Raw genomic sequence first — 57250 nt, forward strand, 5'->3', positions numbered from 1 at the left:
TGACCACGAAGAGACCTATGCCGAGACCAATAGCCAGGCGATCTCCTATACGGCCGGCGTGCCGGTGGTGGCCGCCGCGATCCTGATCGCCAAGGGCGTTTGGGATTGCCACCACATGGCCAATATCGAAGAGCTGCCACCGCTGCCCTTCATCGAACTGATCGGTGAGATGGGCCTGGCCACCCGCCTGCGCGACGCCAAGGGCGACCGCGCGTTCGATCCGGCCGAGTTCCGCACCGAACGGCAAAAGACCAAGTCCCGCGCCTGAGGCGGGGCAGGGTTCAGTGCATGATGAAGCGGCCGGGGGAAACCCCGGCCGTTTTTTGTTTCTGGATCTACCTTTGAAACAAGGGCTTAGTGCCCGACGTGTCGTCTTTGTCCGACGCGAAGACGTTTTTTTGCGACGTAATGTATGAAATAGTTGACATGATGTCGTTGTAGGCATACATAGAGGCCAACTTACATGACACTAAGGTGGGAAAGATGATGTCGTACAAAGAGATGATGGCCGGTGTGCAATTGGCTGGGGTGGCGCTGGTCTTGGGCTGGCTGGGTTGGGATGCGGCCAATGGCGGGCTGGTGGATGCCAGCGCGGCCAGCGTGGCGGTCAAGATGCTGTGGGCCGTTGGCGGGCTGGTGGTCTTCAATATTGTCGGGGCGATCCTGGCGACGATTGTCATTTCGATCATCCAGCGCAGCGAATTCAAGGATGAGCCAAGTGACGAGCGCGATGCGTCGATTTCGGCGCGCAGCCAGCGCAATAGCGGATTTGCCACCTCGATTGCGGCAGCGCTGCTGCTGATCCCGCTGGCCATGGGCGCTGACGTGACGCTGGCGGTTTATGGGCTGTTCTTTGCACCGCTGCTGGGCGGCACCGTCAATGCCATTTCCGAGCTCATCTATTACCGGATCGGCTGACACCATGGGTAAGGGACAGCCAAGCATCACTAACACAATCCGTACGCTGCGCTTTCATGCCGGGGAAATGACCCAGGCAGCGCTGGCGGAAAAGGTCGGGGTGACGCGCCAGACCATCGTGGCCATCGAGCAGGGTCGCTATTCGCCCTCGCTGGAGGTGGCCTTCCGGATCGCGGCGGCCTTCGCGGTGCCGCTCGATCAGGTGTTTCAGTGGGCGCCGCCAGATGGACCTGCGGCCTAGGGCCGAACCGACACAGATATTGAGAAGAGACAGAACCATGAAAGCTGCAATGCAGAGCCGCTATGGCGGCCCCGAGGTTATTGAAGTGCGCGACATCGCCAAGCCGGTGCCGCAGGAGGATGAAATTCTGGTGCGGGTGGTCGCCACCACGGTGACGCTGGCTGACAGCGCCTTCCGCAAGGCCGATCCGGTGATCATCCGGCTGTTTGGCGGATTGTTCCGGCCCAAAATGACCATTCTGGGCGATGCGATTGCCGGCGTGGTCGATGCGGTGGGCAGCAAGGTAACGCGGTTCAAGATCGGCGATGCAGTCTATGGCTCGGTGGGGCCCAATCTTGGCGGCATGGCAGAATACGTCCGGGTCAAGCAGGACGGTGCCATAGTGCTTGCGCCTGACGGCGTCGAACTCGCGCCGCTGGCGGGATTGGCCTACAGCTATCTGACGGCGATGCCGTTCATCCGCGATGAGGGACAGGTGGGACCCGGCAGCAAGGTGCTGATCAACGGCGCTGCGGGCAGCATTGGCGCAGTCGCGGTGCAACTGGCCAAGCATTTCGGAGCCGAAGTGACGGCCGTCGTCAGCGGGCGCAACGCCGAGATGGTGCGAGCGCTGGGGGCGGATCATGTGATTGACCGGACCCAGCGTGATTTTACCACGGCGCGCGCGGCCTATGACGTGATCTTTGACGCGGTGGGCAAGTCGGGTTTTGCCAAAAGCCGCGATGCGCTCAAGGCTGACGGGATCTATCTGACCACAGTGATGAGCTTTGGCATTCTGTGGGACATGCTGACCACCCGCAAGGGGCCCAAGCGCGCCAAGCTGGCCACTACGGGTCTGCGGCCTGAGGCTGACAAGCTCAAGGATATCGAAGTACTCAATGATCTTCTGGCAGCGGGCGCAGTGCGGCCGGTGATTGATCGCCGCTTCGCGCTGGCCGAGATTGTCGAGGCGCATCGCTATGTCGATAGCGAAACCAAGGCCGGTGATGTTCTGGTGACGATGTGAATTGGCGCCGGAGCGCGCATGGGAAACAGAATCTTAAACGTCGTGGGTCAAAGTAAGCTCTAGTGTACCAACCGGCATGTTGCGCCGGCACGCGGAGTAGTGGCCTTTATGGGCAAGCGTTCCATGCCCGATACCAGTTCCCAGGCTGGCCCGCATGTCCCCGTCCTGCTGGACGAGGTTCTTGCGGCGTTCGACCCCATCGCAGGCAAGCGGATTGTCGACGGCACCTTTGGCGCTGGCGGCTATTCGCGCGCCATGCTGGAGGCAGGTGCCACCGTTATCGCCATTGACCGCGATCCCAGTGTGCAACCGTTTGCCGATGCGCTGAGCGCCGAATTTGACGATCGGTTCTTCTTTGTGCCGGGAACCTTCTCCCAGCTCGACAGCCTTGCCGCCGACCATGGCCCGATTGACGGCGTGGTGCTCGATATCGGCGTGTCGTCCATGCAGCTCGATCAGGCCGAGCGCGGCTTTTCCTTCATGCGCGATGGGCCACTCGACATGCGCATGAGCGGCAGCGGTGAGAGCGCAGCCGATCTGGTCAACGCGCTGGAAACCGAGCAATTGGCCAATCTGCTCTATGCTTTTGGTGAAGAGCGCAAATCGCGCCGCATCGCCCAGTTCATCGTGGCGGCGCGCGAAACCAAGCCCATCGAAACGACGCTGGAGCTGGCCCGCATCATTGAAAAATCCATCGGTCGCAAGCCGGGCGATGCGCATCCGGCGACGCGCTCGTTTCAGGCACTGCGGATCGCCGTCAATGCCGAGTTCGACCAGCTGGTCGAAGCGCTGTTTGCTGCCGAGCGTCTGCTCGATGAGGGTGGGCGGCTGGTGGTGGTGAGCTTTCATTCGCTCGAAGACCGCATCGTCAAACGCTTCTTTGATCCCGAAAAGGGCGGTCCGTCGCAATCGCGACACATGCCACAGGTGCAGACCGAAGCACGGCGCTGGGTCGAGGTGGCCAAGGCTCGCAAGGCCGGCGAAGCCGAACTAAGCGGCAATCCGCGGGCGCGCTCGGCCGTGTTGCGGGCCGCGACGCGTTCGGATGCTGATAGTCGTCCCGTCAAGTTTGATGGTCTGGGTGTTCCCAAGGTGCGTGAAGCATGATCCGCAGCCTCAACATCATCCTGATCTTTACCAGCGTGTTCATGCTGGCAGGCGTCTATGCGCTCAAATTCTCCATCGAGAACACGGCCAGCGAACGCACGGCGCTGATCGCCCAGATCGATGCGCAGGAGGGCGATCTGTCGCTGCTCAAGGCCGATGAGGCGGTGCTCAACCAGCCCGGCCATATCGAGCCGATCATTCAGCGGCATGCTGCAGCACTGGGCGTGGAGCCGGTCAAGCAGGAGCAGTTCGGCGCTTTTGCCGATCTGCCCATGCGTCCGGTCAAGCCCAACAGCGCCGCCATGGATTCCCTGTTCACCGCGCTTGAGGCCGGTATCGACCCGATCGACGCGATCCTGGAACTGGAGGGCATCGAATAATGGCGATCACTGCAGATGGTCACGGCCCGACCATTGCCCTTGATGGCGCGCGCAAGGTGCGCGGCAATCTCACTCAGGCCCGTATTCGCTGGATGATCCTGGCGCTGGTGCTGGGCTTTGGTCTGGTGGGCGGGCGGCTGATCCAGCTGGGGCTGGTTGAAACCGACTCCACCATTGAAGGTCAGGCGCGCGACGTCATTACCGCCACGCGGCCACCGATCCTGGATCGCAATGGTCTGGAAATGGCGGTCGATATCCGCGTGCCGTCGCTGTTTGCCGAGCCGCGCCGGATCATCGATGTCGAAGAAGCCGTGCGCAAGCTGCGTACCGTGCTGCCTGATCTGAGCGAGGACTGGTTGCGCGACCGACTGACCGGCGATCAGGGTTTCGTCTGGGTGCAGCGCGAGCTATCGCCAGCCATTCAGGACCGGGTGATGCGGCTGGGTATTCCCGGGATTGATTTCATCACCGAGTCCAAGCGCTTTTATCCTGGCATGAGCGAAGCCTCCCACATTCTGGGTTCGACCAATATCGACAATCAGGGCATTGCCGGCATTGAGCGCCACATGGATGGCGAGGACGTCGCACTGTTGCAGGATCTGGGTCTGGCGCGCGGCAATGCACTGGCGCCGGTGGAACTGAGCGTGGACATGCGGGTGCAGCATGTCATGCACGAGCAATTGCTCAATGCCATGGAGCGCTATTCGGCGATCGCGGCGGCCGGGGTGATGGTGGATATCTATACCGGCGAGGTCATCGCGCTGGCATCGGTGCCTGATTTCAATCCCAATGAGCCAGCGACCGCACTGGTCAAGGACAGCTTCAACCGCATCACGGCGGGCATTTTCGAGCCAGGCTCGATCTTCAAGACGGTCACCATGGCGGGGGCGCTCGACAGCGGTTCGGTCAAGATTACCGATGATTTCGACGCGCGCTTCGGTATTCGCTTTGGCCGTTACACGATCGACGATTTCCACGGCAAGCACCGGGTTCTCAGCTTGCCGGAGGTGTATAAGTACTCCTCCAATATCGGCACGATCCGCATCATGCAGGCCATGGGCAAGGATAATTTCCGGGATTTCCTGACCCGCATGGGCTTTGATACGCGCGTGCCGTTCGAACTGCCCGAGATGCGGTTGCCCAGCGTGCCCAAGGAACTCTCCGAAGTGGGGGCCGCCACGGCCTCGTTCGGCCATGGCCTGTCGGTGTCGCCGCTGCACATGGTCACCGCCTACGCGGCCTTTGTAAACGGCGGTAATTACATCGCCCCAACACTTTACAAGCGTGATGCCGCCGAGGCGCAGGCGCTCTATCGGCCCGTGCTCAAGCCCGAGACCAGCGCCCAGATCCGTTACCTGATGCGGCTCAATGCGCTGGAGGGTTCGGGCAGCCAGATGAACAAGGAAGCCCAGGGCTATCGCGTGGGCGGCAAGACCGGCACGGCCGAAAAGGTCGTGGACGGCAAGTACTCGTCCAGCAAGGTTACCAATTTCTTTGGATCGGCTTTCCCTCTTGATAACCCGCGCTATGCAATGGTGATCATGGTGGATGAGCCCAAGGCCGAAAATGCGCAGACGGGCTCTACCGCTGGCTGGAACGCCGGCATGGTCACCGGCCGTATTGTACAACGCGTTGCCCCGATGCTGGGTATTGCACCTGATTTCGCCGAGGTTCTCGATGAGAATCTCGTTCCAAAAATACTCCGATAGATCGATCCAGAAGGGTTTGTCCCAGTGTCACTTAGCGTAACGCAACTGCTCGAAGGCTCCGGTGCCCGCCCCAAAAAGGGCCTGGGCGCAGTCTTTGGGCTCAATTCAGACAGTCGGCGCATCGAGCCGGGTGACATCTTCTTCGCCCTGCCGGGCCTGAATGTGCATGGCAACCAGTTTGTCGATGACGCGGTCAAGCGCGGCGCGCTCGCCGTGATCACCGATACCGCACCGGTCGGCGATCCGGGCGTTCCGGTGATCGTGGTCAAGGATGTACGGGCATCCTACGCCCGCGCGGCCTCCCGCGTATTCGAGCCGCAGCCCGAAATCACCGTTGCGGTCACCGGCACCAATGGCAAGACCTCGGTCGCTTCGTTTGTGCGCCAGATCTGGACCTATGCCGGCATCCCTTCGGCGAGCGTCGGAACGCTGGGCGTCGAGACCGCCAACCGTCTGATCCAGGGCAGCCTGACAACGCCGGATTCGCGCACGCTGCACCAGTCGATGCGCGCGCTCAAGGCGCAGGGCATTGATCATGTGGCATTGGAAGCCTCAAGCCACGGGCTGGATCAGCGGCGTCTGGACGGCATGCATTTTGAAGCCGTGGCCTTCACCAATCTCAGCCACGACCATCTCGACTATCACGCCGACATGGATGAATACCGCAACGCCAAGCTGCGCCTGTTCACCGACCTGCTGGTCGATAGTGGTCCGGCCGTGGTCAATGTTGATGATCCAGAATATGAGCCGTTCATGTTCGCCGCGCTCAGCGCCGGGGCGACGCTGCTGACCGTGGGTCGCGAAGGCGCCTATATCGAAGTGCTCTCGATCGAGCCCGAGGGCTATGGCCAGCGCGTTGAAGTGCGTCATGTCGGCGAAAAGCTGAGCTTTCACCTGCCATTGACCGGTGAGTTCCAAGTGTCGAACGCCATTGTGGCGGCGGCGCTGGCCATGTCGAGCGGCGTGGACAAATCCGATGCCTTCCCGGCACTGAGCGAACTGGTTGGCGCCAAGGGCCGGCTGGAACTGGTGGCCGAGCATAATGGCGCGGCGATCTTCATCGATTATTCCCACAAGCCGGTGGCGCTCGAAACGGCGCTGAACGTGCTGCGCCCCTATGCGACGGGCAAGCTGCGCGTGGTGTTCGGCGCTGGTGGCGATCGCGACAAGGCCAAGCGCCCGATGATGGGCGAAGTGGCGCATCGCCTGGCTGACGATCTGATCGTCACCGACGATAATCCGCGCACCGAGGACGCCAAGAAGATACGGGCCGAGATCATGGCTGCGGCCAAGGGTGCCAAGGAAATCGGCGATCGGCGTGAAGCGATCACCACTGCCATCAAGTCGCTCAAAAAAGGTGATGTGCTGCTCATTGCAGGCAAGGGCCACGAGGATTACCAGATCATCGGGACCACCAAACATCACTTCTCCGACCATGAGGTCGTGGCGGAGGCAATCAAGGGGCTGTAATGCCGACACTGTTCACGGTCGACGAGGTTTTGGCCGCCACGCAAGGGCAGGCCGAAGGGCTGACCGGAACCCCGTTTGGTGCGGTCTCCATCGATTCCCGCGAACTGGGCCCCGATGCCCTGTTCGTCGCCATCAAGGGCGACCGTTTTGACGGGCATGACTTTGTCGATCAGGCGCTGAACAACGGCGCGGCTGCCGCGCTGGTCAGCCGGGGCAGTGGCGACCGGCGCATCGTGGTGGATGACGCGCTTGAGGGCCTGTGCGATCTCGCGCGGGCCGCAAGGGCGCGCAGCCGGGCGATCATCGTGGGTGTGACCGGCAGTGTGGGCAAGACCACCACCAAGGAAGCGATCCGCACGGTGTTCGAGGACGCGGCGGAAACCCACGCCTCGATCAAGAGCTTCAACAATCACTGGGGTGTGCCGCTAATGCTGGCGCGCCTGCCCGAAAGCGCGCAGTTCGGCGTGTTCGAAATGGGCATGAGCGGACCCGATGAAATCCGGCCGCTGTCGCAATTGGTGCGGCCCCATATCGCGGTGATCACCACGGTGGCCGCGGCGCATCTGGAGGCTTTCGGCTCGCTGGATGGCATTGCCCGGGCCAAGGCCGAAATCTTTGCCGGCATTGAGCCGGGGGGCACGGCGGTGCTCAATGCCGATCATCCACAGTTGAATGTGCTGCTCGAGCAGGCGCGGGCCGATGGCATCGGCAATATCGTCACCTATGGTGAGGCGCGCGGTACGGACTGGCAGATTCTGGAGATCGAGACGGCCGCTGACAAGAGCTTTGCCACCATTGTGCATAACGATGAACGCCATGCCCTGGTGCTCAACGTGCCGGGCCGCCATATGGTGGCCAATGCCACTGCAGCACTCGCCGTGGCCTATCAGGCGGGTGTGGAAATCGATGTGGCGCTGCGGGCGCTGGCCGGGTTCGGCCTGCAGGCGGGCAGGGGGCAGCGGCGGCTGCTCGGCCCTGCCGAAAAGCCGGTGCTGCTGATTGACGAAAGCTACAATGCCAATACCGCCTCAATGCGTGCGGCGCTTGATGTGTTCGCGGCCCAGCAGGCCCCCGGCGGACGCAAGGTGGTGGTGCTGGGCGACATGCTTGAGCTGGGCGCGCAGTCCGCAGCGCTGCATGCGGGGCTGCGCGATGCGGTGCTCGCCTCTGGCGCCGAGCGTATCTATCTGGTGGGGCAGGAGGTGGCCGCGCTGGCCGACGCGCTGGGCCGGAGCCGTGTGACTGCACACACACACAGTGCGGCGGAGATGGCACCCATTCTGCGCAATGACCTTGCCTATGGCGACGCAGTTATGGTCAAAGGGTCCAACGGCGTGGGGCTGTCGGATATTGTCGACAAGATCGGTCAGCAGTTCGAAAGCCACTGACCCCAGCCATTCAGGACGCTGTCTTTCATGTTGTACTTCCTCGGCCAGTTGGGCGATTCACTCACGGCCTTCAACGTCTTTCGCTACATCACCTTCCGCACGGCCGGGGCGGTTATCACCGCACTGTTCTTCGTGTTCATGTTTGGTCCGGGGATGATTGCCCTGTTGCGGCTCAAGCAGGGCAAGGGCCAGCCGATCCGTGAAGACGGGCCCGCCGGGCACCTGCTGACCAAGAAGGGCACGCCCACAATGGGCGGGCTGATGATCCTGTCGGGCGCGGTATTCTCGACCCTGCTATGGGCCAATCTGGGCAATGGCTATGTCTGGGTGGTGCTGTTCGTGACGCTGGGCTTTGGCGCCATCGGCTTTTACGACGACTATCTCAAGGTCAAGCGGATGAGCCATCAGGGCTTTGGCAGCAAGCAGCGCCTGCTGCTTGAAGCGCTGATTGCCTGTATTGCCGCCTTTGCGATTTCGCAGCTGAATTCGGGTGTGTACGGCACCGCACTGCTGTTTCCCTTCGTCAAGGATCTGGCCTTCAATCTGGGCTATTTCTACATCCTGTTCGGCGGCTTCGTTGTCGTGGCTGCGGGCAATTCGGTGAACCTGACCGATGGTCTGGATGGTCTGGCCATTGTCCCGGTAATGGTCGCTGCTGCCTGTTTCGCGCTGATCGCCTATCTGGTGGGTAGCGTCAATTTCTCGGACTATCTGCTGCTCAACTATGTCCCCGGCACAGGCGAACTCTCGGTGGTCTGCGGGGCGCTGATTGGCGCGGGCCTGGGCTTTTTGTGGTTCAACGCCCCACCGGCGCAGATCTTCATGGGCGATACCGGCTCGCTCGCCCTGGGCGGTGCGCTGGGCTCGATTGCCGTGGCGACCAAGCATGAAATCGTGCTGGCCATCATTGGCGGTCTGTTCGTGCTCGAGACAGTCTCGGTGATCGTGCAGGTGGTCTCGTTCCGGCTGACCGGCAAGCGCGTGTTCCGCATGGCGCCGATCCATCACCATTTCGAGCATCTGGGCTGGACTGAAAGCCAGGTGGTAATCCGGTTCTGGATCATCAGCTTCGTGCTGGCCCTGATCGGCCTGAGCACCCTCAAGCTGCGCTAGAAGGCTCGCGTGGGGCGACAGAGTCGCAAAACGCAAGAACGATTGGGAAATCGGTAACCATCGGCCTGCTACAATTCGATATAGTTTGTATCGAGTAGTCCGGCTTTCCCATGATGTTTTCCCGTGCCGATAAGACGCCTTTGGCGGAATGGTGGTGGTCGATAGACCGGGAGCTGCTGGGCGGTCTGGTCCTGTTGCTCACCTGCGGCATGGTGCTCAGCTTTGCCGCGAGCCCGCCAGTAGCCGAACGCATTGGCCTGTCGGAGTGGCATTTCGTGCTGCGTCACGCCATGTTCTGCGCCATCGCGCTGCCAGTCATGCTGGCGACTTCGCTCCTCAATCATCGTCAGGCACGCTTCGTCGCGCTGGCCACGCTGGTGGTCAGTGTGCTGCTGCTGTGGGCGACGCTGCGGTTTGGCACCGAGGTCAAGGGCGCGCGGCGCTGGATGTCGTTTGCCGGACAGTCCATCCAGCCGTCCGAATTCGTCAAGCCGGCCTTTGCCGTTCTCAGCGCCTGGCTGTTTTCGGAATCCATGATCCACCGCAACGTGCCGGGAAAGGCGCTGGCCACCGGCATCATGCTGGTGATCGTGGTAGGCCTGCTGCTGCAGCCCGATATCGGGCAGACCGCGCTGGTGCTGGGGACCTGGGCCGTGCTGCTGTTTCTCAGCGGCATTTCCTGGTTCATCATTTTCGGACTGGCGGGCGTGGCCGGGGTGCTGCTGTTTGGCGCCTACATGTTCTTCCCGCATTTCTCCAAGCGCATCGATACCTTCCTGAACCCTGATGGGGGCGGCAATACCTATCAGATCGACCGTGCGCTGCAGTCGCTGCTTGAAGGCGGCTGGTTCGGGCGCGGGCCCGGTGAATCGATCGCCAAGAAGCTGATCCCCGACGCCCATGCCGACTATGTGTTCTCGGCAGCGGCCGGTGAATTCGGCATTCTGTTCTGTCTGGTGCTGGTGTCGCTGATCGCGTTTATCGTGTTGCGGGCCATGATGGGCGCCCAGCGCCAGAGCAGCCTGTTCTCCCGCCTTGCTGCGTCCACATTGGCCATCCAGTTTGCCATGCAGTCCGGCATCAATCTGGCTGTGAACCTGAACCTGATCCCGCCCAAGGGCATGACGCTGCCATTTGTTTCCTATGGTGGTACGTCGATGATCGCGGTGGCGTTCGGCATGGGTCTGATGCTGGCCTTTACACGCATCAAGCCCGAGGAACGCATGGCCACCGGAATTCCAAGCTTCAAAAGCGCCATTGCGCCACTGGCGCCTGCAGAATGAAGAAATTTGTCTTGATGGCCGGCGGCACGGGTGGACACCTGTTTCCCGCCATGGCGCTGGCGCAGGAGCTGGGACGGCGCGGCCATGTGGTCGAACTGATGACCGATCACCGGGTGGATTCCTATGGTGGGGATTTCCCGGCCAGCGCGGTTCACATCGTGCCATCGGCAACACCATCGCTGCGCAATCCGGTCAAGTTCGTCACTGGCGGGCTGGTCATCCTGCGCGGTATCGCCGTGGCCTGGAGCAAGCTGCGCAAGAGCAAGCCCGACTGCGTGGTCGGCTTTGGCGGTTATCCGACATTCCCGCCCTTTCTGGCAGCGAATTTTCTGGGCATTCCGGGCATCCTGCACGAGCAGAACGCCGTGATGGGCCGGGCCAACCGGGCCCTGGTACGTTTCGCCGATATCCTGGCTATGAGTTTTGCCAAGACCAAATTCGCCGATGGGCAGTCGCTCGAACAGGTGCTGACCGGCAATCCGGTGCGGGACCGGGTGCGGGCGGTGGCCGGCGAGCCCTATCCCGAACTGACCCCCAAGGGACCGATCCATATCGTGGTGTTCGGCGGCAGCCAGGGCGCCAAGGCGCTCTCCGATATCGTGCCCTCTGCCATCGCGGCCTTGCCCGATGGGCTGCGGCACCGGGTTCAGATCGTGCAGCAATGCCGGGCCGAGGATCTCGACCGGGTCGCTGAGGCCTATCGCAAGGCCAAGATCAATGTCGAACTGGCCGCCTTCATCAGCGACCTGCCCGAGCGCATCGCGCGCGCCCATCTGGTGATCGGACGTTCGGGTGCTTCCACGATCGCCGAGCTGACCGTGCTGGGCCGTCCGGCCATTCTGGTGCCGCTGCCCGGCGCCATCGATGCCGATCAGAAGAACAATGCCATGGTGATGGAAGCGGCTGGTGGCGCCTGGATCGCCGAGCAGGCCACGCTGTCGCCGCAATCGCTTGGCACTCGGCTCACAGACCTGTTATCCGAGCCGTCAAAACTCACACAAGCCGCCGCCGCTGCCCGTTCGCTGGGTCAGCCGCGCGCTGTCGAGAAGCTGGCGGACGTCGCCGAAATGCTCTCGGGCAAGACCGTACTGGAACACAATCTATGAAAATGCCTCGCAATATCGGCCCCGTCCATTTCATTGGTATCGGCGGCATTGGCATGAGTGGCATCGCCGAAATCCTGCACAACCAGGGCTATACCGTGCAGGGCTCGGACGCCTCGGCCAATCCCAATGTGCAGCGCCTGCGCGATATGGGCATCAAGGTCGAGATCGGCCAGAGCGGCGACAACCTGGGCGCCGCTGAGGTTGTTGTGGTTTCCTCAGCTATCAAGCGCGACAATCCTGAATTGGTGGCGGCACGTGCGCGCCAGTTGCCGATCGTGCGCCGGGCCGAGATGCTGGCCGAGATCATGCGTTTCAAGACTGCCATTGCCATTGGTGGCACCCATGGCAAGACCACCACCACAACGCTGGTGGCCGCGCTGCTTGATGCAGGCAATCTTGATCCGACGGTGATCAATGGCGGCATCATCAATGCCTATGGCACCAATGCCCGTCTGGGCGCTGGCGAATGGATGGTGGTGGAAGCCGACGAGAGCGACGGCACCTTCGTCAAGCTGCCCGCCGATGTCGCCGTGGTCACCAATATCGACCCCGAACATCTGGACCATTACGGCAGCTTCGAGGGTGTGCAGAAGGCGTTTCACCAGTTCGTCGAGAACGTGCCGTTCTACGGCTTTGCGGTGATGTGTCTGGATCATCCCGAAGTGCAGGCCCTGGTCGGCGAGATCAAGGATCGCCGGGTCATCACCTATGGCCAGAACCCGCAGGCCGATGTGCGGCTGGTGGATCTCGAAACCATTGATGGCGTGAGCCATTTTTCGATCGAAATCCGCGACCGCATCCGCATGACGCAATTGCGTATCGATGGGCTCGAACTGCCCATGCCGGGCGTGCACAATGCGCTCAATGCCACGGCCGCTATTGCCGTGGCCGATCAGCTGCACGTGCCGGCCGAGGCGATCCGCACCGGGCTCAAGGGCTTTACCGGCGTCAAGCGCCGCTTCACCCGGACCGGTGTGGTCGGAGGCGTCACCATCATCGACGATTACGGTCATCACCCTGTCGAGATAACCGCCGCGCTCAAGGCCGCGCGGGAGTCGACACGGCGCGATGTGATCGCCGTGGTGCAACCGCACCGCTATAGCCGCCTCAAGGATCTGTTCGATGATTTCTCGGCCTGCTTCAACGATGCCGATACGGTTATCGTCGCGCCGGTTTATGCCGCCGGTGAACAGCCTATCGAGGGCGTGACGCATGAAGAGCTGGTCAACCGCATCCTGTCGCGCGGGCATCGCGATGCGCGGGTGATCGATCGCCCCGAAGCCCTGGCGCCCCTGCTGGCCAGCCGGGTGGCCGATGGCGATTATGTCGTGTGTCTGGGCGCAGGCAATATCACGCAATGGGCGGCCACGCTGCCCGGCGAGCTGGCGGCCCTGATGAGCGAGGAGGTCAAGTGAGCTTTCCCGATCTCATCCCCGCGTTTCAGCCCTGGATTGCCGAAGTCCGCGGCCGGTTGATCCCCAACCAACTGCTCAGCGAAATCACCTGGTTCCGCGTTGGTGGGCCAGCGCAGCTGTTCTTTACGCCCGCTGACGAAGCCGACCTGGCGTTCTTTTTGAAGAACCTGCCCGCCGATATCCGCGTGACGGTGATCGGGCTGGGCTCGAACCTGCTGATCCGCGATGGCGGCCTTGATGGCGTGGTCATCCGGCTCTCGGGCAAGGCCTTTGGCCAGGTCGAGGTGCTGGAGGATCACAAGATCCGCGTCGGTACCTCGCTGCCGGACGTCAAGGTGGCCACAGCGGCGGCCGAAGCCGGCATTGACGGGTTGACCTTTTATCGCGGCATTCCCGGCGGCATCGGCGGGGCGCTCTACATGAATGCAGGCTGCTATGGCACCGAGACGCGCGACCGCATGGTCGAGCTGCGCGCCGTGACGCGGCAGGGCGAGATCATCACGCTGACCAATGCCGATATGGACTACCATTATCGCAAGTCGAATGGCCCTCGTGGGGCGGTGTTCGTCTCGGCGGTCTATCAGGGCTTTGGCGGCGACCGCGAAGAGATCCTGAGCCGGATGCGCGAGATTACCGAAAAGCGCGAGATCCAGCCAGCCGACCAAGGCCAAGACAGGCGGTTCGACCTTCAAGAACCCCGAAGGCCATTCAAGCTGGAAGCTGGTAGATGCCGCTGGTGGCCGTGGCCTGCGGGTGGGTGGCGCCCAGATGAGCGAACTGCATGCCAACTTCCTGCTCAATGTCGACAACGCAACGGCCCATGACATCGAGACGCTGGGTGAAACGGTGCGCAACAAGGTGCGCGCCAATTCCGGCATCGAGCTGAAATGGGAAATCCGCCGCATGGGTCATTTCGAACCCGGCAGGGAAGTCCGCGAGTTTCTCGACGGCGATTTCTTCACGGGGGCGGTCTAGCCATGAGCAAACATGTCGCCGTGCTGATGGGGGGCTGGTCCAACGAGCGCCCTGTTTCGCTTGCCTCGGGCCGGGAATGCGCCGCTGCACTGCGTCGGGCAGGCTATCAGGTCACCGAAGTCGATGTCGGGCGCGACATTGCCAGTGTACTGAGCGAACTCAAGCCGGATGTGGCGTTCAATGCGCTGCATGGCCCCTTTGGCGAAAGCGGCATGATGCAAGGTGTGCTGGAGCTGCTGGGCATTCCCTATACCCATTCGGGCGTGCTGGCGTCGGCGCTGGCCATGGACAAGCATCAGGCCAAGATCGCCATGAAGGCGGCCGGCGTGCCGGTGACCGATCACGTTATCGTGTCACGGGCCGAAGCCGGACGCGCCCATGTGATGCCGCCACCCTATGTGATCAAGCCGATCGCTGATGGTTCGAGCTTTGGCGTGTTCATCGTCAAGGGCGATACCAGCCATCCGCCACAGGAAATCCTGCGCGAAGACTGGAATTCGGGCGAAGAGCTGATGGTGGAGCGCTATATTCCGGGGCGCGAGCTGACGTGTTCGGTGATGGGCGATGTGGCGCTTGGCGTCACCGAAATCGTCATTCCGCAGGGCTTCTACAACTATGAAGCCAAATACGCCAAAGGCGGCTCAACCCATATTATTCCGGCTCAGCTGCAACCGAAAATTTACGACAAAGTGCAAAAACTGAGCCTTGCCGCGCATGCGGCGCTCGGCTGCCGCGGCGTGACCCGGTGTGATTTCCGCTACAATGACGCGGCCGGCGAGGATGGGGAACTGGTCTGTCTGGAGATCAATACCCAGCCTGGCATGACCGAGACATCGCTGGTGCCCGAGCAGGCTGTGCATGCCGGACACTCCTTTGAAGAATTAGTCGCCTGGATGGTGGAGGACGCGAGTTGCAACAGGTAAAAAGCGAGACCTTTCTCGCTGGTGCGCGGATCGTGGATCCCCGTGCATTGCCCGTGCCTGTCCGCTCCTCCCGCCGCAAATTCGTCAACAATCTCGGCCGTGTCTGGGTGCTGCATGGCGCCCTGATCAAGCGTGGGCTGACCGTCGCGGCCGCTCTTGCTGGCCTGCTGGCCCTCTATCAACTACGCGAACCCATCGCCCATGGTGGCCTGGTTCTGGTTGAAGTTGCGCAGGGCCGCTTCGCCGATGCCGGTCTGGCGATTGGCGAAATCTCGATTACCGGTCAGGCACTGACCAGCGAACAGGCGATCTTCGATGCGCTGGGCGTTGAGCCGCACACCTCCACGGTGGCGTTCGATGTCGAAGCCGCGCGGCAGCGGATTGCCGAACTGCCGGCCATTGCCACCGTGAGCGTGCGCAAGATCTATCCTGGCGATCTGTCCATCACGCTGACCGAAAAGGCCCCTGTGGCGCGCTGGCGCGTTGATGGCATCACCTTTGTGGTCGATGCCAGTGGCGAACAGATCGGCGAGGATCGGGGCGCCTATGGCGATCTGCCGCTGGTGGTGGGCGATGGCGCCAATGATGATGCCATGGTGATGATCCGGGCGCTCGATCAATATCCCACCCTCAAGGATGGTCTGGTGGCGCTGTCGCGTATCGCGGACCGCCGCTGGGACATGATCTATGACACCGGCCTGCGCGTGCAATTGCCCGAACTGGGCGTTGCCGGCGCGCTGCGCCACCTGGTCGGCTATCAGGCCGATTATCAATTGCTCGACCGCGACGTCTCGGTGATCGACCTGCGGGTCGCCGGGCTTGTGGCTGTGCGTCCCACCCAATCTGACGAAGAAGCCGACGACCAATGATGAGTGATGCCATGACATCCCGGTTGCGCCCCGTGCAGCCCGGCAAGACGACGCTGGTGGCGGTGCTCGACATCGGCTCGACCAAGGTGTGCTGCGTGATCGCGCGTCTGACCCCGCGTGCCGAGGGCAAGGCGCTCAAGGGGCGCTCGCATCAGGCGCAGGTGATCGGCTTCGGCTATGGTCCCTCCGCTGGCGTCAAGAGCGGCGTGGTCACCGATATCGAAAAGGCCGAGCAGACCATCCGCTCGGTGGTGGGCATGGCTGAACGCTCGGCCGGGCTGACACTGGAGTCGGTGATCGTCAATGTCACTGCGGGCCGTCTGGGTTCGGAAACATTCTCGGCGGCGGTGTCGCTGGATGGTCAGGAAGTCGAAAAGGCCGACATCCGCCGCGTGCTGCGGGCGGTCAATGAGCGCTCGGTACGCCCGGAGCGCTCAATCATTCACGCGCTACCGATTGGTTACGCGATCGACGGCCAGAAGGGCATTCGCGATCCCAAGGGGATGGTGGGTGACAAGCTGGGCGTCGATGTTGCCGTGGTCAGCTCGGAGACGCTGGCGATGCGCAATCTCGAACTGGTGCTGCATCGCTGCCATTTGCAGATCGAAGCGCTGATCGCCACGCCTTATGCTTCGGGTCTGTCCACGCTGGTGGATGACGAGGCCAAGCTGGGCGTGGCCTGCATTGATTTTGGCGGCGCCACCACCACGGTTTCGGTCTTTAATGAAGGCCATCTGGTCTATGCCGATGCCATCGCCATTGGTGGCCACCATCTGACGCTCGATATTGCCCGCCAGCTATCGGTCAGCGTGGCCGATGCCGAACGGCTCAAGACATTCTACGGCTCGGTGCTGCCCGGTCAGGCTGATGAGCGCGACATGATCCCGATCCAGCCGGTGGGCGCCAGCCATGATGAGGCGCCGGGGCAGGTGGCCCGTTCGGTGCTGACGCGCATCATGCGCCCGCGCATCGAGGAAATTCTGACGGCCATTCGCGACCGCATGCAGGCTACCGGCATGATGGATGTGTGTGGGCGTCGCTTTGTGCTGACGGGCGGGGCCAGTGAAATGACCGGCCTGCCCGAAGTGGCGCGCCGCACGCTGGCGCGCAATGTGCGCACCGGCCGCCCGATGGGCGTTGCCGGCCTGCCCGAAATGGCCAAGGGCGCTGCCTTTGCGACGGTTACCGGCATGCTGGTCTATCCGCAGGTCTGCGCCAAGGAGTATTCCGAGCCGCGCGGCAGCCACAAGCTGACCGGCACGGACGGCTATTTCGCCCGCGTCGGCAACTGGTTGCGCACCAGCTTCTAGCGCCTAGTTCCCGGCATAGGCCTGTTGCAGGTCGGCGATGATCAGCTTGGTCATCTTGAACATCGCCTCGGTGGCGCGCTGGGCCCCGGCGGGGTCTGCGCCGCCAATTGTGCCGGCAAGCTGGTCGGGCACCACCTGCCAGCTCAACCCGAACCGGTCCTTGCACCAGCCACACTGGCCTGGTGAGCCGCCCCCACTGGTCAGCGTATCCCAAAAATAGTCGACTTCGTCCTGATCGCGGCAGCCGATGACGAAGGAGACCGCCTCACTGAAGGTGAATTGCGGGCCGCCATTGAGCAGCATGAAGCGGTGACCTTCGAGTTCGATCTCGGCAATCGCGGTGGGGGTATGCGCATCGCGGCGTACCCGCCGCAGGATTTTGGCGCTCTTGAAGGTGCCGGTATAAAATTCGATGGCGTCATCGATGCGATTGTCGAACCACAGGCACGTCATGATGTCGGTCATGGTGGTCTCCTTTGATCCCGTCGGGGGCAGGGCGAGAATCTGGCAAATTTCTTTTTGCGGCAGTTGGATCGCCTCACTGAGTCACGCGAGCAGGATATGCCGGAGCCAGCGTGGTTAACAGTGGTTCAATCGGTAACCAATCGGAGTCGCATTTTGCGATCACGTTAACGCCGGTGGGACAATTGTTAGGAGGGAGTTAACGTTTGACGGGGTAAATGTTTACCAACACCGCCACTATGAGGCCATTCATGACCATCAACCTCACCATCCCGGATATCCAGGAGTTGAAGCCCCGTATCACCGTCTTTGGTTGTGGTGGTGCCGGCGGCAACGCCGTCAACAACATGATCGAGTCCGGTCTTGATGGCGTGGACTTCGTTGTTGCCAATACCGATGCGCAGGCCCTGGCCTTGTCCAAGGCGCAGCGCATCATCCAGCTGGGCGTCGGTGTTACCGAAGGCCTGGGCGCCGGTTCGCACCCCGAAGTGGGTCGCGCGGCAGCCGAAGAGAGCTGGGACGAGATCAATGATCACCTTTCGGGCTCGCATATGGTGTTCATCACCGCGGGCATGGGCGGCGGTACCGGTACCGGTGCGGCTCCCGTGGTGGCCCGCGCAGCGCGCGAGCAGGGCATCCTGACCGTTGGTGTTGTCACCAAGCCATTCAATTTCGAAGGCAATCGTCGTGCCCGTCTGGCCGAAGATGGCATTGACGAGCTGCACCGCCATGTCGATACGCTGATCGTCATTCCCAATCAGAACCTGTTCCGCGTGGCCAATGAAAAGACCACCTTTGCCGACGCGTTTGCGATGGCCGACCAGGTGCTGTTTTCGGGCGTGGCCTGCATTACCGATCTGATGGTCAAGGAAGGCCTGATCAACCTCGATTTCGCCGACGTGCGCGCCGTAATGCGCGGCATGGGCAAGGCGATGATGGGTACCGGCGAAGCATCGGGCGAAGATCGTGCCCGCCACGCCGCCGAAGCTGCCATTGCCAACCCACTTCTCGACGATGTGTCGATGCACGGCGCTCGCGGCCTGCTGATCTCGATCACCGGTGGTCCGGATCTGACACTGTATGAAGTCGATGAAGCTGCCAGCCGCATCCGCGAAGAAGTCGATGTGGACTGCAACATCATTCTGGGCGCGACCTATGACCCAAGCCTGACGGGCACGCTGCGCGTGTCGGTTGTGGCCACGGGAACGGATGCGACCATGGTGCAGGCTCTTGAGCCCGCCAAGCCACATGCTTCGCGCACCCCACTTGAAGTGCGCCGCCATGTGCCGGTCGAGCCAAGCCGCACCGGTACTGAGCGCGCTGCCATCGCTTCGCCCGTGGCTGTGCCCGAGCAGGTCGAGCATCAGGTTGAAGCCGCTGTGGCCGAAGCCTTCTCGTTTAACGACATCACCCCCAGCACCCCGGCCGAAGCCGAAGATGATGGCGTGATGGTCGAGCCCTATATCCCCGCTGCCGCTGTTGCGCCGCAGGAAGACGACGAGCCCGTGATGGCCGCCGACTCACCTGTACCAAGCGCATATGTGCCCTCGCATGCCGTTCACCCCGAAGGTCAGCGCCGCATGCCGCGTACCGAGGAGCTTCCGGTTGTTGCGCGACGGACACAGGAACCAGCGGAACGTGCTGATGCAGAGCCTCGCAATGCGCGTGCGCTGTTCAAGCGTCTGGCGTCAAATGTTGGTCTTAACCTGGGCCAGCCAGAGGCGCCCCAGAAGAGCGAACCAGCCTATTCCGCCGCCGATGACAATGCCGCTCGCAGCGCCATAGAGGCCGGTGGCGCAAGGGCTTCGCGGGTTGCTGCCCCAACCGAGGGTGCCCATGGCAATCTCGACAATCATGCCCGCCAGCCTGCCGCGGCACCCCAGAAAGAGAGCCTGGAAATTCCAGCTTTCCTGCGCAAGCACGGTTAGTTGGTTCCCCCGGGAATCTTGAAACATTGCTCGGTGCGGCTTCCGCACCGAGTTTTTTGGCTAGTACAGGCCGTGGGCAAACGCGGCTTGGGGTCGGAGTAATTCCAGTATGCAAAAACTGAACACGCGCCAGCGTACCCTCGCGGCTGCGATCGACTTCTCCGGCTACGGTGTCCACAGCGGTCAGCCAGTCAACCTGACAATCAGTCCAGCAGCGGCCGATAGCGGCTTCCTGATCTGCCGCACGCTTGAGAACGGCACCACGACCGTGCCGGTGCAGGTGCATTTTTCGCGGGTCAGCCGAACCACGCTGTGCACGACGCTCGATCTGGGTGACAGCGTCAGCGTTGCCACCATCGAACATGTGACCTCTGCCCTCAGCGGAATGGGCGTCGACAATGCGCTCATTACCATTGATGGCAGTGAATGCCCGATCCTGGATGGCAGTGCCCGTCCGTTCGCCGAGGCAATCCTGGCGGCAGGTCTGGAAATCCAGCCCGCGCACCGCAAGTTTCTCAAGATCATGCGCGCCGTTACCGTGCGCAACAATGACGCCTTTGCCGCGCTTGAGCCCTATAATGGCCGCTCGCTCGATCTCGAAATCGATTTTGACAGCAAGGTCATTGGTCGCCAGCGGATGATCTTCGACTGGACGCCGCGTCGCTATTACGACGATGTCTCGCGCGCCCGCACATTCGGCTTTGCCCGTGATGCCAAGATCCTCCGGCAAGCTGGCTATGCGCTGGGCTCGAGCCTGGATAATTCGATCACCGTGCACGAGGATCGTATCCTCAACCCGGGTGGGCTGCGTTACGAAGACGAGTTCGTTCGCCACAAGCTGCTTGATGCCATTGGCGATCTGTCGCTGGGCGGTCTGCCGATCTGGGGCCGTTTCCGTTCCTATAAGGGCGGGCACGCGCTCAACGCCCATGTGTTGACCGGTCTCTTTTCCAGTGAAGCCAATTATGAGATAGTCAGCGCCGATGATCTGCCGCTGGAGTTCCAGGCGTTCGATGAGCAGCCTGAGGGTCTGACGGTCAATCATTATCTGCGCTCGGTGCGCTAGGCTGTTCCAGCCGGCGTGGCCTGCGCCATAGTTTTGATCTATTTACTGAATAGGCCGCATGCAGTGCGGTTTTCGTATGAAAGACGGGGCAATTCGTGACAGTTGAAGCTTTTGGTGGTCTCACCAGCCGGGCCGCCCGGTTCCTGACGATTGCTCTGGTGACGGCGGTTCTGGCCGGTTGCTCCCTGTTCGGACCTTCCAAGGTCAAGGAAGAGCCAATCATTCCTGCCGCAACGCTGTATCAGAAGGCGTTGGACGATATGGACCGGCAGTATTTCCAGACGGCTATCAAGTCGCTGGAACAGCTTGATCGCCAGCATCCACGCGATCCGCTGACTGAAAAGTCCAAGCTGATGCAGGTTTTCGCGAACTATCGCGCCAACCAGCTCGATGAGGCCATTCTGGCAGCAGACCGCTATCTGGCGGTCTATCCCAATGGCAAGGACGCGCCCTACGTGATGTACCTCAAGGGCAATTCCTATTTTGCCCAGATCAAGGACATCACCCGCGACCAGCAGCTCTCTGCTGACGCCATCGAAACCTACCAGCTGTTGATTTCAAACTATCCCCGGTCCGAATACGCCAAGGATGCCAAGGAAAAGCTGCTGATTGCCTATGACCAGCTGGCGGGCAAGGAAATGTCGGTGGGCCGCTATTATCTGGGCAATGGCCAGTATACGGCTGCCATCAACCGCTTCCGCGTTGTGGTGGAAACCTGGCAGACCTCGACCCATATCGAGGAAGCGCTGTATCGCCTGACCGAAGCCTATCTGTCGCTGGGTCTGACCAATGAAGCCATGACTGCTGCCGCTGTGCTGGGCCACAACTACCCATCGAGCAGCTGGTACAAGGAAGCCTTTGCGCTGCTGGGCAAGCAGGGTCTGGCACCCGCCGTCAATAATGGCAGCTGGCTGGCCGGCCTGCGCAACTAGGCGCCGCAAGATTTTGTTGCTAGTTTGTTCCGGGGCGCTATGATGCGCCCCGGTTCGTTTGTGTAACAGGCGGGCTTCGGCAACGCTGGCGTGACCGCCTTCCTGTGCGAAAGCGGGATTGATGGTTTCGCAGGAACGGTGCCGGGATGATAACCTGCCTGGTGTAACGCGCTGGCCTGATGCCACCGACCACGCAATCTGGGATAACACCGCGCATGCTGAACGCGCTCTCGGTTCGCAACATCGTCCTTATCGACCAGCTTGATCTGGCTCTCGACGCCGGCATGACCGTGCTGACCGGCGAGACCGGTGCGGGCAAGTCCATCCTGCTCGACGCGCTGACGCTGGCGCTGGGCGGCCGCGGTGACGCATCGCTGGTGCGCAGCGGTCAGGAGAGCGGGCAGGTGGTTGCCGTGCTGCAACTGGCGGCGGACCATCCGGCGCGTACCGCCTTGCGCGACAATGCCATTCCCGATGACGAAGACATCATTCTGCGTCGCGTACAGTTTGCCGATGGGCGCACGCGGGCCTTCATCAATGATCAGCCGGTCTCGGCGGCGCTGTTGCAGCGTGTGGGAAGCCAGATCGTGGAAATCCATGGTCAGCATGATGACCGCGCGCTGGTCGATGTGGCGACCCACAGGGCGGCGCTCGATGCTTTCGGCGAACTGGAAGGCGCCGCTGGCAAGGTTCGTGACGCCTGGGAGGGCGTGAGCGCCGCGCAAGAGGCTGTGGCCGCCCAAAAGGCGTTGGTGGCCGAGGCGCTGGCCGCTGAGGAATATGCCCGCCATACCGTTGATGAGCTGGGCAAGCTCAAGCCGCAGGTGGGCGAAGAGGACGAGCTGGCAGCGCGGCGGACGCATTTGCAGCAGGTCGAGCGGTCGGCCTCAGATGTCGGCGAGATCGACGACATGCTCAATGGCCCGAACGCACCGGCACCGGCGCTGGCCAGCCTGATGCGGCGGCTGATGCGCAAGATTGACGGTGGTTCGAGCCTGTTCCAGCCTATCGTGGACAGCATCGACGCTTCGCTGACCAGTCTGGACCACACCAGCGATGCGCTCGAAGAGCTCAAACGCTCCATGGCCTATGATCCGGCCGAGCTGGAGGATGTCGAAGAGCGGCTGTTCGCGCTGCGCGCTGCGGCCCGCAAGCACCAGACCAGTTGCGACGGGCTGATCGAGGTGCTGGAGAAATACACCGCTGATCTGGAAACGCTGCAGAGCGGGGAGACCCGGCTGGTGGCGCTACAAGCGGCAGAAGCCAAGGCGCTCGAAAGCTATCGCAAGCTGGCGGGCACGCTGAGCGCTGGCCGCGCCAAGGCCGCCAAGGCGCTGGGCAAGGCGGTCGGCGCCGAACTGCCCGATCTCAAACTGGGTTCGGCCAGGTTCATCGTTGATCATCAGATCGAGGAGAGCCGGATTGCCGCCGCCGGGTTCGATCAGATCGCCTTTCATGTCCAGACCAATCCGGGCACGGCGGCGGGCCCCTTGCTCAAGGTGGCCTCGGGTGGTGAGCTCAGCCGGTTCCTGCTGGCGCTCAAGGTGGTGCTGGCCGACCGGGGTTCTGCGCCCGTGCTGATCTTTGACGAAATCGACACCGGGGTGGGTGGCGCGGTTGCCGACGCCATTGGCCGGCGTCTGGCGCGGCTGGCGGGCAAGGTGCAGGTGCTTTCAGTAACCCATGCACCCCAGGTCGCCGCGCGCGCCCAGCGCCATCTGCTGATCGAAAAGCAGATGGTCAAGGAAGGCGCCTTCATGCGCACCCATGTCAAACCGCTCGACACTGCCGCCCGGCAGGAAGAAGTGGCACGCATGCTGGCGGGGGCGGAAATCACCGATGAAGCGCGGGCTGCTGCCAGTAAGCTCTTGAGCGCGGTGGGGTAGGGTGAGGTGCCCCCACCTTACCTCCCCCTGATAGGGGGAGGGATGGGTCCGGTGGTCTTGAATGCTCGTGCCCAATCTCAATTCTGTCCCTCCCCCTATCAGGGGGAGGTTAGGTGGGGGTAATATCCAGCTATCCCTGCGTCCCTTGCGTTTTTCCGAGACTTCCATGACCGAACTGTCCGCAAAATCCGTCGAAACGCTGTCCGAGGACGAGGCCAAGGCTGAATTGCAGCGGCTGGCCGAGGCCATCGCGGCCGCCGATATCGCCTATCACCAGAACGACAAGCCCGAAATCAGCGACGGGGATTACGACGCGCTGCGCCGCCGCAATGACGCCATCGAGCAGCGTTTTCCAGCGCTGGTGGTGCAGAACGGGCCGTCGGTTGCTGTCGGTGCTGCGGTTGCCGAAGGCTTTGCCAAGGTGCGGCACGGCATTCCCATGCTCAGCCTGGGCAATGCTTTTGAAGACGATGATGTGGTCGACTTCGTCGGTCGCGCCAAGGGTTTCTTCCAGAAGGACCTGCTGCGCGATCCCGCGATGAAGCTCTATTTCACCGCCGAGCCCAAGATCGATGGCCTGTCGGCCTCGCTACGCTATGAAGACGGGGTGTTCGTGCGCGGGGCAACCCGGGGCGACGGCACCGAGGGTGAAGACATCACTGCCAATCTGCGCACCATTGGCGATATTCCCGAAAAGCTGAAGGGTTCGGGCTGGCCAGCGGTGATCGAGATCCGCGGCGAGGTCTATATGACTCATGCCGAGTTCCAGCGGCTCAAGGCGCATTCGGCAAAGTTTGGTGGGCAGGACTACGTCAATCCGCGTAACACGGCTGCCGGCTCATTGCGCCAGAAGAACCCAGAGATCACCGCCAGCCGCAATCTCAATTTCTTTGCCTATGCCTGGGGCGAGGCCAGCGCGCCGCCAGCCGAGACGCAGTATGAGGCGGTGCAGAAGTTCGCCGAATGGGGCTTTGCCACCAATCGGTTGATGATCCGCACCGATTCCACGGACGAATTGCTGGCGCACTATCGCTCCATCGAGACCCAGCGCGCCACGCTGGGCTACGACATTGATGGCGTGGTCTATAAGCTGGACCGGCTCGACCTGCAGCAGCGCTGGGGCTTTGTCGCGCGCGCGCCCCGCTGGGCCATTGCGCATAAGTTCCCGGCCGAACAGGCGACCACGATCCTGACCGGCATCGACATTCAGGTCGGGCGCACCGGGGCGCTGACGCCGGTGGCGCGACTGGCGCCGGTCACCGTGGGCGGTGTGGTGGTCGAGAATGCCACGCTGCACAATGAGGACTATATCAAGGGTCTGGGCAATGATGGCGAGCCGATCCGCAATGGGGTGGATCTGCGCGTCGGCGATACGGTGATCGTGCAGCGCGCCGGTGACGTTATCCCGCAGATCGTTGATGTGGTGCTCGACAAGCGCCCGCAAGACGCCGTGCCGTTCGTCTTTCCCGAGACCTGTCCGGTGTGCGGTTCGCCCGCCGTGCGCGAGGTCAATGAAAAGACCGGCAAGGTGGATTCCAAGCGCCGCTGTACCGGGGAACTGGTGTGTCCCGCCCAGGCCATTGAAAAGCTCAAGCATTTCGTGGCCCGCGATGCCCTTGATATTGATGGGCTGGGCGACCGGCAGGTGACCCAGTTCTACGAAGAGGGCCGCATTGCCCGTCCGGCCGATATCTTCACGCTCAAGGCGCGCGACGAGCGCTCGATGAAAAAGCTCAAGGATGTAGACGGTTTTGGCGCGACCTCGGTCAAGAAGCTGTTCGACGCCATCGATGCGCGGCGCGCGCCGGAGCTGGATCGTTTCATCTATGCGCTGGGCATTCGCCATGTCGGGGAAACCACCGCAGCGCTGCTGGCCAAGACTTTCACCAGCATGGATGAATTCCGCCGCGTCGCGATCGAGGCCACCCATGCCGAGGGCGACAAGCACGCCGTGTTCCCCGAAATCAACGGCATTGGCGATACGGTGCGCAGCTCGGTGATGGGGTTCTTCGCCAATGATCGCAACATTCAGGCGCTCGATGATCTGCTGGCCGAGGTCAAGCCGCAGGACTACATCGTCACCGTGTCGGCCGATAGCGTGGTGGCGGGCAAGACGGTGGTGTTCACCGGTTCGCTCGGAAAAATGACACGATCGGAAGCCAAGGCTATGGCCGAGCGGCTGGGCGCCAAGGTGGCCGGCTCGATTTCGGCGCAGACCGATATTCTGGTGGCTGGCCCCGGTGCAGGGTCCAAGCTGAAAAAGGCTGAAGAACTCGGTGTCGAGGTGATCAGCGAAGATGAGTGGTTCGAACGCGTCGAACAATAGCGCGGGTGCCACGGGGGAGAGCGTGATGCGAATTTCGGGCCTAATGGCGGCAGCGCTGATGCTGCCTGTTGCGGCTTCGGCCAGCGAGACGGGCGAGCTTGTCACCAGCCATCTCTATGCCGGCACGCTCGGCGAAGGGCAGGCGGCTCTGGTCGCTGGCAAGGACGCCGGGGAGGCCGAGGCCTGTTTTGGCTGGTCGGTGCTGCAACTGGCTGCCTCGTTCGAAGGGTTGGCGCAGGACTTATACCGCTATGGCGCGACCACGCCGGGCACACCGGCGGCCGCCATGCTGCTGGGCGTGGGCATGGTAGAGGATGCTGTTCCCGCCAATCCCGATCCCGAAGCGCTCAGCTATGCCGCGCTGCGCAGCGTTATCGGTGATTTCCGCGACGACATCGCGCTGGCCCAGATCAGTTTTGAATGCGGCGGCGATGCCAATGCCACTTATGTGGTGCCGGTTGACGTGCTGGCGGCACGCATTGATTTCAATGGTGACGGGCAAACCGGCGACGGCGAAACGCTGGGCGCATTTCTGGCGCCCTTGCTGGGTGAATTCGAGGAGATGCCTGCCGCGCACGCGCTGGACGAGAAATCCAAATCCAAGGGTGTCGCTGCGGCGCCGGACAGCACAGTGGGGTTTGATACCGCTGATGCCATCTGGCTGGCCGGCTACACCCAGGTGATCAAGTTGCAGCTCGATCTTGTGCTGGCGCATGACTTCGAGGATTTCTTCAATGCCTATCTGCATCGGGTGTTTCCGCTGTCCGGTCTGCCCATGCAGGATTATTCCCAGGGTGGCTTCCTGCTGATGGACCCTGATAGCGATGCAGGCATTGCCGATATCATTGCGGCCATCCACACGCTGAATTTTCCGGTGATCGACAAGCCGCTGCTGGCCAGCATTCCGGCCCAGCTCAAGCATGTCACGGCGCTGTCACGGCAGAACTGGGATTTGATCCTGGCCGAAACGGACGATGATCGCGAATTGCTGCCCGGACCGACCCAGAGCTCGTTGTTTGGCGCGGCCGAGGTGAATGCGGAGATGGTGGCAGCGTGGCGCGAAACGCTCGATGTGCTCGACCAGGTGTTTGACGGGCAATTGCTGGTGCCCCATTGGCGCTTTGCCCAGGGGTTCGATCTGAAGGCCTATTTCGAAACCGCCGAGCGCACCGATCTGGTGATGCTGCTGACCGGGCAGGGCGCCTTGCCCTATCTCAAGGACGGCCCCATCGCCGACGCCGACAGCTTTGCGGCGGCCAATACGGCTTTTGGTGATGCCTTCTTCAACTACGCTTTCTGGTTCAATTGAGCCTTCGCGTCGGCTGGCTGCCGGCGCGCTTGTAACGTACCGCATTGACCGTTCTGGCCGCCCGCATGGCGCGAGCGCGCAGCGGCTGTGCCGATCCTGTGGAGACGAATATGCGCCTTGCTGTCCTTGCTGCCAGCCTGTTTCTAGCCTTGAGCAGTGTTGCTGCCGCCCAGCCCTTCGAGACGTCCGAAGCGCTGCTTGAGGCATTCTACAAGCCTTATCTGACTGGTGACTTTTCGGTTGATGACGCCGTGTTCCGCTCGGCAGGTCTTCAGGCGCTGTATGATGCAGACGCCGAAAACACCCCGGAAGGTGAAATGGGTGCGCTGGGCTTTGATCCCTATATCGATGCCCAGGACTTCGAGCTGAGCGCGCTGCATATCGATACCCCTGCGATCTCGGGCGGCTACGCCACAGTGGTGGTGACCTTCAGCAATTTCGGTGCGCGGCGCAGCCTGAGCTACGAGCTGGTGCAGGAAGCCGATGGCTGGAAGATCGACGACGTGGTCTCGAGCAATGCCGATAATCCCTACCGCCTCAGCGACATCTTTGTCGGGGCCGCGCAATAGGGGCCAGATTGCCCAATGGTAATGCTGTGCCGCCTTTTGGTCATGGCGTGATCACAGTTGTGCCGTGTGCCGTCACTACCCATATGGCGGGACACAGGGAGAGCATGCATGCGTACAGGGCTATTGGTGATGATTGCGGCGGGACTGGCCATGGTGCTGCCAGCGACAGCCGCGGACCGGTTTGACGACCCCAAGGCGCTGGTGGCGGCGATCTACGCCGAGTATCAGCCGGGCACGCTGGCCAGCGAGCCGACAGCCTATTATTCGCGCCGGCTGCAATCGGTGTTCGATCAGGCGCTGGAAAACAGGATGTTCGCCAATGATGCGGCGATTTCCGGCGCCGAGTTCAAGCCGGCCGAGATGTTCAATCCCTTTCTGCCTGATGTCAGCGCGCTGCTGTTTGATCTGACCATTGGCGAGCCATTGATGATTGGCGACCGCGCCGTGGTCAGTGTCAGCTACCACAATTTCGATCATCCCCGACTGCTCAGCATCGCCACCGTGCGCGAGGATGGCGGCTGGAAAGTCGATGATGTGGCGGCCCTGGGCAGCGACGAGAACTGGCTGCTCAGCTGGGCGCTGACCTATGATCCGCTAGGGTTCTGAGCGGGCGGAGTTTTCTTTGCGGTCGCGACATCCCTCCCGGCCTCCCCCATCAGAGGAAAGGCCGGGAGGGTGACTGTCATTCTTTGATAGCGAGGTGACACCCAGCCGCTAAAGCGCTGCGGTCGCCGTCTGCAGCCAGTTGCGCACCGTCGCATCGACCTTGGGGCCGATCTCTTCGAACACCCGCTGGTGATAGGCGTTGAGCCAGTCGCGCTCGGTCGGGCTGAGCAGCGTTACCTCGATCAGGCGCCGGTCGATGGGGGCCAGGGTCAGGGTCTCGAAGTCGTAAAACCCGGCAAAGCTGCTGTCCTGCACGATGATCAGGTTCTCGATGCGGATGCCATATTCACCGGCCTTGTAATAGCCGGGCTCGTTGGAAAGCACATTGCCGGCCGCCAGTGGAGTGGGGTAGCGCGAGGCGATGCCGATGGGTCCCTCATGCACGCCCAGATAGGCGCCGACGCCGTGGCCGGTGCCGTGATTGTAGGTGACGCCATCCTGCCAGAGAAACTGGCGGGCCAGAATATCGAGCTGAGCGCCGCTGGTGCCCTTGGGGAAGCGGGCCTGGGTGATGGCGATCATGCCCTTGAGCACGCGGGTGAAGCGGTCGCGCTGTTCGGGCGTGGTGGGTCCCGTCGAGAGCGTGCGGGTGATGTCTGTGGTGCCCGAGAGGTATTGCGCCCCGCTATCGACCAGCATGATCTCCCCGGGCTTGAGCGTGCGGTCGGTCTTGGTGGTCACCCGGTAATGCACGATGGCGCCATTGGGACCGGCGCCCGAAATGGTGTCGAAGCTGGCATCGACGCAGGTTTCCTCTTCACGCCGGAATGCTTCGAGCGCGGTGACAATGCCGATCTCGGTCAGCCCGCCCTTGGGCGCGGTGGCGTCGAACCAGGCCAGGAACTTGGCCAGCGCCACGCCGTCCAGAGTATGGGCTTCGCGCATGCCGGCCAGTTCAGCATCGTTCTTGACCGCCTTGGGCAGCAGCACCGGATCGCGCTTTTCGAGCAGCTTGGCGCCAGCCTCGCGCAGCGTGGTGGCAATAGCGGCCGGGGCGGTGCTGGGGTCGATCAATACGGTCTTGCCCGCACTGCCCAAACCGGCCAGATCACGGGTCAGCGTGTCGGTCGTGGCAATGTGGGCCACGCCCTTCAGCGTCGTCCTGAGGTCATTGGTGATCTTGGCGGCATCGAGATAAAGCGTTGGCTGCCCGCTGCGTGGCACAATGGCAAAGCCGAGCACGAAGGGCGTGTTCGGCACATCGCGCCCGCGCATGTTGAGCAGCCAGCAGATCGACTCGGGCAGGGTCAGCACGCCGGCGTCAGCCTTGTCGGTTCCAAGGCTGGCCTGAATGGCAATGATCTTTTCACCAGCGCTTTGGCCGGCCCGGTTGTGTCCGAGAAATTCGATCGGGCTGACCGGCGCGCCGGGGCGGTCGCTCCAGATCGCGTCGACCAGATTGGCGTGAGGCACGATGGTGCAATGCTCGCCCAGCTGTTCGCTCAGACTGCGCACCTCGCCGGGCGTGTGCAGCCAGGGGTCATAGGCCAGCGTCCCGCCCTTGGGCACATAGCTGGACAAGTCCGGGGAATAGCCCGCGCCGAGCCATTCGTGGATGTCGACCTTGTCGGTATCGGTCTGGGCCGGGGCCTGCAGGGTATAGCGGCTATCAACGAACAGTCCCGCCTTGTCGGGGCCGACAATGGCCATGCCGGCCGAGCCGGTGAAGCCGGTGACATAGGCCAGCCGTGCGTCGCCCGCGGGGACCGACTCGCCGCGATGGGCGTCGGCACGCGGAATCAGGAAGGCGTCCACCCCGGCCTTGGTCATGGCGGCGCGCAGGGCATTCAGCCGGGGGGCGACATTGGCGGGGTCCACCTTTTCCTCAAAGCTCTGGAACACGGCGGGCGGAAAGCTGGAGGCGGTCATCAAGAAGGTCCTTGGGGCGGGAGTATCCAATAGCGGAGTGCGCTCCGGTCATGGCTGGCTTGAGCGATCAGGGCATAGCAAATCGCGCAGGAAAGCCTAACTTAGTGTCAGAACACAGGAGAGCAAATATGAGCAACGAGAAGAATTTCTTCGTCCGCACCGTCGAAGCCATGGTTGCCAGCCGCGAACGTTCCGCACAGCGTTACGTTGCGCGCTACCAGCGTGATCTGGGCCTGGGCAAAGACGAATTCACCAAGCGTTAATCAGGCCTGCACGCCTTGCAGGGGTGCTGTGCCAATTTGGGCCTAACTGAACGCTTCGGGTTGGCCTAGATAGACTGCGACGACGGCAAAAGACCGCGTCAAAGTGCATGGAGATGACGATGACTGAGAGCAAGAACGATTTTCGCAAGACACTGGGTTCGGTTATCGATGCCCGTGGTCGCGAAACGAGCCGCCAGGTCAGCTATCGCATGCAGCACCAGCTGATCGGCGCGTTCACCAAGCGCCCGTAAGGCCGCTGCAGTTTACTGCTGACGATCTGACGATCCCCGGAGCCTGCTTCGGGGATTTTGCTTTGTCTGGATAGTGTCGCACTTTGGCGCATGCGGCGCCGCTCGATGTGCGCAGTGTGTGCACCATTTCGTGCAAACTGCGCTCACCGATGCGGTGGCGCCGCTACTTCATTTCCAGCATCAGCGTGGTCCATTCCTTGCGCTGCAATTTCTGGGTCAGGGTCATGCCCTGGCGGGCATAGGCGTTGATCACGCCGCGCGCCTGATGCTGCAAGATGCCCGACAGGATAATGGTTGCGCCCTTCTGGGCTGCCCGGCCAACCGAGGGTGCCAGCGCCATGAGCGGACCGGCCAGAATATTGGCTACGATCAGATCATAGGGGCCGTTCTGGGCGATGGTCGGGTTGGTCATGCCGGTGGCTTCCACCGCGATGATCAGCTTGCCCACCCCGTTCTGCTCGGCATTGGCGATGGTGGTGGTCACCGAAATGGGGTCGATATCGCTGGCGATCACCGGGCTCTTGGTGCGCTTGGCCAGGGCGATGGCGAGCACGCCCGTGCCGGTACCAACATCGATCATGTGGCGCGGCTTCTTGCGCTTGAGCAGCATGTTGATGGCTTCAAGGCAGCCGGTTGTGGTTTCGTGGTGACCGGTACCAAAGGCCTGTGCCGCATCGATTTTCATCGCTGTCAGGCCGCCGGGGACCGGGCCGGTTTCATGGCTGCCATAAACATAGAACCCGCCGGCGCTGACCGGTGCCAGACCCTCAAGTGATTTGGCAACCCAGTTGAAATCCGGATCAATTGGCGAAACCGAAAAATCAACTTTGCCACCAAGGGTCTGGCGCGCCAGTTCAACAAATGATTCAAGGTCGGGCGGGCTATCGCAGGTGGCCTCGAAGAACCATTCGCCGGTCTCTTCATTCTCGTGGGCCGAGGCCGTCAGTGCCAGATCATCCCGTTCCATGACCGCATCGACCAGTGCATAGGCCTGATCCTTGGTGAGCGGGGCGGAGAGCTGATCGACGGACATGGCAATATTCCCTTGGTTTGTGCCTTGTTGCGCCATCGGCCCGCGGGCGTCAATCCGAGTTGTCCCCAATGTGCATGTCTCGTGCTAGTTTTGATCAGAACGCACACGGGAGTCGGCGATGTATGGATTGATGGGCAGGATGCTGGCCGCACCGGGGGAACGTGAGGCGCTGCTGGCAATCATGCTGGAGGGACATGCGCCCATGCCCGGCTGTCGCAGCTATGTCATCGCCCGCGATCCCAAGAGCGAGGATGGCATCTGGATTACCGAGGTGTGGGACAGCAAGCAGGCGCACACCGACTCGCTGCAATTGCCTCATGTGCAGGCGACCATTGCCAAGGCAAAGCCGATCATTGCCGGCTTCGCCGAATTTATCGAGACCGAGCCATTGGGTGGCAGGGGGCTCTAGAGCTGCACGGCAGTGCCCGAGACCGACACCATCAGCATCGAGCCACCCTGGCCGACCACTTCGTAGTCGATATCAACGGCCACCACGGCATCAGCGCCCAGGCGACGCGCTTCAGCTTCGAGTTCGGCAAAGGCCTGCCGCCGCGCATCGCGCAGGGTGGATTCATATGCGCCAGCGCGGCCACCGACGATGTCGCGGATCGGCCGGCCTTCGAGGGTAGGGGTGGTCGAGATGATCATGGCGGGCTCCTTAGGGCTCGTACAACGTCCAATGCATATAGGGTGAACCCAAGGCGGGCGGCTCACCCCTTGGTAACAAAACTCTCCAAGACCTTCTTGCGCCCGGCTTTTTCGAAGTCGATGGTCAACTTGTTGCCTTCGATGCCGGCGATGGCGCCGTAGCCGAATTTGAGGTGGAAGACACGCTCGCCAAAGGCGAAGGCGGATTTGTCGTTGCCGATATCGACCGAGCGGGCGACCAGATCGCCGTCAATGGTCATGGGCCCGGCGCTCTTGCGACTGGACTGCTGGGCGCGGGCGCGCTGCCAGCCGGGCGTTTCATAGACGCTCTCGAACGGGTCGGTCTTGTTGAAGCGGCTGGCGGCACCGCCTCCACCGCCATAGCCATAGCCACCATAGGAGGAACCGGTATCGGTGACCTCCACGGCGTCGGCGGGCAGTTCATCAAGAAAGCGGGACGGAATGGCGGACTGCCAGAGGCCATGGATGCGACGGTTCTGGGCGGCGGAAATGCGCACGCGCTTGCGACCGCGGGTAATGCCGACATAAGCCAGACGGCGTTCTTCTTCGAGCCCGGCACGGCCGGATTCATCCATGGTGCGCTGGCTGGGGAATGTGCCTTCTTCCCAGCCGGGCAGGAAAACCGTGTTGAATTCCAATCCCTTGGCGCCATGCAGAGTCATTATGGTGACGGCATCGGCCGCGTCAGCACTGTCGCGGTCCATGACCAGCGAGATGTGTTCGAGGAAGCCGCCCAAGGTTTCGAACTCCTCCATGGCGCGGCTGAGTTCCTTGAGGTTTTCCTTGCGACCTTCGGACTCCACCGATTTGTCGGCGCTGAGCATGTCGGTATAGCCGCTTTCCTCAAGGATCTGCTCGACCATCTCGAAGGGCTTCAGTGTCTGGGCGCGGAAGGCCCAATCGTCGAATTGGCCAATCAGGCTGCGTAGGGTGGTGCGCTGCTTGGGCTTGAGCTCTTCGGTTTCGAGTAGCAACCGCGTGGCGGACAGCAGCGGCAGGTCCTGCAGTCTGGCCGTCTCCATGAGCATTTTGAGGGTGGCATCGCCAATGCCGCGCTTGGGCACATTGATGATGCGCTCAAAGGCAAGATCGTCGGCGGGCTGGGCCACAAGGCGCAGATAGGCCAGGGCGTCGCGGATTTCCTTGCGCTCGTAAAAGCGCGGTCCGCCAATGACGCGATAATTGAGGCCGAGGGTGATGAAGCGCTCTTCGAACTCGCGCATCTGGAAGCTGGCGCGCACCAGGATTGCCACAGAGTTGAGCGGCTCACCGGCGCGCTGATATTGCTCGATCTCTTCACCGATCGCGCGGGCTTCCTCTTCGGAATCCCAGACCTGGGTGATGGCAACCGGTTCGCCCTTTTCGGCGACATCGGTCTGCAGCGTCTTGCCCAGGCGGCCTTCGTTGAAGGCGATGATGCTGGAGGCGGCCTTGAGGATGTTGGCGGTGGAGCGGTAATTGCGCTCGAGCTTGATCACCTTGGCGCCCGGAAAGTCCTTCTCGAAGCGCAATATGTTGTCGACCTCGGCACCGCGCCAGCCATAGATGGACTGATCATCGTCACCGACCACGCAGATATTGGCTTCGGGGGCGGGCTTGCCCTGGGCCAGCAGGCGCAGCCAGAGATATTGAGCGACATTGCTGTCCTGGTATTCGTCCACCAGCATGTATTTGAATTTGCGGTGATATTCGGCCAGCACGTCCGGGTTTTCCCGGAACAGGCGAATGCATTCGAGCAGCAGGTCGCCGAAATCGGCGGCGTTGAGGGATTTTAGTCGGGCCTGATAGTCGTAATAGAGCTTGCCGCCCATACCATTGGCATAGGAGCCGCTATCGGCCGAGGATACGTCCTTGGGCAGCAGCCCCTTGTTCTTCCAGCCATCCATCATCGAGGCGAAGAGCTTGGCAGGCCAACGCTTCTCGTCGATGCCCTCAACAGCCAGCAATTGCTTGATCAGCCGGATCTGGTCATCGGTATCAAGGATGGTGAAGGAACTGGTCAGGCCCACCAGACCGGCATGGCCCCGCAGGATACGAGCACCGATGGAGTGGAACGTGCCCATCCAGGGCATGGCGTCGAGACGCGGGACCAGCTTTTCGATGCGCTCCTTCATCTCCCGGGCGGCCTTGTTGGTAAAGGTCACCGACAGGATCTGGGAGGGCCAGGCGCGGTTGGTATTGATGATGTGAGCAATGCGGGTGGTCAGTACGCGGGTCTTGCCCGTCCCGGCACCTGCCAGCACCAGAAGCGGGCCGTCAATGCTCTCGACGGCGTCACGCTGTTCCTCGTTGAGGCCCTGCAGGTAGTCGACCGGCTGCTGGCTCTTGAACTGGCTGGTAATAGCACCGGCAGCGGGGCGGGCGAGGGGGTGGTCTGCACCGGACATTAATAGCCTTTCCAACACTGCGCGCCGTTGTGGGCGCAGCAGCGCGGCGTTGACGAATCTTGATTTGTTCTCCTGCGAATATAGGGATGGGGGACCACAATGTATAGAACGCGGCGGCGTCACTGATCCGTCATGCGAGCGTCATGGGACTGTAGCGTGTCCTGCTTAAGGCACCCGTTGAACTCAACGGGGGATTATCGATGTCTAGATCCAAAATGCTGGTCGGTCTGACGGCCATGCTGCTGGCCACGACGGCCAATGCCGGTGCTGCCGAAACCTTTAACCGCATTGCCAGCTTTGACGTGGCGCAGAACGCGCCGGATGCTGCGGTAACCTCCTCGGAAATCATTGCGGCCACCGATGACGGCATGATGCTGATCTATTCGGATAGCCCTGCTGGCGGCATTGGCTTTGTCGACATCACCGACGCCAAGGCGCCCAAGCCTGCCGGCTTCATGGCGCTGGATGGCGAGCCCACTTCGGTGACCATTGTTGGCAACAAGGCCTATGTCGGCGTCAATACGTCGGAAAGCTACACCATGCCTTCGGGCAAGCTGGTGGTGGTTGATATCGCCAGCCAGTCGGTCGAGGCCGAATATGATCTGGGCGGACAACCGGATTCCGTGGCGCACAACGCCGCCGGCACGCTGATCGCCGTGGCCATTGAGAATGAGCGTGACGAGGATCTCGGCGATGGCGGCCTGCCGCAGATGCCCGCCGGTTTTGTCGTGATGTTCGATATCGCCGCCAAAACCGTGACCAAGGTAGAGGTTACGGGGTTGGCCGAGATTGGCGGGGAAGACCCCGAGCCCGAATTTGTCGACTTCAACGACAATGACGAAATCGTTCTGACGATGCAGGAAAACAATGCCATCGTCATCATCGACGGCCAGACGGGCGCGGTCACAGTGCATTTCTCCGCTGGTACGGTGAGCCTGGATCGCATCGATACCAAGGCTGATGGCGCATACGCTTTCACTGGCTCGGCGACTGACCTGCCGCGCGAGCCCGACGCGGTGCAGTGGCTTGATAACGACCGGTTCGTGATCGCCAATGAAGGCGACTGGAATGGCGGCAGCCGCGGCTTCTCCATCCTCAATCGTGCCGGCGAGGTACTGTTCGATAGCGGCGCTGACCTTGAACACTATGCGGCGCGCGTCGGCCACTACCCTGACAAGCGCGCCGGTAAGAAGGGCGTTGAGCCAGAAGGGCTGGAGGTCGGCCGCTTTGGCGAGAACACCTATATCTTCGTTACGGAAGAACGCTCTTCGCTGATCGCTGTTTATAGGGATACGGGCGCCGCGCCTGAATTCGTGCAGGTGCTGCCATCGGGGATTTCACCCGAGGGTCTGGTGGCCATTCCGCAGCGCAATCTGCTGGCGACCGCCAATGAGGTTGATCTGCGCGAAGAGGGCGGCGTGGGCTCTCATGTGATGGTGTATGAACTGGCCGAAGGCGTAGCCCAGTATCCGCAGCTGATCGCCGATCTGGACGCTGAGGGACTGCCCATTGGCTGGTCGGCGATTTCTGGCGCCGTCGCCGACGCCGAAAAACCGGGCATGCTCTATGCCGTCAGCGACAGCTTTGTCAGTGCTGCGCCGGCGATCTACGCCATCGATGCGACCGCCATGCCGGCCCGCATTACCGGCAAGACCCTTGTGACGCGTGGTGGCGAAACCGCCCAGAAGCTGGATCTTGAAGGTATTGCCTTGGACGGCGAAGGCGGGTTCTGGCTGGCTTCGGAAGGGCGCACGGACCGTTTGATCCCACACGCGCTTTATCATGTCGACGCCGATGGCGAGATCGAAGAGGAGGTCGCCTTTCCCGCTGAACTGCTGGCCCAGGAGATCCGCTTTGGCGCCGAAGGCATCACCAGCACTGGTCGCGGCGATGACATGACCCTGTGGATCGCCATGCAGCGCGAATGGCAGGATGATGCCCCAGGCATGGTCAAGCTGGTCAGTTACAAGCCGGCTTCGGGCGAATGGGGTGCCGTTCACTATCCGCTGGAGACCCCGGCTGATGGCACCTGGAACGGGCTGTCGGAAATCGTGGCGCACGGCGAGTTCGTCTATATCGTCGAGCGCGACAACCAGATCGGCGCCAAGGCCCAGCTCAAGGCATTGTATCGCGTATCACTGGCCGAAATGGTCGCGGCGCCACTGGGCGGCGAATTGCCGGTGGTCAGCAAGGAGTTGGTGCGTGACTTCGTGCCGGATCTGATGGCAGGCAACGGCTACGTGCTGGACAAGGTCGAGAGCTTTGCCATCGACGCGGCCGGCAATGGCTTTGTGATCACCGATAATGACGGCGTGGACGACAGCTCCGGCGAGACCATGTTCTGGTCCATCGGCGCGCTCTAGCACGCATCGCAGATATGTTGCGGTCGGCCAGTCCTGCGGGGCTGGCCGATCGTCGTTTCGGCGCATGCAGGCCATAATTGTTGGCCAGGCATTCAAGAGTGGGGATTCTGGCGTGTATTCAACGCAGTGTCGGGGTTGCGCGGGCGCTTGTCTTGCCTACACTCTGGCGCATTAATTCGGATGACCCACGCGCTGTGCTGAACCGCATCTACATCGTTGTTGGCATGCTGGCGATCATCGTGCTCGGTGGCGCGTTCATCGCGCCATATCTGATCCAGTGGGGAGATTATCGCACCCGCATGGAAGAGCTGGCGACCGGGGTGCTGGGCACGCCCGTGACCATCCGCGGTGATATCGCCTTTGCCCTGTTACCGCAGCCCCGGCTGAGCTTTACCGATGTGCTGGTGGGGTCGCCCGAGGAGCCCGCAGCCACAGTCGACAGCGTCGAAGCCGAATTCTCGCTGATGGATTTTCTGCGCGACAATTACGATCTGACGCGATTGGTGCTGCGCGGCCCGGTCATTGATTTCAGCATTGATGAAAACGGGCTGTTCGGCAGCGGCGTCAACGTCAATACGGCCGGTGGCGGTGTTGCCCTTGGCCAAGCCAGCATTGTCGATGGCACGATCCGGCTGATGGACCGCCGGGCCGATCAGAACTTTGTCGCCGATGACGTTGACGGGGATCTGCGCCTGTCGAGCTTTACGGGGCCGTTCCAGTTCCAGGGTAGTGGGGTGTTTCGCAGCGAACGCTACACCTTCCGGCTCAATTCATCGCAGCTCGACGCAGCGGGACACTCGCGGCTTTCGGCCTTCGTGCAGCCTGATAGCGGGCGCTTTTCCTTTGCCAGCGAAGGGCTGCTGACGCCGGGCATCGCACCGCGGTTTGACGGGGCGATGACCTATCGCGAAACCCCGGTGCTGGCCGAGCGCGCCGACGATATTCGCGGCGATCTGGTGCTGGAAAGCAAGATGACGGCGTCCACGGACCGGGTCGTGCTGACCGGCTATACGCTGCAGCCCGATGAAAACCGTGCCGGAACGCGCCTGACTGGTGCGGCCAGTATTCAACTGGGCGCGCGGCAGAGTTTTGATGCGGTGGTCTCAGGCGGGGTGTTTTCGTTGCCGCCGCGCGATGCCAAGGAAGACCCCGATACCAAGCCCTATGAAGCTGTGCGGCTGCTGGCCGAACTGCCAGCGCCGCTCATTCCGTCGATGCCCGGACGCATTGGCCTTGACCTGGCGGAGGTCGGATTGCGCGGCTTCGCGCTGCGCAATGTGCGTCTGGATGCGAGCACGGATGGCGAGTTGTGGACGGTCGAGCAGTTTGTGGCGCAACTTCCCGGCGATACGGCCGTACGGGCCAGTGGCGCGTTGCGGCGTGAAACCAGCTATCCCGCGTTTCGCGGGCAGTTCAGCATAAGCAGTGCGCGGCTTGATGGGCTGGCCCATCTCTGGCGCAAGCCGGGCGAAGATAATGCGCTGTTCAATCAGGCGGGCGTGCTGACAGGCAATGTGATGCTGACGGGCGATGCCTTGCGGGTCAGCGAAGGCCAGTTGACGCTCAATGCAGTGTCGCACGCGGTCGAGCTGCGGGTTGGCTTTGGCGAAGAAAAGCGGCTCGATGTGGTGGGGCATTTTGCCGGATTGGGCGTTCAGGGCAGCACGGTTCTGGGGGCTTTGTTGCCGGATGGAATGGCCGAGCCGGGCTTTGGCATCAGCTTTCCCGAGGGCAGTTTTTCACTGACGGCGCAGAAGGCGCGGGTGCTTGGTTATGACGGCAGGGCAATGGTCGCCGAGGGCCAGTGGGACGCGCGCTCGATCAGTTTTGCGCGGCTATCGGCGGACGATTGGGGCGGGCTGGGGTTGGATGTGACCGCCACTGCGGCGGGTAGTCTTGCCCAGCCAACGGTTTCCGGCTCGGGGCGGCTGAGCATTGCGCGTGCCGATGCGCCAGGTTTGGCTGGACTTTATGATCTTTTCTCGGTGCCTGCGGACTGGCGTGCTGCTCTGGCGGCGTCCGCGCCCTTGGAGGTGCTGATTGATCTTGAGGCAGGGGATCGCGACGGCGCCCAGATTCTGACGCTGGGGGGAACGTTGGGGGCTGCCGATCTTGACCTGCGTGCGGAACTGGAGGGTGGCCTTGTCGGGCTGCGCACTGCACCACTGCGGCTGACGGCGACGTTGGAAACCGACGATTCTGTCGCTCTGAGCGCTCAATTGGGGCTGGGTGATGCGCCTCCATTTGAAAATGACGACATGCTGGTCAGCCTTGGGCTGGAAGGGTCGCCGAGCAATAGTCTCGACAGCCGCATCAATCTCAGTTCAGGCGATGAAGCCCTGGGTTTTGCGGGCTATCTTGTGGCGACCGATAGTGGCGAAGTGCAGGGCACCGGCACGCTTGACGTCACGCTGGCTGATGCGGGCGGTCTGGCGCGCATCATTGGCGCGCCGGGCCTGAGCTTGCCGCATGCACAGGCCAGCGCAGCGTTCCATTTTGAGGGTGGTCGATTGGTGCGGCTGGCCGAGATCGAAGGCCGCTCGGGCGATGTGGCTTTTTCCGGCGTGCTGTCGTTCGACCGGGCGCGAGACGCTGCCAATGTCACAGGCGCGGTGGCGATCGATACTGTTTCGGTTGAAGGGCTGGCAGCGACACTTTTTGGTCGGACCGGCATGATCGGTGCCAATGGTGGCTGGCCACAGGGTCCGATCGGTATTGGCGATCAGGCCCGGGCGACGCGCGGCACCATTGCGGTGACGGCCAATGGCCTGGCGGCAGGTGGTGTCGAGCGGTTGGGTGCCACGGGTTTTGATCTGGTGTGGGACGAAACCCGGGTGCGGCTGGCCCGGTTCGAAGCGGCAATTGGGGCGGGCACCGCCAAGCTGGATATTTCGGTATGCTGCGCCGGACCGCTGGCCGAAAAGACCGTGAGTGGGCGCCTTAGCCTGACCGACGCCGCGATCGAAGCGCTGGCGCCGCCCGCCGTGGCGCGGGCGCTGGCGGGGCGTGTTGCTGGTGGCGTGCAGTTCAACGGCACCGGCGCGAGCATTGCCGAGTTGATCGGCACCCTGGCGGGTGAAGGCAATTTCACGCTGGCCGATTTTGCTGTGACGCAATTGTCGCCCGCCGTCTTCGAGACCCTGGCCGGGCTCGATGACGTGCTCAACTTGGATGGCGATGCGCTGCGTGCCATTATGGGGCTGGCGCTGGGGCAGGGGCGCTTTGTGGCTCCCAACGCAGCAGGGGCTTTCAGCATTGCCGGCGGCGTGATGCGGCTGAACAATTTCATCGTTGATGGCGATGGCGCGCGTCTGGCGGGCGACCTCAATCTGGACATCGGCACATTGGGGCTGGGCGGCGACTTTTCCCTGACCCCGGTAGGCTTTGACGCCGCTGACAGCCTGATTGTGCCCGATACGGCGCGGATTTTCACCCGCCTGGGCGGCACGCTTCTGGCACCAGAGACCCGGCTGGATCTCGATGAGATGGTGGCGGCCATTCAGGTGCGCGCCAATGAGCTGGAAGTGGATCGGCTCGAGGCCCTGCGTGCAGCGGATGCTGCGCGCCAGCGCGAAGCAGCCGAAGCGCGCAATGCGTTGATCGAAGCCCAGCGCCAGCGGGCTGCTGAGGAAGCGGCGCGTGTGGCAGCCGAAGAAGCAGCACGTCAGGCCGAGGAGGAAGCGGCGCAGCAGGCGATAGAGGCCGAAGCGTTGCGGCAGCAGCCGGTGCAACCGGCGCAACCGGCGCCGAGTGAGACCCAGATATTTGAGGGGCCGCTCAGCCTGGAGCTGCCGCCGGCCGTCAATGAGCGCAATAACTTCAGGGTCAATGAGCCGCTGTTCTAAGACTCAGGACGTGGCATTGCCGACTTTTGCCTGGTACCAGCGCAGCACGGCCAGCCGCGCCGCCGAGGACAGATTGTCCGTCTGCCGGTCGGCGTCGATGCTGCAAATCAGAGCGGTCATGGTCTGCCCGGATTCCGCCGCCATCTGCTCCAGCGCGGCCCAGAACTGGGGTTCCAGCGCTATCGAGGTGCGGTGGCCGGAGATGGACAGACTACGCTTGTCCATCGCTGGTAATCAGGGCTTTTTGCGGAATGCGTCGAGGCTGACGACTTTTTCGCCGGACTTCTCGCCATCGGCGTCTGTGGTCTCTTCGCCGTCGCCGGCTGCCGTCTCGACGGCCTTGTCATCGTCACCTTCGACTTCATCAGCGCCCGGTGCGGTCTGCGGATCGAACTGCAGGCCGAACTGCACGGATGGGTCAAAGAAGCCTTTGACCGCCGAGAACGGGATTACCAGGGTCTCTGGGATGCCATCAAAGGACAGGCCGACCTCAAAACCGGTCTCGGTGACCTTGAGGTCCCAATACTGGTTCTGGATAACGATGGTCATTTCCTTTTCGTACTGACCAAGCAGCTTTTCGCTCAGGCGCACACCCGGTGCGCGGGTCATGAAGGAGATGAAAAAATGATGCTCGCCTGGCAAGCCGGTCTTGGCGACTTCAGCCAGTACCTTGCGCACGACGCCGCGCAGGGCTTCCTGAGCGAGAATATCGTAGCGCATGTGGTCTTCGGCCATGGTCACCCTTCCGGTGCTGAGAGATAGAATCCCGAACGGCCCATATCAGCCCTACGTTCCATGAGATTTCAAGGATTAAAGGTACTGGGTGCCCAGCAATCGAAAAATGAAAGTGCAGGCTTCTGTTGCCAGGTGCCTGCGAACCCCGCCTGTCACCCGGCTAGGGGTGGAGGACTTAATTTCCCAATGCTAGCACTGCTTACGCAGCGAGAGCGACTGGAGCCTTATTGTTGTCATTTGCAACTATAAGTTTTAGACCGATAACGGCGGTACCCAACCGAGCAAAAGCACACCCTTTACACCCTCGTCGATCCTGTTTCGCCCCCATTGGCTGCCCGCCTGAACGGGTAGATGGTGGAGGCGCCGGGTACTGCCCCCGGGTCCGAATGGTTTATTACGATGACAATTTATCGCCATAGCTCTTGCGAGCAGTTCCTATATAGGCCTGCCGCCGACCGGATGCAAATGGCGCTGGGTCACTTTTCTGTCGGATAGGCGTGTTCCAGACGCAAGCCGCGCGCTGTATTGGGCGCAAAGCCGGGCCAGTCCTGTTCGCCGAATGGCTCGGCGCTCTGGGTGACATCAAGATAGCGACGCTGGGACGGGTCGTCCCTGAGGTGAGTGTCGAGAAACGCCGTGGCGAAATGCTGGGCGATATTGTTCATGCGCTGCGTCGACCAAACGGCATCGGCGTAGTGGCCGAATGGGCTATCGGGGACGGCGCCAGTCTGGCTCTCGATCGGTGCGGGCATTGGCGCGGCCGCATTATGTCCGGCATTGTCAAAGGTGAGCAGATAACGCTCGGCGTTGACGGCAGACTGATAGAGAGTGCGCACGCCCGGATCATAACCCGACACCTGATCCAGACTGCCGGCCATGAACAGGGTCGGGATGGTGATGCCGGTCAGCCCCCGTGCGTCCCAGAAGCCGGCATTGAAGCCCCATGGGCCAATGGCAATTATGGCCTTGAGGCGCGGATCGCGTTGCGCATCATAGGTAGGTGTGCCCGCCTGCAGCGCCGCCAGATTGCCGCCAGCCGGGGCGAAGCCCAATTGGGTGCTGGTATCGCTGACACCTGCGCCGGCGCTGATCAGGGCGCCGTAGCCCCCCATGGAATAGCCAATGATCGCCGTGCGGTCGGGATCGACGATGGCGTTTAGAAAGCTGGCAGGATCGGCCGCCTCGTCGGCGATTGCATCGAGCACAAACAGCTGATCCGGTGAGCGGTGCATCAGCGTACTGGCAAAACCCAACTGGTTGTCATAGGTGCTCTCGAAGTGATCAATGGCCGCGACAACATAGCCTTTTGAGGCCAGATGCTCGCCGAAATGGCTGAGCAGGAAACGGTTACCGGGATAGCCGTGCGAGACAATGACCAATGGTGCGGCAGGCCGGCCCTGTAGCGGGGCAGCATCGCGCACCGCCTGTCCTTCCAGCGCTATGCGGGTAACACCGTCCACAAGTGGCACATCGGTATAGGTGGTGCCCGGTTGCTGGCCCTGCAGGTCTGCGGGGTACCAGATTTCAAGCACGAGGGGACGGTCGTAGAGCGGCGCGTCGCTGCCAGCTCCATTGAGCACATCCAGGCGATCCGGGCTGGTCACGGTCAAGGTACGCACGCCGACACTGTGGGGGCCGCGGAGGGCCAGTTCGGGGGCATCGGGAAGCACCGTATCGATGCGGTTGGCCTGTGCCATGACAACTCCACCCAGGGCACACCAAACCAGTGCCACGATCAAAACTCTCATCCTGTCCTCCCTAGACCGGCCATGCCGTTCGCGCCAGCCCAGCGGGCTTATCGTACTGGCATGACTGATTGTTGACGCGGTTGCAGCGCAGTCTGATGCGCGGGCCAAACTCGGTATAGAGTGCCCCGGCGCAATTCTTGGTGAGGCGGACATGGCGAATATGGGTACGGACCGGCTGGCCCGGGCAGCGGAGCGGTTTCTGGGCAAGGGTGAGACGGCGCTGGATGAGCGGGAGCGGCGCGTCCTGCAAACGGCGATCGGTCGCCGTGCGCTGTCGGAGGACACGAGCGAAGTATTCGACGAAGGCTCCAGTTTCGGCGAAAGACTGGCCGACGGGGTTGCCGCCTTTGGCGGATCCTGGACATTTCTGATCGGCTTCGGGCTGGCCATTTTTGGCTGGGTACTGTGCAATCTGCTGCTGCGGGGCGTAGCACCGGACCCATACCCGTTCATCTTTCTCAACCTGCTGCTGTCCATGCTGGCCGCGGTGCAGGCGCCGGTGATCATGATGAGCCAGAACCGACAGGCCTCCAAGGACCGGTTGGTGACCAGCCATGATTATGAGTGCAACCTCAAGGCGGAAATCGAGATCATGGGACTGCATGAAAAGGTCGACCGCATGCGCGACGACGATCTCAAGCAATTGCTGATCAAGCAGCAGGAACAGATCGATCTGTTGATGCGACTGGTTCAGGCGCGCGCGGGGGACGCGCAGGTGCCCGAATCGCCGTAATAGAAGAGCCATGCAGCCCTATCTAAAGCTACTCGCCCACATTCTCGAAAACGGGGCCGACAAGTCTGATCGCACCGGTACCGGTGCGCGCAGCGTGTTCGGCTATCAGATGCGCTTTGATCTGGGGCAGGGCTTTCCGCTGCTCACCACCAAGAAGCTGCACCTGAAATCGATCATTTATGAGCTGCTGTGGTTCATTCGTGGCGAGACCAATGTGCGCTGGCTGCAGGAGCGTGGCGTCAAGATCTGGGACGAATGGGCTGACGAAAATGGCGATCTCGGGCCAGTCTATGGCTCGCAATGGCGCAGCTGGCCAGCACCGGACGGCCGCAAAATCGACCAGCTCGCCCAGGTCGTTGAATCGATCCGGAGCAATCCGAATTCACGTCGGCATATCGTCTCCGCCTGGAACCCGGCAGAGGTCGACAACATGGCGCTGCCGCCATGCCATTGCCTGTTCCAGTTTTATGTCGCCAACGGCAAACTGAGCTGCCAGCTCTATCAGCGTTCGGCCGATACGTTTCTGGGTGTCCCGTTCAACATCGCTTCCTATGCGCTGCTGACCCATATGGTTGCGCAGGTGGCCGGGCTAGAGGTGGGCGATTTTGTGCATACCCTTGGCGATGCGCATCTTTATTCGAACCATTTCGAACAGGCGCAATTGCAGCTGACGCGCGAACCACGGCCGCTGCCGACGCTGGTGATCAATCCCAATGTGACGCGGCTGGAAGACTTCGCGTTCGAGGATTTCGCCTTTGAAGGCTATGATCCGCACCCGAGCATCAAGGCGCCGATCTCCGTCTAGACGCCTCGTGACCAAGGTCATGGCCCAGAGTCCGGTTCTTGGTGCAAGTGTCTGATACATATCGATGTTTGGGAGGAAGGTCATGCGATCATTGCGCGTTGTGGGGCTGCTACTGGCGACGATGCTGCCGGCATTGGGCAATGATACGTCAGCGGTGCTGACGACGGGCGGTCTGGAATTCGTGACCAATGCTGACATCGTGATGGCCAGTGAAGAGCTGTTCATCTCTGTCGACGAAATCCGGGTGGTCTATCAGTTCCGCAATGATGGGGCCAAAGACCAGAGCGTGCTGGTCGCGTTCCCGATGCCCGATATCGTGCCGTTGGTCTATTCGCCCGTCGCGTTTCCAACCGGGCCTGATGACAATCTGTTTGACTTCAGGACCACGCTGGACGGTCGGCCGGTGGATGCCACCCTGTATGAATATGTCTTTGCCCATGGGGTGGATCGTACCAAGTTGCTGCGTCAACTGGGCCTGCCGCTGGTGCCCATCAGTGAAGCCGCCAGTGCGGCGAGCGCGGCGCTCGACGAGGAAACCCGGGACAAGCTTTTGCATTACGGCCTGCTGACGCCAGACAAATATGATGTCGGCCAGGGTATGGAAATGCATTACTGGCCTGCATGTACCTACAAGGCGACGTACACTTGGGAGGCGCTGTTTCCGGCAGGCCAGACAGTTGAGGTCATTCACACCTATACGCCCAGCGTTGGCGGCACTGTGGGCGTGAGCTTTCTGGGTGAAGCCTATGATGATTATGACCCGGCGCGGGAGTATGCTGAGCGCTATTGCACGGATGAGAGTTTTCTCAGCGGGGTGCGCAAGACGCTGCGCGATCCCAATGATCCCTGGTCGGCGCCATTCACCGAAAGCTGGATTTCCTATATTCTGACCACCGGCAGCAATTGGGCCGGCAACGGCATTGAGCGGTTCCGGCTGGTCATCGATAAGGGTGATCCGAACAACCTTGTTTCCTTTTGCGGAGAGGGTGTCACCAAGATCGGGCCGACCACCTTCGAGATGGTCAAGGAGAATTTCTGGCCAGAGCAGGAACTTAACGTGCTCATTCTCAATCGCATGCCGGACAGCCAATGACCCTGACGATACGAACGGCCAAAGCCGATGACGCCGCTCAGATCGTGTCGTTCATCGATGCACTGGCGGCCTATGAAAAACTCAGCCACGAGGCCAAGGCGAGCGAGGTCGATATCGTCCGCGACCTGTTTGGTGCGGATCCCAAGGTGTTCTGCGAGATCGCCGAATGGGGTGGCAAGCCGGTAGGCTTTGCGCTGTGGTTCTATACCTATTCGACATTCCAGGGGCGACACGGCATCTGGCTGGAGGACCTCTATGTCGATCCCGAAATGCGCGGTAACGGCGTCGGCAAGGCATTGTTGCAGCATTTGGCACAGCGTTGCGTCAATGAGAGTCTCGGGCGGTTTGAGTGGTGGGTACTGAACTGGAACACGCCCTCAATCGAGTTCTACAAAGCGCAGGGTGGTGTGATGCAGGATGAGTGGACCAAGGTGCGGGTCGAAGGTGCCGAACTCGCAGAGCTGGGGGGCAAGATGAGCGTGCGTATCGCGATGATTGCAGCGGTGGCGGATAATGGGGTGATCGGCAGCGACCAGACCATTCCCTGGCGCATTCCCTCCGATTTTGCCTGGTTCAAACGCACCACGCTGGGCAAGCCGATGATCATGGGCCGCAAGCAATATGAAACGGTGGGCAAGCCACTGCCGGGGCGGACCAATATCGTGGTCACGCGGCAGCAGGGGTACCAGCCTGATGGCGTGGAAGTGGTCGCAAACCTGGATGAAGCGCTCGATCTGGCGCGGCAAATCGTCAAGCGCGACGATGTTGACGAGATTATGATCATTGGCGGCGGCGAGATATATCGGCAGATGATGGAGCGGGCTGACCGGCTCTATATTTCCCAGATTGCGCTCGAACCAGCCGGAAACGTGGTGTTTCCGGAGATAGATCCGGCAGTGTGGGTTGTGGTGGACGAGCCCGAAGTAATGCCCAATCCCAAGGATGAGGCCAGCTACCGCGTCAAAGTGTACGAGCGGCGTTTACCCGCTGCGCATTGATCGCGCCGAGGCCTTACCTATATAAGGCTGCAATGAAACGACACAATATCCGAAAGGGACGCGATGCCGTGGGAGAATAACGGAGGCGGGGGTGGCCGCAATACTGGCGGCCCCTGGGGGCAGGCACCTGGTGGTGGCGGTGGCGGTGGTCCACGTCGGCCAGGCGGCGGTAATACGCCCAATCTCGAGGACATTCTCAATCGTGGCCGCGACCAGTTCAAGGGCGGTGTGCCCGGTGGTCGCTGGGCGTTGGTCGGTGGCGTGCTGGCGCTGGTGGCCTTTTGGGGCCTGAATTCGATCTATACGGTCGAAGAAGCCGAGGTCGGCGTGGAATTCCGGTTCGGTGCACCCAAACAGGAGCTGTCGACCGCTGGGTTGCATTTCCACCTTTGGCCGGTCGAGACGGTTGAGAAGGTCAATACCTCTCAGAACCAGACATCGATCGGATCAGCCACTGGTGCGGGTGCCCGCGCCAATGCCGATGACGGGCTGATGCTTTCTGGTGACCAGAACATCGTGGACGTCCGCTTTGCCGTGCTGTGGTCTGTCGGTAATCCAATCGACTATCTGATCAATGTCCGTGATCCCGAAGAGATGGTGCGCAATGCCGCCGAAAGCGCGATGCGCGAGGTCGTTGGTCGCCGTCCGGCTCAGGACATTTTCCGTGACGACCGCGCCGGTGTTGCGATCGAAGTGCAAGACATCACTCAGGCTATTCTGGACTCATACAGCATGGGTGTCAGCGTCAGTCAGATTTCGATCGAAAACGCCGCGCCGCCTGCTGAAGTGGCCGACGCCTTCAATGAAGTGCAGCGTGCCGAGCAGGATGAAGACCGCCTGCAGGAAGAAGCCCGTTCCTACGCCAACACCCTGCTGGGTGATGCACGTGGTCGTGCTGCCGCTCTTCGCGAAGATGCTGCCGCTTACACCAACCGCGTGGTGCAGGAAGCAACCGGTGAAGCCCAGCGCTTCAATGCCGTCTATGCTGAATACGTCAACGCGCCGGACGTGACGCGCAAGCGTCTGTTCCTTGAGACCATGGAACAGGTTCTGGGCGGTTCGGAAAAGGTGCTGATCGAGAACGGGGCCAATGGTTCGGGCGTCGTGCCCTACCTGCCGCTTCCCGAACTGCGCTCGGGCGCTACCAACACCAGCGCGACGGGGAACTAAGCCATGAGCAATCGTCTAATCATTATTGGCGCGGTTCTTGTTGCTGCGCTCTACGTCCTGTTCTCGTCGGTCTATGTGGTCAACGAGCGTGAGCAGGCCATCGTCATGCGCTTTGGCCAGATCACCGATGTGCGCAGTGAGCCGGGTCTGTACTTCAAGATTCCGACTGACATCGTGGATAGTGTTCAGGTCATCGAAGATCGCCTGCTCCGCCAGGATATCGCCGACATGACCGTGCAGGTTTCCGGTGGTGCGTTCTACGAAGTGGACGCGTTCCTGACCTATCGGATCACTGATCCGGTTCTGTTCCGTCAGCGCGCCCTTGGCCAGCTTTCGGTGGCTCAGGATCGTATCGCAACGCGGTTCGACGCTGCCCTTCGCCAGGTCTACGGTCTGCGCGAATTCAACGCGGCGCTATCTGAACAGCGGTCGCAGATGATGGCTGAGGCCCGTGACCTGATCCGACCAGAAATGGCCGGGCTCGGTATCGAGATCGTTGATGTGCGTATTCTGCGTACCGATCTTGCCGAGGAAGTCAGCGAGCGTACCTATGAGCGCATGCGTGCTGAACGTCTTGCCGAAGCGGCTCTGCTGCGGGCGCGTGGTCAGGAGCAGGCACAGAGCCTGCGGGCTATCGCGGATCGTCAGGCCGTGGAAATCGTGGCGGCTGCCACGCGTGATGCGGAAATCATTCGTGGTACGGGTGACGCCGAGCGCAACCGCATCTTTGCGGCGGCGTATGGTCAGGACGCGGAATTCTTCGAGTTCTACCGTTCGATGGAATCCTATCGGACTGCCCTGACCGGCACTGGCACCACAATGGTGCTGTCGCCTGACAGTGCGTTCTTCCGCTACTTTGGTTCGGACGGCGAAATTCCGGCTGCATCAACCAATCCGGCACGGCCAATCCAGCCGCTGGCCGCGCCGATCACTGCGCCAAATCCGGATGAGCCAGCCCTTGATGGTCTGGGCATTGAAGAGACCGTGGCCCCATCGATCACGCTCGACGATGGCTCGGAACTCTCGCCAACCGTTGGCACCGAGGTGCCGGCAGCGATTGAAGAAGCCCCCGCTCAGTAAGAGCGGATAGCGAGCAGACATAGAAAAACCCGGCGCAAGTGACTGTGCCGGGTTTTTGTTTGGGCTTACCTGGCCTTTGCTAGCGGACGATGTCCTCGTCGGTATAGCCCTGCAAATAGAGCAGGGCGGTCAGGTCGCCGTGATCAATGCGGATGCCTGCCTCAGCAGCAACCGCGGGCTTGGCATGCAGGGCCACGCCAAAGCCGGCGATCCTGATCATGTCCAGATCGTTGGCGCCATCACCGACAGCGATAGTACGGTCGAGCGGCACATTGCGCTCCTGGGACAGGGCGATCAGACGTTCGCGCTTGGTGGATTTATCGACAATGGGTTTGGTGACGGTGCCGGTCAGCCGGTCGCCGTCAAATTCGAGCACGTTGGCCACGGCCTCATCAAAGCCGATACGCTTGGCGAAGAAGTCGGCAAAGAAAGTGAAGCCTCCGGACACCAGAGCGGTATAGGCACCATAGGCCTTCATGGTCTGGATCAGGGCACGGCCGCCAGGGGCCAGGGTGATCTGTTCGCGGCGCACTTCCTCGATCACCTTGCGCTCGAGGCCCTTGAGCAGAGCCACGCGGGTGTCCAGGGCGGCGGCGAAATCGAGTTCGCCGCGCATGGCCCGATCGGTGATTTCGGCGACCTGTTCCTTGAGCCCGAGTGCGGCGGCCAGTTCATCGATGCATTCCTCGTTGATCATGGTGGAGTCCATGTCAGCGATGAGCAACGGCTTGCGGCGCCCCTGGCTGGGCACCAGATTGGCGTCCACCTTGGCCTCACCAATGACCTGACGGGCCAGGGTCAGGGCGTCAGGCGACTTGGGGTCGATGATTTCGCAGGCAATGGCGTGGTCGAGCCAGTTGAGTTCACCGCCGATTTCCTGCACCACTGCGGCGGCCAGAGCCGGGTCTAGTTCTGAATCGGTTGGATTGGCGATGAGGCATAATACTGGCATGAAATTTACTCTGGGAGGAAATGCGTGACGGGCCGCAGACGCGCCGTTCTGATAGCGGGTCCGACTGCCAGCGGCAAGTCGGCGCTGGCGCTTGCCATGGCGCAGGCGCAGGGCGGGGTGATCGTCAATGCCGATTCCATGCAGGTTTATGACACGCTGCGCGTGGTGACGGCGCGGCCGAGCGTCGATGATGAGGCGCAGACCGACCATCGGCTCTATGGCGTGGTACCCGCGGCAACGCGGTTCTCGACCGGCCAGTGGCTGACAGCAGTGGGTGCTGTGATCGCCGACAGTGGCGAGGCCCCGCTGATTTTTGTCGGTGGCACGGGGCTGTATTTCGATGCCTTGCTCAATGGTTTTGCGGACATTCCCGAGGTTGCGCCGGAGATTACCGCGCAGGTGCAGGACGAGGTGACTGCGCTGGACGGTACCCAGCGGCTCGCCTTGTTGCGGCAGGAAGATCCCGAGGCGGCCGCACGGCTCAAGGTGGCTGATCCGCAGCGACTGACCCGTGCGCTGGCCGTCAAACGGGCCACTGGCCGGACATTGTCGAGTTTTCAGGACGACAAGCAGATGGGGGTGCTGGAGGGGTTCGATATCGAGCGCATGGTGCTTGATCCCGACCGCGATGTGCTGCGTCAGCGGATTGCCAGGCGCTTTGCTGCCATGTTCAACGGCGGTGCCGTCGAAGAGGTCAAGGCCTTGCGGGCGCTTGATCTGGACCCCGGTCTGCCGGTGATGAAGGCCATTGGCGTGCGCGAGATCGGCGATTGGCTCGACGGCGCCAGCGAACCCGATGACGCCATTACGCTGGCGACGATTGCAACGCACCAATATGCCAAGCGTCAGCGGACCTGGTTCCGTAACCGGTTCGGCGACTGGCCCCGCCGGGCGCTGGTCTAGCCCAGCCCGGCCATCAGACCGAGCCGCTTACGCATGGCGAAGCGGGCGACCAGCACCACGGCAACAATGCCCAGTCCTGCAGCCAGTCCCAGCCAGATGCCGACGCCACGCCAATCAAGCACAAGCCCGAGCACATAGGCGATCGGCAGGCCAATGAACCAGTAGCCGAGAATGGCCATGATCATGGGCACCTTGGTATCGCTGAGCCCGCGCAGGGCATGGGCGGCAACAACCTGGGCGCCATCGACGATCTGGAAGAAACCGGCAACCACCAGAAAGGTCGCGGCAAGCCCCAGCGCATTGGCGTTGGCGGGCGAGCGTGGATCAAGGAACCACGACACGATCAGCGGCCCTGCCGTCAGAAAGAGGATGCAGGTCAGGGTCATGAAGCCGGTCCCCAGCGCAAAGGCGGTCCAGCCGGCCTTGCGTACGCCTTCGGCGTCCTTGCGGCCATAGGCGACGCCGACCCGCACTGTGGCCGCAGTGCCAAGGCCCAGCGGTACCATGAAGGCCATGGAAGCGCATTGCAGCGCAACGGCGTGCGCGGCAATCTCATCGGTTCCCAGCAGGCCCATCAGCAATGCGGCGGCGGTGAACAGGCCCACTTCGGACAGTACGGTCAGACCAATCGGGGTGCCGATGCGGAAGATTTCGCGGAAGCGCGGCCAGTCTGGCTTCCAGAAACGGATCATGATGTTGAAGCGCTTGAAACGACGATGGCGCAGCACATAGGTCAGCATCAGGCCGAACATCAGCAGATTGGTCAGAACCGTTGCCACCGCAGAGCCCCGCAGTTCGAGGCGCGGGAAGCCGAAATTGCCAAAGATCAGGGCATAATTGACGAGGGCATTGAACAGCACGCCACCGATGGTGATCAACAGGATGATGCGTGTGGAATCAAAGGCCGAAAGCAGCGAGCGCAGTGCAATAATTGCCAGCGCCGGGAACAGCATCCACACGCCGATCTGGATGTATTGTTCGGCCATCAGGGTGGTGTCAGGGTTCTGGCCCAATGCTGCAAAGATGGGTTTGATCTGCCAGAGAATGGGCACGAGCAGGGCGGCGATCACGATGGACGCCCACATGCCCTGCCGCACGACACGGCGAACTGCCTTGATGTCGCGCGCGCCACGCGCCTGAGCGACCAGCGGCGCAACGGCGCCGACAATGCCCATCCCCCACAAGGAAGGGCATCAGGAAGGTGCTGGCGAGCGTGCCGGCGGCGAGGAATTCAGGGCCAAGCCAGCCGGTCATGATGACATCGGTTGTGGTCAAGGCGTTCTGGGCCAGTTGGGCAATGACCAGTGGCCAGGCAAGTGTGAAGGTTGCGCGCAGTTCCGCCGCCCAGGTCGAGGCCCGTGGCACGGCTGGGGGTGGTGCAATCGGCGTAACCGTAACTTGCTCAATCATAAAGAAATGTCCTACTCGCAATGCCTGCTCTAGCTCAAAGCCGGGGTGGGCGGAAGAGGCGGGCCCACCGCCAGACGGGAGCCGAACGATGGATGCGAAGAACGAGACTGGTGTGCGTGTGTTGCTGATTGCGGCAGGACTGATCGGGATAAGTGGCGTGATGGCGGCCGCTGCTGCCTCCCATGCCGGGGAGTCGCGCAATCTGGCGGCTATCGCCGCGATCTGCCTGTCGCATGGTCCGGCGCTCCTGGCTCTGGGTCTGCTGGGGCAGGGTCGTGTTCTGCAGAGTGCCGGCTGGTTGCTGGCGGGCGGTACACTGGTGTTTGCCGTGGATCTGGGCGTGCGCGAATGGATTGGGCATGGCGTGTTCCCCGGCGCAGCGCCCTTGGGCGGTGTGGCAATGATCCTGGGCTGGATATGCATCAGCCTTGCCGGTGCACAGCGCATCCGGTTGGCATCTAAATAAAATCCGACTGGAACCATCCGCTGACCGGCGCATTATGGACTTCGAGATCTTCTGGAGGGTTCCATGCATAAAATTCTGATCCTAGCCGCTACCGTTCTTTCTCTCGCAGCTTGCACGACCACGCAGCAGGGTGCCGCTGTCGGCGCCGGTGCTGGTGCCGTTGTGGGTGCTGTTACGACAGGCAATGTTGTTGGTACGGCCGTTGGTGCTGGTATCGGTGGCGTGGTCGGCGCTGCAGCAGGCAATCTGCTCGGCAAGCGTCAGGGCTACGACAACCAGTGCGTGTACGAACGCGCCAATGGTACACGCTACTATGACGTCTGCCCCAAGGGCTAAATCTAACGGCAGCATCGCCCCATGCTGCTGAGCGCCACACTGGCGCTTTGCACCCGGTCTTGGAGTAAATCCGGGGCCGGGTGTTTTTTGATCAGAGTGAAACGCCTTGAATTTATTGCAGATAGCCGCCATATTTTGGGTCTACGACACTGTCTCGCGCTATCTGATCGACCGGTTTCGGCCGGGAACTTGGCTATCTCCTGATCTGTGAATCGTTAGGCCGGGCCTGACTTTGGGTCCGTTTTCAACCCTTAGCCGCCCCACAGCGGCGACCACTTGTAAGGACTAAGTTCCATGGCTGCCATCACCGGTACCGTAAAATTCTTCAACACAACCAAGGGCTTCGGCTTCATTTCGCCTGAAAATGGCGAAAAAGACGCATTTGTCCACATTTCGGCTGTCCAGCGTTCGGGCCTGCAGGGCCTGTATGAAGGTGACAAGGTCACCTATGAGCTTGAGACCGGCCGTGACGGCAAAGAGTCGGCAACGAACCTGACCCTGCTTAGCTAATTTCGGTTGCAGTGATTTATGGAAGGGCCCTTCACGGGGCCCTTTTTTGTGGGCGCCTGGTGGCAGAAAGCTTGGCCTGCGATAGCGATGTGTTATGTGACAGGAAAAGGCTGCTCAGCCAAAAGGACGTCGATGTTCAAGAATTTCCTGCGCAATTGGAGCCCCAAGGTTGAAACGCCGGCCGAGTACCGTCAGGCGGGCGCCTTGCCCTATGCCTTGATCGATGGACGGCTGAGCGTTTTGCTGATCACCTCGCGCCGTAATGGCCGCTGGATATTTCCAAAGGGGGCGATCGAACCCAACATGTCGCCCAGCGAAAGTGCGGCCATGGAAGCACTCGAAGAAGCTGGGGTTGTCGGCAAGATCGAGGATACCCCGATCGGTAGCTATCGCACCGGATCGGATATCGACGGTTCGGCTCTGGTGGATGTCGAGATCTATCCCATGCTGGTCGAGACCCAGCTCGATACCTGGAAGGAACAGGATCAGCGGCTTCGGCACTGGGCCGTTATGTCCGAGGCTCAGCGCCTGCTGGTTGATCCGGCCCTGCGCCGCATCGCGAAGTCGCTCGTCAGGCGGCTGGGCTGAGCCTAGCCGATCACCAGATTAAGGCCGAGAAATACCAGCGCGGCCAGCACGGCTGACGCCGGAACCGTAATCACCCAGGCTGCCGCGATGCTCAGCACATGCTGGCGTCGAACCAGACGCCGCCGGGCCTGCTGACGCTCCTTGGCCAGCGCATCTTCGGGCGTGGCATTGAGCATGGCTGGGTCGACGAAACGAGCCTGAGCGGGGACGGCATTGCCCTTCATTTCGCGCTGGGCGATGTATTCGCGCAGGAAACCGACGCCGAAAATGGCGCCGACGGCGATATGGGTAGACGACACCGGCAGACCCAGAGCGGACGCAGCCAGCACGGTGCAGGCGGCTGACAGTGCCACGCAATAGGCGCGGATCTCGTTGAGCTTGGTGATCTGTTCGCCAACCTTGCGGATCAGGCGTGGTCCGAACAGGGCCAATCCCAGCGCAATACCCACCGCGCCGATAAACAGCACCCATAGCGGCAGGGCCAGACCGGCGGACTCCATGTGCCCGGTCTGGATCGTGGTGACGATGGCAGCGAAGGGCCCCACTGCGTTGGCGACGTCATTGGCGCCGTGAGCAAAGGAGAGCAGTGCAGCCGCCACGATCAAAGGTACGCGGAACAGCTTGGCGATATGCTTCTTGCGGTTCTCGATGGTCAGCGACTGGCGGCGCACCATCGGCATGGCGATGATCCAGCCCAAAGCCGCAAAGGACAGACCGAGCAGCATGACCAGTGGCAGGTCGGGCTTCCAGATGCGCTTGAGACCCTTGGTGGCCAGATACATGGCAAAGATGCCCGTCATCAGGGCCACAAGAATAGGCACCCAGACGCGCGCCGCCGAAATCATGTCGATGCGATTGGTGATGGTGACGCGGATAATGGTCAGCAGGATGGCCGCGAAGATGCCGCCCAGCATGGGGGAGATCACCCAGCTGGCCGCGATGGTACCAATGATGGGCCAGGCGATGAAACCGAAGCCTGCCGATGCCACGCCGGCGCCGACCACACCGCCGACTACCGCATGAGTGGTGGAAACGGGCGCGCCGATAATAGTGGCCAGATTGACCCAGAGAGCGGAGGCGAGCAGGGCCGCCATCATCACCAGAACGAAGGTGTCGCCGTCGAGCTGTTCGCCGATCAGCAGGTCGCGGGCCACGGTGTTGACCACGTCGCCACCAGCAAGCAGGGCGCCGGCGGCTTCGAAAGTGCCGGCGATAATCAGGGCGCTCAGCATGGTCAGCGCCTTGGAGCCAACGGCGGGGCCCATATTGTTGGCGACGTCATTGGCACCGACATTGAGCGCCATGTAACCGGCGATCACCGCGGCGATGACCACCAGATAGCTGGTGGGACCGTCGGCAACCACAAAGCTGGCCCAGACGGCAGCCGCCAGCAGAAATACCAGAGCGATGCCCGGACCGGCCAAAGAGCGGGCAAGGTCGTGGGTGGCGACTTCGAGGCCGGAGACCCGCTTGAGGTCCTTGTCCAGCGCGGGCTTTGCCATTGTCACATATCCGTCACATGAAGCGTTTGGTGGGCAATACCATTGTCAGCGCAAATGGCTACCCCTCTTGTTGCACGCTACCCCAGTTGATTGCGCCGGTGGTGGCGATATCTACCGCGGTCACAGAAAATCGCACTGCTGGACGCTCTGAACCCTCGAGGTCTTGACAGCTTTGCGGCAATGCTCCTATCAATGCGACCATAATTTTATATGGAGAGGTCCCGTGCGGGCACTCATTCTCGTAGTACGCAGGCGCATCGGCAACGTGGGATAAGATCCCGCGCGATAGCTGGTGCGCCGAAAACAGGTCCCGAACGGGGCCTTTTTTATTGCCCGGTTTTCGCCAACTACGAGACTGGGTCAGGACAATGGACTGAAGGAAGGGACAAGAATTATGGCCGAAAGAATGACCGGCGCGGAAATGGTAATTCAGGCGCTGTGCGATCAGGGGGTCGAACATATCTTCGGTTATCCGGGCGGCGCTGCTTTGCCGATCTATGATGCCATGTTCCAGCAGGACACTATCCAGCACATCCTGGTGCGCCATGAGCAGGGTGCTACCCACATGGCTGAAGGCTATGCGCGTTCCACCGGCAAGCCCGGCGTCGTGCTGGTGACCTCGGGTCCCGGCGCAACCAATGCGGTGACCGGGCTGACCGATGCGCTGATGGATTCCATTCCCATGGTCTGCATCACGGCGCAGGTGCCCACCACGCTGATCGGCACCGACGCCTTTCAGGAGTGCGACACGGTCGGCATCACCCGCAGCTGCACCAAGTACAATTATCTGGTCAAACGCATCGAAGACCTGCCGCGTATCATGCACGAGGCTTTCCTGATCGCCTCGACCGGCCGGCCCGGTCCGGTGGTGATCGACATCCCCAAGGATGTGCAGTTTGCCATGGGCGACTACTACAAGCCCGATCTCGAGACACTGCGCCATCAGAGCTACCGCCCGCAGGTGGATGGCGACGCGGCCGCAATCGAAGCCGCTGTGGACCTGATGCTCAAGGCCGAACGCCCGATCTTTTATACTGGCGGTGGCGTGATCAATGCTGGTCCAGAGGCCTCCGCGCATCTGCGCGAGCTGGCCGAGTTGACCGGCTTCCCGGTGACCTCGACGCTGATGGGTCTGGGCGCCTTTCCTGCCTCCAATCCGCAATGGATGGGCATGCTGGGCATGC

General features: G+C 61.7%; 52 protein-coding genes, 1 other RNA gene and 1 pseudogene (2 of these 54 only partly in view). 42 read left to right on the plus strand and 12 right to left on the minus strand.

Translation table 11 applies throughout. The features are described 5' to 3' along the window. The 17 genes and pseudogenes from AC0L37_RS05320 to ftsA form a co-directional block, all read left to right on the plus strand. Positions 1–268 carry the 3' end of a saccharopine dehydrogenase family protein gene (locus tag AC0L37_RS05320; RefSeq protein ID WP_282221784.1) on the plus strand. It extends 1013 nt beyond the left edge of the window, so the window shows 268 of its 1281 coding nt (coding positions 1014–1281); the start codon falls outside the window, past its left edge; it ends in the stop codon at positions 266–268. Between the two features lie 215 nt (positions 269–483). Beyond that, positions 484–918, plus strand: coding sequence for a hypothetical protein (locus AC0L37_RS05325; protein WP_282221783.1), 435 nt, complete (start codon positions 484–486; stop codon positions 916–918). A 4-nt stretch (positions 919–922) separates the two neighbouring features. Beyond that, a complete protein-coding gene (locus AC0L37_RS05330) occupies positions 923–1159 on the plus strand; it encodes a helix-turn-helix transcriptional regulator (RefSeq protein WP_212657386.1) in 237 nt (78 codons plus the stop codon). Positions 1160–1196: 37 nt separating this feature from the next. Next, a complete protein-coding gene (locus AC0L37_RS05335; protein WP_282221782.1) occupies positions 1197–2165 on the plus strand; it encodes an NAD(P)-dependent alcohol dehydrogenase in 969 nt (322 codons plus the stop codon). Between the two features lie 108 nt (positions 2166–2273). Further along, positions 2274–3272, plus strand: a complete 999-nt coding sequence (rsmH, locus tag AC0L37_RS05340) for a 16S rRNA (cytosine(1402)-N(4))-methyltransferase RsmH (protein WP_282221781.1) — start codon at positions 2274–2276, stop codon at positions 3270–3272. Next, positions 3269–3652, plus strand: coding sequence for a cell division protein FtsL (gene ftsL, locus AC0L37_RS05345; protein WP_212657389.1), 384 nt, complete (start codon positions 3269–3271; stop codon positions 3650–3652). The genes rsmH and ftsL overlap by 4 nt, the downstream gene beginning before the upstream one ends. Beyond that, the gene (locus AC0L37_RS05350) at positions 3652–5361 is read left to right on the plus strand and encodes a peptidoglycan D,D-transpeptidase FtsI family protein (protein WP_212657390.1); all 1710 of its coding nucleotides are present in this window, start codon (positions 3652–3654) and stop codon (positions 5359–5361) included. The genes ftsL and AC0L37_RS05350 overlap by 1 nt, the downstream gene beginning before the upstream one ends. 24 nt (positions 5362–5385) lie before the next feature. Then, the gene (locus AC0L37_RS05355) at positions 5386–6831 is read left to right on the plus strand and encodes a UDP-N-acetylmuramoyl-L-alanyl-D-glutamate--2,6-diaminopimelate ligase (RefSeq protein ID WP_282221780.1); all 1446 of its coding nucleotides are present in this window, start codon (positions 5386–5388) and stop codon (positions 6829–6831) included. Next, positions 6831–8219 (plus strand): UDP-N-acetylmuramoyl-tripeptide--D-alanyl-D-alanine ligase, encoded by a 1389-nt coding sequence (locus AC0L37_RS05360; RefSeq protein ID WP_282221779.1) that lies wholly within the window; start codon positions 6831–6833, stop codon positions 8217–8219. Before AC0L37_RS05355 ends, AC0L37_RS05360 begins: the two co-directional genes overlap by 1 nt. A gap of 27 nt (positions 8220–8246) precedes the next feature. Beyond that, positions 8247–9332 carry a phospho-N-acetylmuramoyl-pentapeptide-transferase gene (mraY, locus tag AC0L37_RS05365; RefSeq protein WP_212657392.1) on the plus strand — a complete coding sequence of 362 codons (1086 nt, stop codon included), beginning with the start codon at positions 8247–8249 and terminating at the stop codon, positions 9330–9332. A gap of 113 nt (positions 9333–9445) precedes the next feature. Continuing rightward, a complete protein-coding gene (locus AC0L37_RS05370) occupies positions 9446–10615 on the plus strand; it encodes an FtsW/RodA/SpoVE family cell cycle protein (protein WP_212659099.1) in 1170 nt (389 codons plus the stop codon). Continuing rightward, positions 10612–11721: an undecaprenyldiphospho-muramoylpentapeptide beta-N-acetylglucosaminyltransferase gene (gene murG / locus AC0L37_RS05375; protein WP_269369155.1), complete on the plus strand. Its 1110-nt coding sequence runs from the start codon at positions 10612–10614 to the stop codon at positions 11719–11721. Before AC0L37_RS05370 ends, murG begins: the two co-directional genes overlap by 4 nt. Beyond that, positions 11718–13136 (plus strand): UDP-N-acetylmuramate--L-alanine ligase, encoded by a 1419-nt coding sequence (murC, locus tag AC0L37_RS05380; protein ID WP_269369157.1) that lies wholly within the window; start codon positions 11718–11720, stop codon positions 13134–13136. Before murG ends, murC begins: the two co-directional genes overlap by 4 nt. Beyond that, positions 13133–14111, plus strand: a pseudogene (gene murB / locus AC0L37_RS05385) (UDP-N-acetylmuramate dehydrogenase). The gene murC and the pseudogene murB overlap by 4 nt, the downstream one beginning before the upstream one ends. Positions 14112–14113: 2 nt before the next feature. Then, positions 14114–15034 (plus strand): D-alanine--D-alanine ligase, encoded by a 921-nt coding sequence (locus AC0L37_RS05390; RefSeq protein ID WP_212657396.1) that lies wholly within the window; start codon positions 14114–14116, stop codon positions 15032–15034. Further along, complete coding sequence (locus AC0L37_RS05395) at positions 15022–15903, plus strand: cell division protein FtsQ/DivIB (RefSeq protein ID WP_269369160.1); 882 nt, start codon at positions 15022–15024, stop codon at positions 15901–15903. The genes AC0L37_RS05390 and AC0L37_RS05395 overlap by 13 nt, the downstream gene beginning before the upstream one ends. 11 nt (positions 15904–15914) lie before the next feature. Then, a complete protein-coding gene (ftsA, locus tag AC0L37_RS05400; RefSeq protein ID WP_249327573.1) occupies positions 15915–17213 on the plus strand; it encodes a cell division protein FtsA in 1299 nt (432 codons plus the stop codon). A gap of 3 nt (positions 17214–17216) precedes the next feature. On the opposite strand, the gene AC0L37_RS05405 is transcribed toward ftsA, so the two are convergent. Beyond that, entirely contained in the window at positions 17217–17678 is a 462-nt protein-coding gene (locus AC0L37_RS05405) for a VOC family protein (protein WP_282221777.1), read from the minus strand. A 248-nt stretch (positions 17679–17926) separates the two neighbouring features. Here AC0L37_RS05405 and ftsZ point away from each other — a divergent pair, with 248 nt between their 5' ends. From ftsZ to AC0L37_RS05445, 8 genes are all read left to right on the plus strand, one after another. After that, positions 17927–19603 carry a cell division protein FtsZ gene (gene ftsZ / locus AC0L37_RS05410; protein WP_269369164.1) on the plus strand — a complete coding sequence of 559 codons (1677 nt, stop codon included), beginning with the start codon at positions 17927–17929 and terminating at the stop codon, positions 19601–19603. Between the two features lie 109 nt (positions 19604–19712). Continuing rightward, positions 19713–20669: a UDP-3-O-acyl-N-acetylglucosamine deacetylase gene (gene lpxC, locus AC0L37_RS05415; RefSeq protein ID WP_282221776.1), complete on the plus strand. Its 957-nt coding sequence runs from the start codon at positions 19713–19715 to the stop codon at positions 20667–20669. Positions 20670–20764: 95 nt separating this feature from the next. Continuing rightward, positions 20765–21601, plus strand: a complete 837-nt coding sequence (locus AC0L37_RS05420; RefSeq protein WP_269369167.1) for an outer membrane protein assembly factor BamD — start codon at positions 20765–20767, stop codon at positions 21599–21601. A 215-nt stretch (positions 21602–21816) separates the two neighbouring features. Beyond that, the gene (recN, locus tag AC0L37_RS05425; RefSeq protein ID WP_282221775.1) at positions 21817–23487 is read left to right on the plus strand and encodes a DNA repair protein RecN; all 1671 of its coding nucleotides are present in this window, start codon (positions 21817–21819) and stop codon (positions 23485–23487) included. Between the two features lie 175 nt (positions 23488–23662). Next, the gene (gene ligA / locus AC0L37_RS05430; protein WP_473315339.1) at positions 23663–25813 is read left to right on the plus strand and encodes an NAD-dependent DNA ligase LigA; all 2151 of its coding nucleotides are present in this window, start codon (positions 23663–23665) and stop codon (positions 25811–25813) included. Positions 25814–25838: 25 nt separating this feature from the next. Continuing rightward, positions 25839–27122: a hypothetical protein gene (locus AC0L37_RS05435; RefSeq protein ID WP_282221774.1), complete on the plus strand. Its 1284-nt coding sequence runs from the start codon at positions 25839–25841 to the stop codon at positions 27120–27122. Between the two features lie 110 nt (positions 27123–27232). After that, on the plus strand, positions 27233–27691 hold the full coding sequence (locus AC0L37_RS05440) for a DUF3828 domain-containing protein (RefSeq protein ID WP_282221773.1): 459 nt from the start codon (positions 27233–27235) through the stop codon (positions 27689–27691). Positions 27692–27799: 108 nt separating this feature from the next. Further along, positions 27800–28297, plus strand: coding sequence for a hypothetical protein (locus AC0L37_RS05445; RefSeq protein ID WP_282221772.1), 498 nt, complete (start codon positions 27800–27802; stop codon positions 28295–28297). Positions 28298–28405: 108 nt separating this feature from the next. On the opposite strand, the gene AC0L37_RS05450 is transcribed toward AC0L37_RS05445, so the two are convergent. Next, complete coding sequence (locus AC0L37_RS05450; protein WP_282221771.1) at positions 28406–30226, minus strand: aminopeptidase P family protein; 1821 nt, start codon at positions 30224–30226, stop codon at positions 28406–28408. 128 nt (positions 30227–30354) lie between these two features. On the opposite strand from AC0L37_RS05450, the gene AC0L37_RS05455 reads away from it, so the two are divergent. After that, positions 30355–30489 carry a hypothetical protein gene (locus tag AC0L37_RS05455; RefSeq protein WP_269369174.1) on the plus strand — a complete coding sequence of 45 codons (135 nt, stop codon included), beginning with the start codon at positions 30355–30357 and terminating at the stop codon, positions 30487–30489. 119 nt (positions 30490–30608) lie between these two features. Beyond that, the gene (locus AC0L37_RS05460) at positions 30609–30740 is read left to right on the plus strand and encodes a hypothetical protein (protein WP_269369176.1); all 132 of its coding nucleotides are present in this window, start codon (positions 30609–30611) and stop codon (positions 30738–30740) included. 163 nt (positions 30741–30903) lie between these two features. On the opposite strand, the gene AC0L37_RS05465 is transcribed toward AC0L37_RS05460, so the two are convergent. Beyond that, positions 30904–31773, minus strand: coding sequence for a 50S ribosomal protein L11 methyltransferase (locus AC0L37_RS05465; RefSeq protein WP_212657407.1), 870 nt, complete (start codon positions 31771–31773; stop codon positions 30904–30906). A gap of 118 nt (positions 31774–31891) precedes the next feature. Here AC0L37_RS05465 and AC0L37_RS05470 point away from each other — a divergent pair, with 118 nt between their 5' ends. Beyond that, a complete protein-coding gene (locus tag AC0L37_RS05470; RefSeq protein ID WP_282221770.1) occupies positions 31892–32182 on the plus strand; it encodes a putative quinol monooxygenase in 291 nt (96 codons plus the stop codon). Here the strand turns inward: AC0L37_RS05470 and AC0L37_RS05475 are convergent. Both AC0L37_RS05475 and AC0L37_RS05480 read right to left on the minus strand, forming a co-directional pair. Continuing rightward, a complete protein-coding gene (locus AC0L37_RS05475) occupies positions 32179–32421 on the minus strand; it encodes a heavy metal-binding domain-containing protein (RefSeq protein ID WP_282221769.1) in 243 nt (80 codons plus the stop codon). The two genes, AC0L37_RS05470 and AC0L37_RS05475, sit on opposite strands and share 4 nt — an antisense overlap. A gap of 62 nt (positions 32422–32483) precedes the next feature. Next, complete coding sequence (locus AC0L37_RS05480) at positions 32484–34829, minus strand: ATP-dependent helicase (protein ID WP_282221768.1); 2346 nt, start codon at positions 34827–34829, stop codon at positions 32484–32486. Positions 34830–35029: 200 nt separating this feature from the next. Between AC0L37_RS05480 and AC0L37_RS05485 the strand changes: the two genes are divergently transcribed. Both AC0L37_RS05485 and AC0L37_RS05490 read left to right on the plus strand, forming a co-directional pair. Continuing rightward, positions 35030–37192, plus strand: a complete 2163-nt coding sequence (locus AC0L37_RS05485) for an esterase-like activity of phytase family protein (RefSeq protein WP_282221767.1) — start codon at positions 35030–35032, stop codon at positions 37190–37192. Positions 37193–37344: 152 nt separating this feature from the next. Continuing rightward, positions 37345–41037 (plus strand): AsmA family protein, encoded by a 3693-nt coding sequence (locus tag AC0L37_RS05490; RefSeq protein ID WP_282221766.1) that lies wholly within the window; start codon positions 37345–37347, stop codon positions 41035–41037. Positions 41038–41040: 3 nt separating this feature from the next. On the opposite strand, the gene AC0L37_RS05495 is transcribed toward AC0L37_RS05490, so the two are convergent. The 4 genes from AC0L37_RS05495 to AC0L37_RS05510 form a co-directional block, all read right to left on the minus strand. Next, positions 41041–41262, minus strand: coding sequence for a ribbon-helix-helix domain-containing protein (locus AC0L37_RS05495; protein WP_269369185.1), 222 nt, complete (start codon positions 41260–41262; stop codon positions 41041–41043). A gap of 9 nt (positions 41263–41271) precedes the next feature. After that, positions 41272–41772: an SspB family protein gene (locus tag AC0L37_RS05500; RefSeq protein WP_212657414.1), complete on the minus strand. Its 501-nt coding sequence runs from the start codon at positions 41770–41772 to the stop codon at positions 41272–41274. Between the two features lie 111 nt (positions 41773–41883). Beyond that, positions 41884–42241, minus strand: a transfer-messenger RNA (tmRNA) gene (ssrA, locus tag AC0L37_RS05505). A gap of 7 nt (positions 42242–42248) precedes the next feature. After that, positions 42249–43469, minus strand: coding sequence for an alpha/beta hydrolase family protein (locus AC0L37_RS05510; protein ID WP_282221765.1), 1221 nt, complete (start codon positions 43467–43469; stop codon positions 42249–42251). Positions 43470–43671: 202 nt separating this feature from the next. Between AC0L37_RS05510 and AC0L37_RS05515 the strand changes: the two genes are divergently transcribed. The 6 genes from AC0L37_RS05515 to hflC all read left to right on the plus strand — a co-directional run bounded on the left by AC0L37_RS05515 (position 43672) and on the right by hflC (position 49399). Then, a complete protein-coding gene (locus tag AC0L37_RS05515) occupies positions 43672–44253 on the plus strand; it encodes a DUF1003 domain-containing protein (RefSeq protein WP_282221764.1) in 582 nt (193 codons plus the stop codon). A 10-nt stretch (positions 44254–44263) separates the two neighbouring features. Next, complete coding sequence (locus AC0L37_RS05520) at positions 44264–45058, plus strand: thymidylate synthase (RefSeq protein WP_282221763.1); 795 nt, start codon at positions 44264–44266, stop codon at positions 45056–45058. 82 nt (positions 45059–45140) lie between these two features. Next, positions 45141–46151 (plus strand): DUF4424 domain-containing protein, encoded by a 1011-nt coding sequence (locus AC0L37_RS05525; RefSeq protein ID WP_282221762.1) that lies wholly within the window; start codon positions 45141–45143, stop codon positions 46149–46151. Next, positions 46148–47149 (plus strand): dihydrofolate reductase, encoded by a 1002-nt coding sequence (locus AC0L37_RS05530; RefSeq protein ID WP_348984710.1) that lies wholly within the window; start codon positions 46148–46150, stop codon positions 47147–47149. The genes AC0L37_RS05525 and AC0L37_RS05530 overlap by 4 nt, the downstream gene beginning before the upstream one ends. Before the next feature lie 63 nt (positions 47150–47212). Continuing rightward, complete coding sequence (hflK, locus tag AC0L37_RS05535) at positions 47213–48319, plus strand: FtsH protease activity modulator HflK (RefSeq protein ID WP_212657421.1); 1107 nt, start codon at positions 47213–47215, stop codon at positions 48317–48319. Between the two features lie 3 nt (positions 48320–48322). Then, complete coding sequence (gene hflC / locus AC0L37_RS05540) at positions 48323–49399, plus strand: protease modulator HflC (protein ID WP_212657422.1); 1077 nt, start codon at positions 48323–48325, stop codon at positions 49397–49399. Between the two features lie 79 nt (positions 49400–49478). On the opposite strand, the gene serB is transcribed toward hflC, so the two are convergent. Further along, a complete protein-coding gene (serB, locus tag AC0L37_RS05545; RefSeq protein ID WP_282221761.1) occupies positions 49479–50351 on the minus strand; it encodes a phosphoserine phosphatase SerB in 873 nt (290 codons plus the stop codon). 24 nt (positions 50352–50375) lie between these two features. Here serB and miaA point away from each other — a divergent pair, with 24 nt between their 5' ends. Further along, positions 50376–51254, plus strand: coding sequence for a tRNA (adenosine(37)-N6)-dimethylallyltransferase MiaA (miaA, locus tag AC0L37_RS05550; RefSeq protein WP_282221760.1), 879 nt, complete (start codon positions 50376–50378; stop codon positions 51252–51254). Here the strand turns inward: miaA and AC0L37_RS05555 are convergent. Then, entirely contained in the window at positions 51251–52429 is a 1179-nt protein-coding gene (locus tag AC0L37_RS05555) for an MATE family efflux transporter (protein WP_282221759.1), read from the minus strand. The genes miaA and AC0L37_RS05555 overlap by 4 nt on opposite strands. Positions 52430–52752: 323 nt before the next feature. On the opposite strand from AC0L37_RS05555, the gene AC0L37_RS05560 reads away from it, so the two are divergent. From AC0L37_RS05560 to AC0L37_RS05575, 4 genes are all read left to right on the plus strand, one after another. Beyond that, positions 52753–53130: a DUF423 domain-containing protein gene (locus tag AC0L37_RS05560; RefSeq protein ID WP_282221758.1), complete on the plus strand. Its 378-nt coding sequence runs from the start codon at positions 52753–52755 to the stop codon at positions 53128–53130. 63 nt (positions 53131–53193) lie between these two features. Then, a complete protein-coding gene (locus AC0L37_RS05565) occupies positions 53194–53466 on the plus strand; it encodes a YMGG-like glycine zipper-containing protein (RefSeq protein ID WP_212657427.1) in 273 nt (90 codons plus the stop codon). Positions 53467–53760: 294 nt separating this feature from the next. Beyond that, the gene (locus tag AC0L37_RS05570) at positions 53761–53976 is read left to right on the plus strand and encodes a cold-shock protein (protein WP_212657428.1); all 216 of its coding nucleotides are present in this window, start codon (positions 53761–53763) and stop codon (positions 53974–53976) included. Between the two features lie 132 nt (positions 53977–54108). Beyond that, positions 54109–54564: an NUDIX hydrolase gene (locus AC0L37_RS05575; RefSeq protein ID WP_282221757.1), complete on the plus strand. Its 456-nt coding sequence runs from the start codon at positions 54109–54111 to the stop codon at positions 54562–54564. A gap of 2 nt (positions 54565–54566) precedes the next feature. On the opposite strand, the gene AC0L37_RS05580 is transcribed toward AC0L37_RS05575, so the two are convergent. Beyond that, entirely contained in the window at positions 54567–56066 is a 1500-nt protein-coding gene (locus tag AC0L37_RS05580) for an inorganic phosphate transporter (protein ID WP_282221756.1), read from the minus strand. Positions 56067–56460: 394 nt separating this feature from the next. On the opposite strand from AC0L37_RS05580, the gene AC0L37_RS05585 reads away from it, so the two are divergent. Next, positions 56461–57250: the 5' portion of an acetolactate synthase 3 large subunit gene (locus AC0L37_RS05585; protein ID WP_269369207.1), read on the plus strand. The gene runs 980 nt beyond the window's last position; only the first 790 of its 1770 coding nucleotides appear in the window; it begins with the start codon at positions 56461–56463; its stop codon lies off the right edge, out of view.

Source organism: Devosia sp. J2-20 (assembly GCF_055808475.1).

Bases quoted from the DNA above. Each gene is read 5' to 3' on its own strand.
- AC0L37_RS05325 (WP_282221783.1), top strand. From the start codon at position 484: ATGATGTCGTACAAAGAGATGATGGCCGGTGTGCAATTGGCTGGGGTG.
- AC0L37_RS05330 (WP_212657386.1), top strand. From the start codon at position 923: ATGGGTAAGGGACAGCCAAGCATCACTAACACAATCCGTACGCTGCGC.
- AC0L37_RS05335 (WP_282221782.1), top strand. From the start codon at position 1,197: ATGAAAGCTGCAATGCAGAGCCGCTATGGCGGCCCCGAGGTTATTGAA.
- rsmH (WP_282221781.1), top strand. From the start codon at position 2,274: ATGGGCAAGCGTTCCATGCCCGATACCAGTTCCCAGGCTGGCCCGCAT.
- ftsL (WP_212657389.1), top strand. From the start codon at position 3,269: ATGATCCGCAGCCTCAACATCATCCTGATCTTTACCAGCGTGTTCATG.
- AC0L37_RS05350 (WP_212657390.1), top strand. From the start codon at position 3,652: ATGGCGATCACTGCAGATGGTCACGGCCCGACCATTGCCCTTGATGGC.
- AC0L37_RS05360 (WP_282221779.1), top strand. From the start codon at position 6,831: ATGCCGACACTGTTCACGGTCGACGAGGTTTTGGCCGCCACGCAAGGG.
- mraY (WP_212657392.1), top strand. From the start codon at position 8,247: ATGTTGTACTTCCTCGGCCAGTTGGGCGATTCACTCACGGCCTTCAAC.
- AC0L37_RS05370 (WP_212659099.1), top strand. From the start codon at position 9,446: ATGTTTTCCCGTGCCGATAAGACGCCTTTGGCGGAATGGTGGTGGTCG.
- murG (WP_269369155.1), top strand. From the start codon at position 10,612: ATGAAGAAATTTGTCTTGATGGCCGGCGGCACGGGTGGACACCTGTTT.
- murC (WP_269369157.1), top strand. From the start codon at position 11,718: ATGAAAATGCCTCGCAATATCGGCCCCGTCCATTTCATTGGTATCGGC.
- AC0L37_RS05390 (WP_212657396.1), top strand. From the start codon at position 14,114: ATGAGCAAACATGTCGCCGTGCTGATGGGGGGCTGGTCCAACGAGCGC.
- ftsA (WP_249327573.1), top strand. From the start codon at position 15,915: ATGACATCCCGGTTGCGCCCCGTGCAGCCCGGCAAGACGACGCTGGTG.
- AC0L37_RS05405 (WP_282221777.1), bottom strand. From the start codon at position 17,678: ATGACCGACATCATGACGTGCCTGTGGTTCGACAATCGCATCGATGAC.
- ftsZ (WP_269369164.1), top strand. From the start codon at position 17,927: ATGACCATCAACCTCACCATCCCGGATATCCAGGAGTTGAAGCCCCGT.
- lpxC (WP_282221776.1), top strand. From the start codon at position 19,713: ATGCAAAAACTGAACACGCGCCAGCGTACCCTCGCGGCTGCGATCGAC.
- recN (WP_282221775.1), top strand. From the start codon at position 21,817: ATGCTGAACGCGCTCTCGGTTCGCAACATCGTCCTTATCGACCAGCTT.
- AC0L37_RS05435 (WP_282221774.1), top strand. From the start codon at position 25,839: ATGCGAATTTCGGGCCTAATGGCGGCAGCGCTGATGCTGCCTGTTGCG.
- AC0L37_RS05440 (WP_282221773.1), top strand. From the start codon at position 27,233: ATGCGCCTTGCTGTCCTTGCTGCCAGCCTGTTTCTAGCCTTGAGCAGT.
- AC0L37_RS05445 (WP_282221772.1), top strand. From the start codon at position 27,800: ATGCGTACAGGGCTATTGGTGATGATTGCGGCGGGACTGGCCATGGTG.
- AC0L37_RS05450 (WP_282221771.1), bottom strand. From the start codon at position 30,226: ATGACCGCCTCCAGCTTTCCGCCCGCCGTGTTCCAGAGCTTTGAGGAA.
- AC0L37_RS05455 (WP_269369174.1), top strand. From the start codon at position 30,355: ATGAGCAACGAGAAGAATTTCTTCGTCCGCACCGTCGAAGCCATGGTT.
- AC0L37_RS05460 (WP_269369176.1), top strand. From the start codon at position 30,609: ATGACTGAGAGCAAGAACGATTTTCGCAAGACACTGGGTTCGGTTATC.
- AC0L37_RS05465 (WP_212657407.1), bottom strand. From the start codon at position 31,773: ATGTCCGTCGATCAGCTCTCCGCCCCGCTCACCAAGGATCAGGCCTAT.
- AC0L37_RS05470 (WP_282221770.1), top strand. From the start codon at position 31,892: ATGTATGGATTGATGGGCAGGATGCTGGCCGCACCGGGGGAACGTGAG.
- AC0L37_RS05475 (WP_282221769.1), bottom strand. From the start codon at position 32,421: ATGATCATCTCGACCACCCCTACCCTCGAAGGCCGGCCGATCCGCGAC.
- AC0L37_RS05480 (WP_282221768.1), bottom strand. From the start codon at position 34,829: ATGTCCGGTGCAGACCACCCCCTCGCCCGCCCCGCTGCCGGTGCTATT.
- AC0L37_RS05485 (WP_282221767.1), top strand. From the start codon at position 35,030: ATGTCTAGATCCAAAATGCTGGTCGGTCTGACGGCCATGCTGCTGGCC.
- AC0L37_RS05495 (WP_269369185.1), bottom strand. From the start codon at position 41,262: ATGGACAAGCGTAGTCTGTCCATCTCCGGCCACCGCACCTCGATAGCG.
- AC0L37_RS05500 (WP_212657414.1), bottom strand. From the start codon at position 41,772: ATGGCCGAAGACCACATGCGCTACGATATTCTCGCTCAGGAAGCCCTG.
- AC0L37_RS05510 (WP_282221765.1), bottom strand. From the start codon at position 43,469: ATGGCACAGGCCAACCGCATCGATACGGTGCTTCCCGATGCCCCCGAA.
- AC0L37_RS05515 (WP_282221764.1), top strand. From the start codon at position 43,672: ATGGCGAATATGGGTACGGACCGGCTGGCCCGGGCAGCGGAGCGGTTT.
- AC0L37_RS05520 (WP_282221763.1), top strand. From the start codon at position 44,264: ATGCAGCCCTATCTAAAGCTACTCGCCCACATTCTCGAAAACGGGGCC.
- AC0L37_RS05525 (WP_282221762.1), top strand. From the start codon at position 45,141: ATGCGATCATTGCGCGTTGTGGGGCTGCTACTGGCGACGATGCTGCCG.
- AC0L37_RS05530 (WP_348984710.1), top strand. From the start codon at position 46,148: ATGACCCTGACGATACGAACGGCCAAAGCCGATGACGCCGCTCAGATC.
- hflK (WP_212657421.1), top strand. From the start codon at position 47,213: ATGCCGTGGGAGAATAACGGAGGCGGGGGTGGCCGCAATACTGGCGGC.
- hflC (WP_212657422.1), top strand. From the start codon at position 48,323: ATGAGCAATCGTCTAATCATTATTGGCGCGGTTCTTGTTGCTGCGCTC.
- serB (WP_282221761.1), bottom strand. From the start codon at position 50,351: ATGCCAGTATTATGCCTCATCGCCAATCCAACCGATTCAGAACTAGAC.
- AC0L37_RS05555 (WP_282221759.1), bottom strand. From the start codon at position 52,429: ATGGGCATTGTCGGCGCCGTTGCGCCGCTGGTCGCTCAGGCGCGTGGC.
- AC0L37_RS05560 (WP_282221758.1), top strand. From the start codon at position 52,753: ATGGATGCGAAGAACGAGACTGGTGTGCGTGTGTTGCTGATTGCGGCA.
- AC0L37_RS05565 (WP_212657427.1), top strand. From the start codon at position 53,194: ATGCATAAAATTCTGATCCTAGCCGCTACCGTTCTTTCTCTCGCAGCT.
- AC0L37_RS05570 (WP_212657428.1), top strand. From the start codon at position 53,761: ATGGCTGCCATCACCGGTACCGTAAAATTCTTCAACACAACCAAGGGC.
- AC0L37_RS05575 (WP_282221757.1), top strand. From the start codon at position 54,109: ATGTTCAAGAATTTCCTGCGCAATTGGAGCCCCAAGGTTGAAACGCCG.
- AC0L37_RS05580 (WP_282221756.1), bottom strand. From the start codon at position 56,066: ATGGCAAAGCCCGCGCTGGACAAGGACCTCAAGCGGGTCTCCGGCCTC.